This window comes from Streptomyces sp. NPDC018026 (genome assembly GCF_044327745.1).
GTDB lineage: Bacteria > Actinomycetota > Actinomycetes > Streptomycetales > Streptomycetaceae > Streptomyces > Streptomyces rubrogriseus.
Genome location: NZ_JBIRFY010000006.1, coordinates 284,859 through 338,973, shown reverse-complemented (window position 1 = coordinate 338,973; position 54,115 = coordinate 284,859). Strand labels below are relative to the sequence as shown.

The 54,115-nt window shown below is 70.9% G+C and carries 57 protein-coding genes and 1 riboswitch (2 of these 58 only partly in view); of the genes, 33 read left to right on the top strand and 24 right to left on the bottom strand.

Annotated features, from left to right (window positions below):
* From ACH4D3_RS21235 to ACH4D3_RS21190, 10 genes are all read left to right on the top strand, one after another.
* Positions 1-809, top strand: the 3' portion of a protein-coding gene (locus ACH4D3_RS21235) for an SOS response-associated peptidase (RefSeq protein WP_398324105.1). 7 nt of this gene lie to the left of the window's left edge; only the last 809 of its 816 coding nucleotides appear in the window; its start codon lies beyond the left edge, outside the window; it ends in the stop codon at positions 807-809.
* 34 nt (positions 810-843) lie between these two features.
* The gene (locus ACH4D3_RS21230; RefSeq protein ID WP_398324103.1) at positions 844-1,479 is read left to right on the top strand and encodes an alpha/beta family hydrolase; all 636 of its coding nucleotides are present in this window, start codon (positions 844-846) and stop codon (positions 1,477-1,479) included.
* Positions 1,480-1,736: 257 nt separating this feature from the next.
* Positions 1,737-2,420, top strand: coding sequence for an RNA polymerase sigma factor SigR (gene sigR / locus ACH4D3_RS21225; RefSeq protein ID WP_003973756.1), 684 nt, complete (start codon positions 1,737-1,739; stop codon positions 2,418-2,420).
* On the top strand, positions 2,417-2,731 hold the full coding sequence (gene rsrA, locus ACH4D3_RS21220; protein WP_398324101.1) for a mycothiol system anti-sigma-R factor: 315 nt from the start codon (positions 2,417-2,419) through the stop codon (positions 2,729-2,731). Before sigR ends, rsrA begins: the two co-directional genes overlap by 4 nt.
* Positions 2,732-2,873: 142 nt before the next feature.
* Positions 2,874-4,199, top strand: a complete 1,326-nt coding sequence (locus tag ACH4D3_RS21215) for an HD-GYP domain-containing protein (RefSeq protein ID WP_398324099.1) — start codon at positions 2,874-2,876, stop codon at positions 4,197-4,199.
* Positions 4,196-5,461, top strand: coding sequence for an HD-GYP domain-containing protein (locus ACH4D3_RS21210; RefSeq protein WP_398324097.1), 1,266 nt, complete (start codon positions 4,196-4,198; stop codon positions 5,459-5,461). Before ACH4D3_RS21215 ends, ACH4D3_RS21210 begins: the two co-directional genes overlap by 4 nt.
* 114 nt (positions 5,462-5,575) lie before the next feature.
* Complete coding sequence (locus tag ACH4D3_RS21205; protein WP_398324096.1) at positions 5,576-6,556, top strand: tetratricopeptide repeat protein; 981 nt, start codon at positions 5,576-5,578, stop codon at positions 6,554-6,556.
* 126 nt (positions 6,557-6,682) lie between these two features.
* Positions 6,683-7,333: a peptide deformylase gene (gene def / locus ACH4D3_RS21200; protein WP_398324094.1), complete on the top strand. Its 651-nt coding sequence runs from the start codon at positions 6,683-6,685 to the stop codon at positions 7,331-7,333.
* Positions 7,334-7,603: 270 nt separating this feature from the next.
* Positions 7,604-8,689, top strand: coding sequence for an epi-isozizaene synthase (gene cyc1, locus ACH4D3_RS21195; RefSeq protein WP_398324092.1), 1,086 nt, complete (start codon positions 7,604-7,606; stop codon positions 8,687-8,689).
* On the top strand, positions 8,686-10,080 hold the full coding sequence (locus tag ACH4D3_RS21190) for a cytochrome P450 (protein WP_398324090.1): 1,395 nt from the start codon (positions 8,686-8,688) through the stop codon (positions 10,078-10,080). The genes cyc1 and ACH4D3_RS21190 overlap by 4 nt, the downstream gene beginning before the upstream one ends.
* A gap of 13 nt (positions 10,081-10,093) precedes the next feature.
* Here ACH4D3_RS21190 and ACH4D3_RS21185 read toward each other — a convergent pair whose 3' ends face one another.
* Positions 10,094-11,062 (bottom strand): GlxA family transcriptional regulator, encoded by a 969-nt coding sequence (locus ACH4D3_RS21185; RefSeq protein ID WP_398324088.1) that lies wholly within the window; start codon positions 11,060-11,062, stop codon positions 10,094-10,096.
* Positions 11,063-11,154: 92 nt separating this feature from the next.
* On the opposite strand from ACH4D3_RS21185, the gene ACH4D3_RS21180 reads away from it, so the two are divergent.
* Positions 11,155-11,421 (top strand): hypothetical protein, encoded by a 267-nt coding sequence (locus ACH4D3_RS21180; RefSeq protein WP_398324086.1) that lies wholly within the window; start codon positions 11,155-11,157, stop codon positions 11,419-11,421.
* Here the strand turns inward: ACH4D3_RS21180 and ACH4D3_RS21175 are convergent.
* The 6 genes from ACH4D3_RS21175 to ACH4D3_RS21150 form a co-directional block, all read right to left on the bottom strand.
* Entirely contained in the window at positions 11,334-12,365 is a 1,032-nt protein-coding gene (locus ACH4D3_RS21175) for a ribonucleotide-diphosphate reductase subunit beta (RefSeq protein WP_398324085.1), read from the bottom strand. The two genes, ACH4D3_RS21180 and ACH4D3_RS21175, sit on opposite strands and share 88 nt — an antisense overlap.
* The gene (locus tag ACH4D3_RS21170; protein WP_398324083.1) at positions 12,365-14,740 is read right to left on the bottom strand and encodes a ribonucleoside-diphosphate reductase subunit alpha; all 2,376 of its coding nucleotides are present in this window, start codon (positions 14,738-14,740) and stop codon (positions 12,365-12,367) included. Before ACH4D3_RS21170 ends, ACH4D3_RS21175 begins: the two co-directional genes overlap by 1 nt.
* 127 nt (positions 14,741-14,867) lie before the next feature.
* A riboswitch (cobalamin riboswitch) is annotated at positions 14,868-15,029 on the bottom strand.
* 61 nt (positions 15,030-15,090) lie between these two features.
* Entirely contained in the window at positions 15,091-15,597 is a 507-nt protein-coding gene (locus ACH4D3_RS21165) for a GNAT family N-acetyltransferase (protein ID WP_398324081.1), read from the bottom strand.
* A 72-nt stretch (positions 15,598-15,669) separates the two neighbouring features.
* On the bottom strand, positions 15,670-17,280 hold the full coding sequence (gene mctP / locus ACH4D3_RS21160) for a monocarboxylate uptake permease MctP (protein WP_398324079.1): 1,611 nt from the start codon (positions 17,278-17,280) through the stop codon (positions 15,670-15,672).
* Positions 17,277-17,534, bottom strand: a complete 258-nt coding sequence (locus tag ACH4D3_RS21155) for a DUF3311 domain-containing protein (protein WP_007444567.1) — start codon at positions 17,532-17,534, stop codon at positions 17,277-17,279. Before ACH4D3_RS21155 ends, mctP begins: the two co-directional genes overlap by 4 nt.
* 135 nt (positions 17,535-17,669) lie before the next feature.
* Complete coding sequence (locus tag ACH4D3_RS21150) at positions 17,670-18,434, bottom strand: GntR family transcriptional regulator (RefSeq protein WP_003973740.1); 765 nt, start codon at positions 18,432-18,434, stop codon at positions 17,670-17,672.
* Between the two features lie 455 nt (positions 18,435-18,889).
* Between ACH4D3_RS21150 and dasA the strand changes: the two genes are divergently transcribed.
* The 4 genes from dasA (at position 18,890) to ACH4D3_RS21130 (ending at position 23,568) form a co-directional block, all read left to right on the top strand.
* Entirely contained in the window at positions 18,890-20,167 is a 1,278-nt protein-coding gene (gene dasA, locus ACH4D3_RS21145; protein WP_398324077.1) for a N,N'-diacetylchitobiose ABC transporter substrate-binding protein DasA, read from the top strand.
* Between the two features lie 88 nt (positions 20,168-20,255).
* Positions 20,256-21,242: a carbohydrate ABC transporter permease gene (locus ACH4D3_RS21140; protein ID WP_109033353.1), complete on the top strand. Its 987-nt coding sequence runs from the start codon at positions 20,256-20,258 to the stop codon at positions 21,240-21,242.
* A complete protein-coding gene (locus ACH4D3_RS21135) occupies positions 21,239-22,069 on the top strand; it encodes a carbohydrate ABC transporter permease (RefSeq protein ID WP_398324074.1) in 831 nt (276 codons plus the stop codon). The genes ACH4D3_RS21140 and ACH4D3_RS21135 overlap by 4 nt, the downstream gene beginning before the upstream one ends.
* An 8-nt stretch (positions 22,070-22,077) precedes the next feature.
* Positions 22,078-23,568 carry a glycoside hydrolase family 3 protein gene (locus ACH4D3_RS21130; protein WP_398324072.1) on the top strand — a complete coding sequence of 497 codons (1,491 nt, stop codon included), beginning with the start codon at positions 22,078-22,080 and terminating at the stop codon, positions 23,566-23,568.
* A gap of 332 nt (positions 23,569-23,900) precedes the next feature.
* Here the strand turns inward: ACH4D3_RS21130 and nagB are convergent, their stop codons facing one another.
* Positions 23,901-24,686 (bottom strand): glucosamine-6-phosphate deaminase, encoded by a 786-nt coding sequence (nagB, locus tag ACH4D3_RS21125; RefSeq protein WP_398324071.1) that lies wholly within the window; start codon positions 24,684-24,686, stop codon positions 23,901-23,903.
* A gap of 134 nt (positions 24,687-24,820) precedes the next feature.
* On the bottom strand, positions 24,821-25,573 hold the full coding sequence (locus tag ACH4D3_RS21120; RefSeq protein ID WP_398324070.1) for an SDR family oxidoreductase: 753 nt from the start codon (positions 25,571-25,573) through the stop codon (positions 24,821-24,823).
* 94 nt (positions 25,574-25,667) lie between these two features.
* Here ACH4D3_RS21120 and ACH4D3_RS21115 point away from each other — a divergent pair, with 94 nt between their 5' ends.
* Together ACH4D3_RS21115 and ACH4D3_RS21110 are read left to right on the top strand one after the other, a co-directional pair.
* Positions 25,668-26,324, top strand: coding sequence for a TetR/AcrR family transcriptional regulator (locus ACH4D3_RS21115; RefSeq protein ID WP_398324069.1), 657 nt, complete (start codon positions 25,668-25,670; stop codon positions 26,322-26,324).
* A gap of 426 nt (positions 26,325-26,750) precedes the next feature.
* Positions 26,751-28,226, top strand: a complete 1,476-nt coding sequence (locus tag ACH4D3_RS21110) for a PAS domain-containing sensor histidine kinase (protein ID WP_398324067.1) — start codon at positions 26,751-26,753, stop codon at positions 28,224-28,226.
* A gap of 201 nt (positions 28,227-28,427) precedes the next feature.
* On the opposite strand, the gene ACH4D3_RS21105 is transcribed toward ACH4D3_RS21110, so the two are convergent.
* Both ACH4D3_RS21105 and ACH4D3_RS21100 read right to left on the bottom strand, forming a co-directional pair.
* Positions 28,428-28,685, bottom strand: coding sequence for a WhiB family transcriptional regulator (locus ACH4D3_RS21105; RefSeq protein WP_003973730.1), 258 nt, complete (start codon positions 28,683-28,685; stop codon positions 28,428-28,430).
* A gap of 320 nt (positions 28,686-29,005) precedes the next feature.
* On the bottom strand, positions 29,006-29,974 hold the full coding sequence (locus ACH4D3_RS21100; RefSeq protein ID WP_398324065.1) for a diacylglycerol/lipid kinase family protein: 969 nt from the start codon (positions 29,972-29,974) through the stop codon (positions 29,006-29,008).
* 127 nt (positions 29,975-30,101) lie between these two features.
* Between ACH4D3_RS21100 and ACH4D3_RS21095 the strand changes: the two genes are divergently transcribed.
* On the top strand, positions 30,102-30,560 hold the full coding sequence (locus ACH4D3_RS21095; protein ID WP_398324063.1) for a hypothetical protein: 459 nt from the start codon (positions 30,102-30,104) through the stop codon (positions 30,558-30,560).
* A gap of 19 nt (positions 30,561-30,579) precedes the next feature.
* Here ACH4D3_RS21095 and ACH4D3_RS21090 read toward each other — a convergent pair whose 3' ends face one another.
* From ACH4D3_RS21090 to ACH4D3_RS21080, 3 genes are all read right to left on the bottom strand, one after another.
* Positions 30,580-31,644 (bottom strand): RNA polymerase sigma factor SigF, encoded by a 1,065-nt coding sequence (locus ACH4D3_RS21090; protein ID WP_398324061.1) that lies wholly within the window; start codon positions 31,642-31,644, stop codon positions 30,580-30,582.
* Positions 31,645-31,667: 23 nt separating this feature from the next.
* The gene (locus ACH4D3_RS21085) at positions 31,668-32,081 is read right to left on the bottom strand and encodes an anti-sigma regulatory factor (RefSeq protein WP_003973726.1); all 414 of its coding nucleotides are present in this window, start codon (positions 32,079-32,081) and stop codon (positions 31,668-31,670) included.
* A gap of 250 nt (positions 32,082-32,331) precedes the next feature.
* Positions 32,332-32,592, bottom strand: coding sequence for a UBP-type zinc finger domain-containing protein (locus ACH4D3_RS21080; RefSeq protein WP_398324059.1), 261 nt, complete (start codon positions 32,590-32,592; stop codon positions 32,332-32,334).
* 61 nt (positions 32,593-32,653) lie between these two features.
* Here ACH4D3_RS21080 and ACH4D3_RS21075 point away from each other — a divergent pair, with 61 nt between their 5' ends.
* The gene (locus ACH4D3_RS21075; protein ID WP_398324057.1) at positions 32,654-34,246 is read left to right on the top strand and encodes a Na+/H+ antiporter; all 1,593 of its coding nucleotides are present in this window, start codon (positions 32,654-32,656) and stop codon (positions 34,244-34,246) included.
* Positions 34,247-34,293: 47 nt separating this feature from the next.
* On the opposite strand, the gene ACH4D3_RS21070 is transcribed toward ACH4D3_RS21075, so the two are convergent.
* Both ACH4D3_RS21070 and ACH4D3_RS21065 read right to left on the bottom strand, forming a co-directional pair.
* The gene (locus tag ACH4D3_RS21070; RefSeq protein ID WP_398324055.1) at positions 34,294-35,202 is read right to left on the bottom strand and encodes a 1-aminocyclopropane-1-carboxylate deaminase/D-cysteine desulfhydrase; all 909 of its coding nucleotides are present in this window, start codon (positions 35,200-35,202) and stop codon (positions 34,294-34,296) included.
* A 50-nt stretch (positions 35,203-35,252) separates the two neighbouring features.
* On the bottom strand, positions 35,253-35,831 hold the full coding sequence (locus ACH4D3_RS21065) for an N-acetylmuramoyl-L-alanine amidase (protein WP_106517834.1): 579 nt from the start codon (positions 35,829-35,831) through the stop codon (positions 35,253-35,255).
* A gap of 307 nt (positions 35,832-36,138) precedes the next feature.
* Between ACH4D3_RS21065 and ACH4D3_RS21060 the strand changes: the two genes are divergently transcribed.
* The 5 genes from ACH4D3_RS21060 (at position 36,139) to ACH4D3_RS21040 (ending at position 40,589) form a co-directional block, all read left to right on the top strand.
* Positions 36,139-37,545, top strand: coding sequence for a family 2B encapsulin nanocompartment shell protein (locus tag ACH4D3_RS21060; RefSeq protein ID WP_398324053.1), 1,407 nt, complete (start codon positions 36,139-36,141; stop codon positions 37,543-37,545).
* Between the two features lie 85 nt (positions 37,546-37,630).
* Positions 37,631-38,791, top strand: a complete 1,161-nt coding sequence (locus tag ACH4D3_RS21055; RefSeq protein ID WP_398324051.1) for a family 2 encapsulin nanocompartment cargo protein polyprenyl transferase — start codon at positions 37,631-37,633, stop codon at positions 38,789-38,791.
* A 256-nt stretch (positions 38,792-39,047) separates the two neighbouring features.
* Positions 39,048-39,662, top strand: a complete 615-nt coding sequence (locus tag ACH4D3_RS21050; protein ID WP_398324049.1) for a GNAT family N-acetyltransferase — start codon at positions 39,048-39,050, stop codon at positions 39,660-39,662.
* 94 nt (positions 39,663-39,756) lie between these two features.
* Positions 39,757-40,341 carry a dihydrofolate reductase family protein gene (locus ACH4D3_RS21045; RefSeq protein WP_398324047.1) on the top strand — a complete coding sequence of 195 codons (585 nt, stop codon included), beginning with the start codon at positions 39,757-39,759 and terminating at the stop codon, positions 40,339-40,341.
* 26 nt (positions 40,342-40,367) lie between these two features.
* A complete protein-coding gene (locus ACH4D3_RS21040) occupies positions 40,368-40,589 on the top strand; it encodes a hypothetical protein (protein WP_398324045.1) in 222 nt (73 codons plus the stop codon).
* 107 nt (positions 40,590-40,696) lie between these two features.
* Here the strand turns inward: ACH4D3_RS21040 and sodN are convergent, their stop codons facing one another.
* Positions 40,697-41,092, bottom strand: a complete 396-nt coding sequence (gene sodN, locus ACH4D3_RS21035; RefSeq protein ID WP_003973716.1) for a superoxide dismutase, Ni — start codon at positions 41,090-41,092, stop codon at positions 40,697-40,699.
* Positions 41,093-41,237: 145 nt separating this feature from the next.
* Here sodN and sodX point away from each other — a divergent pair, with 145 nt between their 5' ends.
* Positions 41,238-41,675, top strand: a complete 438-nt coding sequence (gene sodX, locus ACH4D3_RS21030; RefSeq protein ID WP_164274157.1) for a nickel-type superoxide dismutase maturation protease — start codon at positions 41,238-41,240, stop codon at positions 41,673-41,675.
* Here sodX and ACH4D3_RS21025 read toward each other — a convergent pair.
* Positions 41,579-42,208: an ABATE domain-containing protein gene (locus tag ACH4D3_RS21025; RefSeq protein ID WP_052840746.1), complete on the bottom strand. Its 630-nt coding sequence runs from the start codon at positions 42,206-42,208 to the stop codon at positions 41,579-41,581. The genes sodX and ACH4D3_RS21025 overlap by 97 nt on opposite strands.
* Positions 42,209-42,306: 98 nt before the next feature.
* On the opposite strand from ACH4D3_RS21025, the gene ACH4D3_RS21020 reads away from it, so the two are divergent.
* Positions 42,307-43,110, top strand: a complete 804-nt coding sequence (locus tag ACH4D3_RS21020; RefSeq protein ID WP_398324043.1) for a class I SAM-dependent methyltransferase — start codon at positions 42,307-42,309, stop codon at positions 43,108-43,110.
* A gap of 134 nt (positions 43,111-43,244) precedes the next feature.
* Here ACH4D3_RS21020 and ACH4D3_RS21015 read toward each other — a convergent pair whose 3' ends face one another.
* From ACH4D3_RS21015 to ACH4D3_RS21005, 3 genes are read right to left on the bottom strand one after another with little or no spacing between them, the layout of a single operon-like run.
* Positions 43,245-44,006 carry an amino acid ABC transporter ATP-binding protein gene (locus tag ACH4D3_RS21015; RefSeq protein WP_398324041.1) on the bottom strand — a complete coding sequence of 254 codons (762 nt, stop codon included), beginning with the start codon at positions 44,004-44,006 and terminating at the stop codon, positions 43,245-43,247.
* The gene (locus ACH4D3_RS21010) at positions 44,003-44,953 is read right to left on the bottom strand and encodes an amino acid ABC transporter permease (RefSeq protein ID WP_398324039.1); all 951 of its coding nucleotides are present in this window, start codon (positions 44,951-44,953) and stop codon (positions 44,003-44,005) included. The genes ACH4D3_RS21015 and ACH4D3_RS21010 overlap by 4 nt, the downstream gene beginning before the upstream one ends.
* A 30-nt stretch (positions 44,954-44,983) precedes the next feature.
* Positions 44,984-45,946 (bottom strand): ABC transporter substrate-binding protein, encoded by a 963-nt coding sequence (locus ACH4D3_RS21005; RefSeq protein ID WP_398324037.1) that lies wholly within the window; start codon positions 45,944-45,946, stop codon positions 44,984-44,986.
* A 639-nt stretch (positions 45,947-46,585) separates the two neighbouring features.
* Between ACH4D3_RS21005 and ACH4D3_RS21000 the strand changes: the two genes are divergently transcribed.
* From ACH4D3_RS21000 to ACH4D3_RS20985, 4 genes are all read left to right on the top strand, one after another.
* Complete coding sequence (locus tag ACH4D3_RS21000; protein WP_398324035.1) at positions 46,586-47,815, top strand: NADP-dependent malic enzyme; 1,230 nt, start codon at positions 46,586-46,588, stop codon at positions 47,813-47,815.
* Between the two features lie 339 nt (positions 47,816-48,154).
* Entirely contained in the window at positions 48,155-49,120 is a 966-nt protein-coding gene (locus ACH4D3_RS20995) for a zinc-binding dehydrogenase (protein ID WP_398324033.1), read from the top strand.
* Between the two features lie 127 nt (positions 49,121-49,247).
* A complete protein-coding gene (locus tag ACH4D3_RS20990) occupies positions 49,248-49,457 on the top strand; it encodes a helix-turn-helix domain-containing protein (RefSeq protein ID WP_003973707.1) in 210 nt (69 codons plus the stop codon).
* A complete protein-coding gene (locus tag ACH4D3_RS20985) occupies positions 49,457-50,023 on the top strand; it encodes a Clp protease N-terminal domain-containing protein (protein ID WP_398324031.1) in 567 nt (188 codons plus the stop codon). Before ACH4D3_RS20990 ends, ACH4D3_RS20985 begins: the two co-directional genes overlap by 1 nt.
* 101 nt (positions 50,024-50,124) lie before the next feature.
* Here ACH4D3_RS20985 and ACH4D3_RS20980 read toward each other — a convergent pair whose 3' ends face one another.
* Positions 50,125-51,225, bottom strand: coding sequence for a helix-turn-helix transcriptional regulator (locus ACH4D3_RS20980; RefSeq protein WP_398324029.1), 1,101 nt, complete (start codon positions 51,223-51,225; stop codon positions 50,125-50,127).
* A gap of 1 nt (position 51,226) precedes the next feature.
* Positions 51,227-52,177: a DUF4097 family beta strand repeat-containing protein gene (locus ACH4D3_RS20975; RefSeq protein ID WP_398324362.1), complete on the bottom strand. Its 951-nt coding sequence runs from the start codon at positions 52,175-52,177 to the stop codon at positions 51,227-51,229.
* A 168-nt stretch (positions 52,178-52,345) separates the two neighbouring features.
* Between ACH4D3_RS20975 and ACH4D3_RS20970 the strand changes: the two genes are divergently transcribed.
* Entirely contained in the window at positions 52,346-53,179 is an 834-nt protein-coding gene (locus ACH4D3_RS20970; RefSeq protein ID WP_398324027.1) for a hypothetical protein, read from the top strand.
* 50 nt (positions 53,180-53,229) lie between these two features.
* Here the strand turns inward: ACH4D3_RS20970 and ACH4D3_RS20965 are convergent, their stop codons facing one another.
* A complete protein-coding gene (locus ACH4D3_RS20965; RefSeq protein WP_266487295.1) occupies positions 53,230-53,418 on the bottom strand; it encodes a DUF6104 family protein in 189 nt (62 codons plus the stop codon).
* A gap of 179 nt (positions 53,419-53,597) precedes the next feature.
* On the opposite strand from ACH4D3_RS20965, the gene ACH4D3_RS20960 reads away from it, so the two are divergent.
* Positions 53,598-54,068: a CU044_2847 family protein gene (locus tag ACH4D3_RS20960; protein ID WP_398324025.1), complete on the top strand. Its 471-nt coding sequence runs from the start codon at positions 53,598-53,600 to the stop codon at positions 54,066-54,068.
* Positions 54,065-54,115, top strand: partial view of a trypsin-like peptidase domain-containing protein gene (locus ACH4D3_RS20955; protein ID WP_398324023.1) — the beginning only. 2,205 nt of this gene lie beyond the right edge of the window; 51 of the gene's 2,256 nt are visible here — the first part of the coding sequence; its start codon is at positions 54,065-54,067; the stop codon falls past the right edge of the window. The genes ACH4D3_RS20960 and ACH4D3_RS20955 overlap by 4 nt, the downstream gene beginning before the upstream one ends.

The following is a 54,115-nucleotide window of genomic DNA, read 5'->3' as shown; positions in this document are numbered from 1 at the left end:
GACGGTATGCGGCGAGTCGTCGACCCGAGGATCTCGCGGGAATCTTCGAGATCGAGAAGTGGGAGCCCAAGGAGAGCTTGGAACCCGACTACAACGTGGCGCCCACCAAGGAGGTGTACGCCGTCCTGGACCGTCCCCTGAAAGACGTCGAGGACCCGAAGCCGGTTCGCCAGCTGCGGAAGCTGAAGTGGGGCCTCGTCCCCTCCTGGTCCAAGACGCCCGAGGGCGGCGCCCGGATGATCAACGCCCGCGCGGAGACCGTCCACGAGAAGCCCTCCTACCGCCGCGCCTTCAGCACCCGGCGCTGCATCCTGCCCGCCGACGGCTACTACGAGTGGGTCACCGGCACGCAGGAGCGGGACCTGGAGGTCGAGGGGCGCAAGAAGCGGCCCCGCAAGCAGCCGTACTTCGTGACCCCCGCCGACGGCTCCGTGTTCGCCATGGCGGGGCTGTACGAGTTCTGGCGGGACAGGACGCTCCCCGACGACCACCCGCAGGCCTGGTGGGTGACGTGCTCGGTGATCACCACCGAGGCCGAGACCACGCCGCTCGCGGTCGCCCCGGCCGACGGCCCGCACGCCCTGGCCGACATCCACCCCCGGATGCCCCTGATGCTGACGCCGGACCGCTGGGACGACTGGCTCGACCCGGCGCGCACCGACCCCGACGAGCTGACCTCCCTGCTGGCGCCGCCGCCCGCCGGGCTGATGCGGGCCTTCCCCGTCTCCACGGCCGTGAGCAACGTCCGCAACAACGGACCGGAGTTGCTCAAGGAGCTGGAGGCGCCGGAAGAGGGCACACTCTTCTGACGTGACGGATGCGACAGAGGTTGTGACAGAGGTTGTGACAGAGCCGGTCGAGACGGATGCGGGCCCCGCCCGCATCACCTGGCACCGGGCGAAGCGGCCCCGGCTGGTGCTCGCCCTGGGCCACGGCGCGGGCGGCGGCATCGAGGCGCGCGACCTGAAGGCGCTGGCGGCCGCACTGCCCGGCCACGGGGTGAGCGTCGCCCTCGTCGAGCAGCCCTGGCGGGTGGCGGGCCGGAAGCTGGCGCCCGCGCCGAAGACCCTCGACACCGGATGGCGGGGCGTCTGGCCCGCGCTCGCCGCCCCCGGCCTGCCGGTGGTCTCGGGCGGCCGCAGCGCCGGCGCCCGCGTCGCCTGCCGCACCGCCGGCGAACTGGGCGCCCGTGCCGTCCTCGCCCTCAGCTTCCCCCTGCACCCGCCGGGCAAGCCGGAGAAGTCGCGCGCCGACGAGCTGCTCGGGGCCGGCGTGCCCACCCTCGTGGTCCAGGGCGGCAACGACCCCTTCGGCAGGCCGCAGGAGTTCCCCGAGGCGCCCGGAGCGACCTACGACCTGATCGAGGTGCCGTACGGCGACCACGGCTTCGCCGTGCCCAAACGGGCGGAGATCAGCCAGGAGGAGGCGCTGGAGCTGATCACCGACGGCGTCCTGAGGTGGACCGGCTCACTCGGCTGAACGCCCGGGAATGACCGGCGCGCGGCCACTGTTGTGCGGTGCGTACGTTGCTGAGAATCAGCACCGACGCCGTAGGAGAGGAAGTCCGCCGCATGGGTTCAGCCTTCTGCCCGAGCCGCAGCAGCCGGTCCGACCTGGACTGGACGGTGCTGCACGCGGCGAAGACCGCCCCCATTCGGGCGGCGGGCGGACCGGATCGTCGTCTATCCTCCGATTCGAGTGAGACCGGTCTCGGTTTCACGACGACACTGGAGGAGGTGGGTCCGGTCACTGGGACCGACGCAGGGACCGAACACGGCCAGGCGGAGCAGCCCGAGGGCCGGGGTACGGGCGCGGAGTCGACCGCGGAGCGCAGCGCGCGCTTCGAGCGGGACGCGCTGGAGTTCCTCGACCAGATGTACTCGGCAGCGCTGCGCATGACGCGTAATCCGGCCGACGCCGAGGACCTGGTGCAGGAGACCTACGCCAAGGCGTACGCGTCCTTCCACCAGTTCCGCGAGGGCACCAACCTCAAGGCATGGCTGTACCGCATCCTCACCAACACCTTCATCAACTCGTACCGCAAGAAGCAGCGCGAACCCCAGCGCAGCGCGGCCGAGGAGATCGAGGACTGGCAGCTCGCGCGTGCCGAGTCGCACATGTCGACGGGTCTGCGCTCCGCGGAGTCGCAGGCGCTGGACCACCTGCCCGACTCGGACGTGAAGCAGGCGCTGCAGGCGATCCCCGAGGAATTCCGTATCGCCGTGTATCTGGCGGACGTCGAGGGCTTTGCCTACAAGGAGATCGCGGACATCATGGGAACACCCATCGGTACGGTGATGTCCCGGCTGCACCGTGGACGCCGTCAGCTGCGCGGCATGCTGGAGGACTACGCCCGCGACCGCGGTCTGGTCCCGGCCGGCGCCGGAGAGTCGAACGAAGCGAAAGGCTCGGGGTCATGAGCTGCGGAGAGCCGCACGAGACGGATTGCAGCGAAATCCTCGATCATCTCTACGAGTTTCTCGACAAGGAGATGCCGGACTCGGACTGCGTGAAGTTCGAGCACCACTTCGAGGAGTGCTCGCCCTGCCTGGAGAAGTACGGGCTGGAGCAGGCCGTGAAGAAGCTGGTCAAGCGGTGCTGCGGGCAGGACGACGTGCCCGGTGACCTGCGTTCCAAGGTCATGGGACGGCTGGACCTGATCCGGTCCGGGCAGTCCGTGCCGGAACACGACGTCACCGCCGCACCGTCGTCGGCTCCGCAGGAGCCCTGAGCCGGCCTGCCTGAGTCAGTCTGAGCGTCCCGACTCGGTCAGAAGTCACTCGTACGTGCTAATCCGCGGGTTATCTGCCCGCGGCCTCCCCGCCGCCGTCCTAGGCTCCTGAGCCTGACAGGCGTGGCCAGGGGAGGGGCTGATGGACGCGGTACCGGCGCGGGCACGGGTGTACGTGGCCGTCGTCGCCCTCGCCACCCTGCTCTGCCTGCGACCGCTGCCCGCGGTGCACGCGCCCTGGTGGGCGGTGCTGCTGCTGGCGGGGCTGTACGCGGGGTCCGAACTGGTCGCGCGGTCCCGCTTCGTCGGGACCTGCTACCCCGTGCTGCTCGCCGGCGCCTTCCTGCTGCCGCCACCCGCCGCCGCGCTCGTGGCACTGCCGGGAGCCCTGCTGGCCCCGGTGCCGCGCCGCCCCTTCGGGCTGCGGCGCGTGTGGCGGGCCGCGCAGCTGACCCTCGCCGTGTGGGCCGCGGCCTGTGTCCACTGGCGGCTCGGGGGCCGGGACGCGGTCGTCGAGCCCGCCTTCCCGTACGCCCTGTTGCCGGCCGGGGCCGCCGTACTCGCCTTCTGCCTGGTCCGCACCGTGCTGGACGGCGGGATCCTCACCCTCGCCGACCACGTGCCGCCGGGCCGGGCGTGGCGGGGTCTGCTCTCCCGGTCGCTCGCGCCGATCGCCGTGCACGGGCTCGCCGGGCTGATGATGGCCGTCCTGTGGCGCAGCCCGTACGGTCCGGTGGCCGCGCTGCTCGTGCTGCTGCCGATGTGCGTGGCCTGGTGGGCCTTCGCCCAGTACCACCGCGAGCGGGCCGCGCACCAGGCGACCATCCGTGCCCTGGTGCAGGCCGTCGACATCAAGGACGGCTACACGCGCGGCCACAGCGAACGCGTCGGCCAGGCCTCCATGATGATCGCCCGCGAGCTGGGCATGGACGACGAGCGCGTCGAGACCCTCCGCTTCGCCGGGATCCTGCACGACGTGGGCAAGCTGGGCGTGCCCACCCGGCTGCTACGCAAGGACGGTCCGCTGACGCCGGAGGAGCGGCGGGTGATCGAACTGCACCCCGAGTACGGGCACGAGATGGTGCGCGGCATCCGCTTCCTTGGGGAGGCCCGCGCCGCGGTCCTCCACCACCACGAACGGCTGGACGGCAGCGGCTATCCCTATGGGCTGGCCGGCGACCGGATCCCCGAGTCGGCCCGGGTGGTGGCCGTCGCCGACGCCTTCGACGCGATGACGTCCACGCGCTCCTACAGCAGGGCCCGGCCCGTCGCGACGGCGCTGGCGGAGCTCCAGCGGTGTGCCGGTGGACAGTTCGACCCGCGGATGGTGCGGGCACTCGTCCTGGCCCTCGGCCGCCACGGCTGGCGCCCGTCCGTGACGGCGGACGGCCCGCTCGCCGCCCCCGCCGGACCGGCACCGGGCCGGGGCGAGGGCGTGCGGGACAGCGTCGGCAGGGGAGCGCCATGACACCCTCGCAGCCGTCGGCCCAGTCCCCGCCGCCGGCGGCCGTTCTCCTCGTACCCGGCTGCGCCGGGCTCCTCGCGCTCGGATGTCTGGCCTCCGTGCTGGGCTCGGGGCCCGCCCAGCGGCCCGTCGCGCTGGCCTTCGGGGGGCTGGTCGTCCTCGGTGAGCTGACCCGGCGGACCGGTGCCGAGGCCCGGGAGGCCGCTCCGCTCGGCGCCGCGGGCGCGCTGGCGTACGCGCTGCTCGGAGACGTCGCCGGGCAGCCCGCGCGGCACGGTGTGGCCCAGACCGTCACCGTCGTGCTCGCCGCCTCGCTGCTCGGCAGCGTGCCCTACGTCGCGCGCGGCAGCGGGCCCGTCCTCGACCACCTGGCGCGGCGCGTGCTCACTGTCGGTTTCGCCGCCGTGTGCTTCCGCCCGCTGTCCAACCAGGGTGTCTTCGACGACTGGAGCGGCCCCGCCTACGCGCTGCTGCTGCTCGGGCTGCTCGCCCTGACCACGCTGTGCGACGCGGTGCTCGCCGCGGCGCCCGCGCACGCGCGTACCGGCTGGCCCTTCGGGCCGCTGCTGCGCGAAGAGCTGCGCGGCATGGTCGGGATCACCTCCGCGGTGTGCGCGACCGGGGCGGTGATGGCGCTCGCGGTCGGCGTCGCCGGACTGTGGGCGCTGCCCGTCTTCTCCGTCCCGCTGCTGCTCGCCCAGCTGTCCTACCGTCGGTACGCGGCCGTCCGGGCCACCTACCGGCAGACCATCGCCTCCCTGGCCCGCGCCACCGAGATCGCCGGATACACCCCGGCCGGGCACGCGCGCCGGGTCGCCGGGCTCGGGGTGGCCGTCGGCCGGGACCTGGGGCTGTCGGGGACCGAGCTGACCGTGCTGGAGTACGCGGCCCTCATGCACGACATCGGCCAGCTGAGCCTGGTCGACCCCATCCCCTCGGGTGCCACCGCCGGCCTGCCCGTCACCGAGCAGCGGCGGATCGCGCTGCTCGGCGGGGCCGTCGTCCGCCAGACCGGCGTCGACGCGGCGGTCGCGGTGGTGGTGGAGCGGCAGGCCGACCCCTGCCGGGAGCAGCCGGTCGCCGCGCGGATCGTACGCGTCGTGAACGCCTACGAGGAGAAGGCGCGGGACGCGGGTCCCGGAGGCGTCCTGACGGCGCTGGAGGAGCTGCGTCTGGCCACCGCGGGCGACTACGCTCCCGAGGTGGTGGAAGCGCTGGCCCGGGTCCTTTCCCGAGGCAGCCTTACCGAGCCCGCGGCTGGGTAACCCATGGGTAATGAGCGCCTCTACAGCCGTACGTGGTTTGATGCCCGGGAGAGGGTGTCCGGGGGCGCGAAAAGGCACAGCCAGCCCACAGAACGGAACTGGCAGGCGGGAATCGTGAGGATCTTCGGCAAGGCACGGCACCGGCCCTCCGCCTCTTGGCGGCAGGCCACCGACCGCGCGTTCACGCTGATCGGCGACGGTCGCTACGAGGACGCGGGCGCGCTGCTGACGCGGGCGGCCGACCTGGAGCCCTGGCTGTCGGAGTCCTGGTTCAACCTGGCGCTGCTGCACAAGTTCCGGCACGACTGGGAGCAGGCGAGGGCGGCCGGTCTGCGGGCCGTCGCGCTGCTCGACCGGGACATCGGCGCCCCCGACTGGTGGAACGTCGGCATCGCCGCGACCGCCCTGCAGGACTGGCCGCTGGCCCGTCGCGCCTGGCAGGCCTACGGGCTGCGCACCCCGGGGGCCGCCACGGACGCGGGTGAGCCGCTCGGCATGGACCTCGGCAGCGCGGCCGTACGGCTGTCCCCGGAGGGCGAGGCCGAGGTGGTGTGGGGGCGGCGGCTCGACCCCGCCCGCGTCGAGGTGCTGTCCATCCCGCTGCCGTCCTCCGGGCGGCGCTGGGGCGAGGTCGTCCTGCACGACGGCGTACCGCACGGGGAGCGCACGACCTCGGCCGGGCACTCCTACCCCGTCTTCGACGAGATCGAGCTGTGGGCGCCCTCGCCGGTGCCCACCTGGGTGGTCCTCCTGGAGGCCGCCACCGAGTCGGACCGCGACGCCCTGGAGCAGCTGGCCGCCGACGCCGGGTTCGCCGCCGAGGACTGGTCGTCCTCCGTCCGGCTGCTGTGCCGGATGTGCTCGGAGTCCCGGATGCCGTCCGACGAGGGCGAGGGCGAGCACCTCGATCCGCACGACCACAGCGAACCCGGACACCCCGGGCCCCTGGGGCACCGCACCGACGGGCAGCTGTGGGTGCCGGAGCGGGAGTGCGGGGTGGCTGCGCCGGCCGGGCTGGTGAAGGGGTTGCTGGACGGGTGGGTGGCGGACAGCCCGGACTCGCGTGACTGGCGGGACCTGGAAGAGGTCTGCTGAGGACTCTCTTTCGAGTGCGGCTACGTCGTGGCTGGTCGCGCAGTTCCCCGCGCCCCTGAAGGGGCGCGTCACCGTACCCTGTACCAAGCATCACGCAGGTTTCATCCAGGAAGGCATACGTCGGTCATGGCCCAGCAGGACACCGATCAGCAGCACCCGGGCGTGCTCCCCGTGGACGACGACGGGTTCGTCGTCGACAGCCAGGACTGCGAGGAGCGTGAGGCCGACTGGCGAGGGCGCGGCACCTCGCGTCCGATCACGGTGGTCGGCAACCCGGTGCTGCACAAGGAGTGCGAGGACGTCACCGACTTCGGCGAGGAGTTCCAGCAGCTGGTGGCCGACATGTTCGCCAGCCAGCGCACCGCCGAGGGCGTGGGCCTGGCCGCCAACCAGATCGGCGTCTCCAAGAAGGTCTTCGTCTACGACTGCCCCGACGACGAGGGCGTCCGCCACGTCGGCGTGGTCTGCAACCCGAAGCTCGTCGAGCTGCCGGCCGACCGCCGCCGCCTGGACGACAGCAACGAGGGCTGCCTGTCCGTCCCCACCGCCTACGCGCCGCTCGCCCGCCCCGACTACGCCGAGGTGACCGGGCAGGACGAGAAGGGCAACCCGGTCAAGGTGCGCGGCACCGGGTACTTCGCTCGGTGTTTGCAGCACGAGACGGACCACCTGTACGGGTACCTGTACATCGACCGGCTCTCCAAGCGTGAACGCAAGGACGCGCTGCGGCAGATGGCCGAGAACGAGCCGCGCTACCCCGTGGTCGCGAACGACTGACAGGGCCTCACCCGCCCCACATCTCCCTTGCGCACGGCGCCTGTTCGGGTCTTCCCCCGAGCAGGCGCCGTTCGTCTGTGCCGGCCCGCGGAAAGCCGCCACACAACAGGAGAATTCCGGCATCGAGGGGTATCGAGGGGTAGTGAATGAAGCAAATCCGTTCCCAGAACGGTCAGTTGTGGTGCTGAATGGGAAGTGCGGGGATACGCAACGGCGCACGCCCCGCTCAGCGAGAGGGGTGCGCCACCGGCGGCTGAGAGGGGTTTGTTCGTGCATGCTTTCCCACACGGCACCACAGCGACACCGACCGCGATCGCAGTACCGCCATCGCTCCGCCTCCCGGTGATCGAGGCGGCATTTCCCCGGCAACTGCACCCGTATTGGCCGAAGCTCCAGGAGACAACCCGGACCTGGCTGCTCGAAAAGCGGCTCATGCCGGCCGACAAGGTCGCGGAATATGCCGACGGCCTGTGCTACACGGACCTCATGGCGGGCTACTACCTGGGCGCCCCCGACGAGGTCATGCAGGCGATAGCGGACTACAGCGCGTGGTTCTTCGTCTGGGACGACCGCCACGACCGTGACATCGTCCACGGCCGGGCCGGCGCCTGGCGGCGACTGCGCGGCCGGCTGCACACGGCACTCGACTCACCCGGGGACCACCTGCACCACGAGGACACCCTGGTGGCCGGGTTCGCCGACAGTGTGCGACGGCTCTACGCCTTCCTGCCGGCCACCTGGAACGCCCGGTTCGCCCGGCACTTCCACACGGTGATCGACGCGTACGACCGTGAATTCCACAACCGCACGCGCGGAATCGTGCCCGGCGTGGAGGAGTACCTCGAACTGCGCCGGCTCACCTTCGCGCACTGGATCTGGACCGACCTGCTGGAGCCGAGCTCGGGCTGCGAACTCCCCGACGCCGTACGGAAACACCCGGCATATCGGCGGGCGGCGCTGCTGAGTCAGGAATTCGCCGCCTGGTACAACGACCTCTGCTCGCTGCCCAAGGAAATAGCGGGAGACGAGGTCCACAATCTTGGCATCAGTCTCATCACCCACCATTCACTCACCCTGGAAGAAGCAATCGGAGAAGTCCGGCACCGTGTCGAGGAATGCATCACGGAATTCCTCGCCGCCGAGCGGGACGCCTTACGGTTCGCCGACGAACTCGCCGACGGAACCGTACGCGGAAAGGAACTGAGCGGCGCCGTGCGGGCCAACGTCGGCAATATGCGGAACTGGTTCAGTTCCGTCTACTGGTTCCACCACGAGTCCGGCCGGTACATGGTCGACAGCTGGGACGACCGGTCCACGCCCCCGTACGTCAACAACGAAGCGGCAGGTGAGAAATGACCGTCGAGTCCGTCAACCCCGAAACCCGCGCACCCGCGGCACCGGGAGCACCGGAAGCACCGGAGCTGCGCGAGCCGCCCGTCGCGGGCGGCGGCGTGCCGCTGCTCGGCCACGGCTGGCGGCTGGCCCGCGACCCGCTGGCCTTCATGTCCCAGCTGCGCGACCACGGCGACATCGTGCGCATCAAGCTCGGCCCGAAGACCGTCTACGCCGTGACGAACCCCGAGCTCACCGGCGCCCTCGCCCTGAACCCCGACTACCACATAGCCGGTCCGCTGTGGGAGTCGCTGGAGGGCCTGCTCGGCAAGGAGGGCGTGGCGACCGCCAATGGCCCGCTCCACCGCCGCCAGCGGCGCACCATCCAGCCGGCGTTCCGGCTCGACGCCATCCCCGCCTACGGACCGATCATGGAGGAGGAGGCGCACGCGCTCAGCGAGCGCTGGGAGCCGGGGAAGACCGTCGACGCCACCTCGGAGTCCTTCCGGGTCGCCGTGCGTGTCGCGGCCCGCTGCCTGCTGCGCGGGCAGTACATGGACGAGCGGGCCGAGCGGCTGTGCGTCGCGCTCGCCACCGTCTTCAGGGGCATGTACCGGCGCATGGTGGTCCCGCTCGGACCGCTGTACCGGCTGCCGCTTCCGGCCAACCGCCGGTTCAACGACGCGTTGGCCGATCTGCACCTGCTGGTTGACGAGATCATCGCCGAACGCCGCGCATCCGGTCAAAAGCCGGACGATTTGCTCACGGCATTGCTGGAGGCGAAGGACGACAATGGCGACCCGATCGGGGAACAGGAGATCCACGACCAGGTGGTCGCGATACTCACCCCGGGCAGTGAAACCATCGCGTCCACGATCATGTGGTTGCTCCAGGCACTTGCCGAGCATCCGGAACATGCCGACCGCATACGCGACGAAGTCGAAGCGGTCACCGGCGGACGTCCCGTGGCATTCGAGGACGTCCGGAAGCTCACGCACACCGGCAATGTCATCGTGGAGGCCATGCGTTTGCGTCCCGCCGTATGGGTATTGACGCGGCGCGCGGTGGCCGAGAGCGAACTCGGTGGGTATCGCATTCCGGCCGGTGCGGACATCATCTACAGTCCGTACGCAATCCAACGCGATCCGAAGTCGTACGACGACAACCTGGAGTTCGACCCCGACCGGTGGCTCCCACAACGCGCGGCGAATGTGCCGAAATACGCCATGAAGCCGTTCAGTGCGGGCAAGCGGAAGTGCCCCAGTGACCACTTCTCGATGGCCCAGCTCACGCTGATCACGGCCGCGCTCGCCACGAAGTACCGCTTCGAACAGGTGGCGGGCTCGAACGACGCGGTCCGGGTCGGCATCACGCTGCGCCCGCACGACCTGCTGGTCAGGCCCGTGGCGCGGTGACGACCCGGACGGGTCAGGCGGCGGCCTCCGGGCCCCGGAAGGTGCGCCGGTAGGCGTGCGGGGTGGTGCCCAGGGCCCTGGTGAACTGGTGCCTCAGGGCCGCCGCCGTGCCGAAACCGGCGCGCCAGGCGATCGTGTCCATCGTCTCGTCCGTCGCTTCCAGCAGCCGCTGGGCCAGCAGTACGCGCTGGCGCAGGATCCAGCGGTAGGGGGTCGTCCCGGTCTCCTGCTGGAAGCGGCGGGCGAAAGTGCGCGGGGACATGTGGGCACGGACCGCCAGCTGCTCGACCGTGACCTCCTCGTCGAGGTGCTGCTCCATCCAGGCCAGCACCTCGCCGACGGTGTCGCAGGAGGAGCGCGGCAGCGGCCGTTCGATGTACTGCGCCTGCCCGCCGTCCCGGTGCGGCGGCACCACCATGCGCCGGGCGATCCGGTTGGCGACCTCCGGGCCCTGCTCCTTGCGCACGATGTGCAGGCAGGCGTCGATGCCGGCGGCGGTCCCGGCCGAGGTGATCACCGGGTCCTCGTCGACGTAGAGCACGTCCGGCTCGACCCGGGCCCCCGGGTGCTGACGGGCCAGCTCGGCCGCGTGGTGCCAGTGCACCGCGCACCGCCGCCCCTCCAGCAGGCCGGCGGCGCCCAGCACGAAGACGCCGGAGCACACGCTCAGGACGCGGGTGCCCCGGTCCGTCGCCCTGCGCAGGGCGTCCAGCAGGTCGGGCGGGTACTCCCGGCGGACGAAGTCGCTGCCCGCCGGCACCGCGATCAGGTCGGCCTCCTCCAGCCGCTCCAGACCGTACGGCGTGGAGACGGTCAGCCCGCCGACGTGGGTGCCCAGCGTGGGGCCCTCCGCGGAGACCACCGCGAAGTCGTACCCCGGCAGGCCCTCGTCGCTCCGGTCGATGCCGAAGACCTCGCAGATCACGCCTAGTTCGAAGGGATGCGCACCGTCCAGCAGGACGGCGGCCACGTTCTGCAGCATGCCGCCAGTGTGCCTCCCCGGTGGCAGGAAATCGAGGCCTTACGGCAGTCCTGCCACTCCCGGTAAGGAGTATCCGGCGCGACAGTGGTGTCATGACCGGAAACCAGATCGAAGCCCTTGTCGGAATGCTCGCGACCTTCGGACTCCTCGTCCTCATGATCCTCCCCTCGGTGATCGGGATCGTGCGCGACAGGCGCATCGACCGCCAGATCAGGGAGGCCCAGGAGGACGGGGAGACCCGCACCCGCCACGGGAAGGAGACCCGGAGGACTCAGAAGTCCTCGTCCAGGTCGACGGTGCCCTCCACCGCCACCTGGTACGCCGAGGGGCGCCGCTCGAAGAAGTTGGTCAACTCCTGAACGCCCTGCAGCTCCATGAAGGAGAAGGGGTTCTCGGAGCCGTACACCGGGGCGAAGCCGAGCCGCGTCAGACGCTGGTCGGCCACGCACTCCAGGTACTGCCGCATCGAGTCGGTGTTCATGCCCGGGAGGCCGTCACCGCACAGGTCGCGCGCGAACTGCAGCTCGGCCTCGACGGCCTCCCTCAGCATGTCGGTGACCTGCTCCCGGAGCTGGTCGTCGAACAGCTCCGGCTCCTCCTTGCGCACGGTGTCGACGACGTCGAACGCGAAGGACATGTGCATCGTCTCGTCCCGGAACACCCAGTTGGTGCCGGTGGCCAGACCGTGCAGCAGCCCCCGGCTGCGGAACCAGTAGACGTAGGCGAAGGCGCCGTAGAAGAACAGGCCCTCGATGCACGCCGCGAAGCAGATCAGGTTGAGCAGGAAGCGGCGCCGGTCGGCCTTGGTCTCCAGGCGGTCGATCGACTCGACCGAGTCCATCCACCGGAAGCAGAACTCGGCCTTCTCCCGGATGGACGGGATGTTCTCCACGGCCGCGAAGGCGGCGGCGCGGTCCTCCGGGTCGGGCAGGTAGGTGTCCAGCAGCGTCAGATAGAACTGGACGTGGACGGCCTCCTCGAAGAGCTGGCGGGACAGGTACAGCCGCGCCTCGGGGGAGTTGATGTGCTTGTAGAGGGTCAGCACCAGGTTGTTCGCGACGATCGAGTCGCCGGTGGCGAAGAAGGCCACGAGCCGGCCGATCAGGTGCTGCTCCATCGGGCTGAGCTTCGCCAGGTCGGCGACGTCCGAGTGGAGGTCGACCTCCTCGACGTGCCAGGTGTTCTTGATGGCGTCCCGGTAGCGCTCGTAGAAGTCCGGGTAGCGCATGGGGCGCAGGGTCAGTTCGAAGCCCGGGTCGAGCAGGTTCTTCGTGGTGGGGTTCGCGGGGGTCTCGGTGGTCATTACTGGCAGGCCTCGCAGGACTCGGGGTTTTCCAGGGAGCAGGCGACCGCTTCGGGGTCCGGGGCGGCCTGCACGGGCACGGTGGTGGCGCGGGCCGCGGCGCGGGCGATCCGGGTCGCCGGTCGCGAGCGCAGGTAGTACGTGGTCTTCAGGCCCTGCTTCCAGGCGTACGCGTACATCGAGGAGAGCTTCCCGATGGTCGGCGTCTCCAGGAACAGGTTCAGCGACTGGGCCTGGTCGAGGTACGGGGTGCGGGCGGCGGCCATGTCGATCAGGCCGCGCTGCGGGATCTCCCAGGCGGTGCGGTACAGCGCCCGCACGTCCTCGGGAATCCAGCTGAAGCCCTGCACCGAGCCGTTGGCCTCGCGCAGCGCCTCACGGGTGCGGGCGTCCCACACGCCGAGCCGCTTGAGGTCGTCCACCAGGTAGGAGTTGACCTGGAGGAACTCGCCCGACAGCGTCTCGCGCTTGAACAGGTTGGACACCTGCGGCTCGATGCACTCGTAGACACCGGCGATGGAGGCGATGGTCGCGGTCGGCGCGATGGCCAGCAGCAGGGAGTTGCGCAGCCCGGTCGTCGCCATGCGCTCGCGCAGCGCGGCCCAGCGCTCCGGCCAGGCGGGCTCGACGCCGTAGTGGTCCGGGTGCAGCACCCCCCGGGCCGTGCGGGTCTTCTCCCAGGCCGGCAGCGGGCCGCCCCGCTCGGCGAGGTCGGCGGAGGTCTCGTACGCGGCGAGCATGATCCGCTCGGCGATGCGGGTGGACAGGGCCTTCGCCCCGGGGGAGTCGAAGGGCAGCCGGAGCTGGAAGAAGACGTCCTGGAGGCCCATCGCGCCGAGGCCGACCGGGCGCCAGCGGGCGTTGGAGCGGCCCGCCTGCTCGGTCGGGTAGAAGTTGATGTCGACGACCCGGTCCAGGAAGGTGACCGCGGTGCGGACGGTGGTGTCCAGGCGCTCCCAGTCCATGTCGCCCTTCGCGGGGTCGACGAAGGCGCCCAGGTTGACCGAGCCCAGGTTGCAGACCGCCGTCTCCCCGTCGTCGGTGACCTCCAGGATCTCCGTGCAGAGGTTGGAGGAGTGGACGACGTGGCCGGGGACCGCGGTCTGGTTGGCCGTGCGGTTGGCGGTGTCCTTGAAGGTCATCCAGCCGTTGCCGGTCTGCGCGAGGGTGCGCATCATGCGGCCGTACAGCTCCCGGGCGGGCAGCGTCCGGCGGGCGAGCCCCGCCTCCTCCGCCCTGCGGTAGGCCGCGTCGAACTCCTCGCCCCACAGGTCCGTCAGCTCCGGCACGTCGGCGGGGGAGAACAGCGACCAGGTCCCGTCGGCGTCCACCCGGCGCATGAACTCGTCCGGGATCCAGTGCGCGAGGTTCAGGTTGTGCGTACGGCGGGCGTCCTCGCCGGTGTTGTCCCGCAGCTCCAGGAACTCCTCGACGTCCGCGTGCCAGGTCTCCAGGTAGACCGCCGCCGCGCCCTTGCGCCGGCCGCCCTGGTTCACGGCCGCCACCGAGGCGTCCAGCGTCTTCAGGAACGGGACGATGCCGTTGGAGTGCCCGTTGGTGCCGCGGATCAGCGAACCCCGGGCGCGGACGCGGGAGTAGGCGATGCCGATGCCGCCGGCGTGCTTGGACAGGCGGGCGACCTGGTGCAGGCGGTCGTAGAGGGAGTCCAGCTCGTCCTTGGGGGAGTCCAGGAGGTAGCAGGACGACATCTGGGCGTGCCGGGTGCCGGAGTTGAAGAGGGTGGGGGAGGAGGGCAGGTAGTCCAGGCGGCTCATCAGGCCGTACAGGGCCGCGACCTCGTCCACGGCGCGGACCGTGTCGTCCTCGGCGAGTCCGGCGGCGACCCGCAGCAGGAAGTGCTGGGGAGTCTCGACGGCCTTGCGGGTGATCGGATGCCGGAGCAGGTAGCGGCTGTAGAGCGTACGCAGGCCGAAGTAGCCGAAGCGGTCGTCGGCGTCCTGGTCGACCAGCGCGTCCAGGCGGCCCGCGTGCAGCCGTACGAAGGCGGCGGTGCGGTCGGCGATCAGGCCCTCGCGGTGGCCGGTGGCGACGGAGTCGGTGAAGGTGACGACGCCCTGGGAGGCGGCCTCGGCGCGGATGCCGATGGTCAGCAGGCGGGCGGCCAGCCGGGAGTAGACCGGGTCCTCGGAGATCAGACCGGCGGCGGCCTCGGTGGCCAGCTCGCGCAGCTCGGCCTCGTCGGCGCGGGCGGACCGGCCGCGCAGTGCGGCGGCGGCCACCCGGCCGGGGTCGGCGCCGGGGAGGTCGGCGGTCAGCCCGGTCAGGGTCCGCAGCAGGGCGGCACCGGGTCCGTCGGGTTCCCCGGTCGCCGTCACCGGGGTCGCTGAAGCCGGATCGGCTGGCGCGATGGTCACGTGGAGCACTCCCTCGCTCGGCACGAGGCCCGGCGGAGGGAGGGCAGGAGGCAGCTCACGAGCGCACGCGGCGTCGCGTCCACCGGCCCACTCCACGAGGCCCGGACGTCATGGCACCCGGGCCAGGGCGGCCGGGCGCACCGTCGGCAGGTCCTCGGACTGGACAGGCGTGCGCGCACGTGTGAAGACGTACGGATGCACGCAAGTACACCGTTGCGGGACAGTTCCGGATTCGCACCGGATTCCCCTGCGGCGACAGCGAGCACGAGCATACATCTTGTGCCCGGTGACGCGAGCACCCCCAGATGTTGTGTCCCGACGGGGTGTTGTGGCGGGGTGCCGCAGCTGGGTCAGAGCGTCAGTGCGTAGGCGAGCAGCATGATGTCGTCCAGCTCCGGCAGGGGGTTCCAGTCGCGGTCGGGCGTGCGGACGAAGCCCAGGCGCTCGTAGAGGCGGTGGGCGGTGCGCATGCTGGCCTGGGTCGACAGCACGACGCTCCGGCAGCCCTCGACGGCCCGGGCCCGGTCGGCGCAGGCCCGCACCAGGGCCTCGCCCGCCCCGCGGCCGCGTGCCTCGCGGGCGACGGCGAGCATGCGTATCTCGGCCTCGCCGGGGCGTGCGATGTCCGCCATGGGACCGCCGGACGGCACGAAGGTCACGCCGCCGAGCACCCGGCCGTCCGCCGCGGCGACCAGCACCTCCGCGGCGGCGGCGCGCTTGGCCACGTTCCGCAGCTCGACCAGGTAGGAGTCGCTCTCCCCGAAGTCGAGGAGGCCGTCGCGCAGGTAGGCCTGCGCGGTGATCTCGCCGAGGGTGTCGTACTCCTCGGCCGTCGCCCGCCGGATCACGAAGTCCATGACGCCGAGTGTGCCCCACGGGTACGACAACGGGCCGCCGGATTTCTCCGGCGGCCCGCCTCGAACTGGGGATCAGTGCGAGCTGCCCGCCGTGGCCGGCGGCAGTTCCACCTGGACGCCCGGGTCGCCGGCGTCCGCCGTGTAGTCGCTCGGCTTGGTCTCGTCGACGCCGTCGGGCGCCTTGACCGCCCTCAGGACGAAGGTGAGGACCACGGTGACCAGCACGTTCAGCACGAAGGCGGTGAGGCCGATGTAGCCGATCTCGCCGATGCCGGGGATCTCGTCGGAGGAGCCGCCGAAGTGCTTCTGCGTCGGCGAGGCGACACCGTAGGCGGCGACCGTGCCGTAGACCATGCCGACCGCCCAGCCGCCGAGCAGCGCCCAGCGGTGGAACCAGCGGGTGAACAGGCCGCCGACCAGGGCCGGGAAGGTCTGCAGGATCCAGATGCCGCCCAGCAGCTGGAAGTTGATCGCGACGGTCTTGTCCATGCCCAGGACGAAGATCAGCGCGCCCACCTTCACCAGGAGCGACACCAGCTTGGAGACCTTGGTCTCCTGCTGCGGCGTGGCGTCCGGCTTGATGAAGTCCTTGTAGATGTTGCGGGTGAAGAGGTTCGCGGCCGCGATCGACATGATCGCCGCCGGGACCAGGGCGCCGATGCCGATCGCCGCGAACGCCACGCCCGCGAACCAGTCCGGGAACATGTTCTCGAACAGCTGCGGGATCGCCAGCTGGCCGTTGTCCACCTTGACCCCGGCCGCGATCGCCATGAAGCCGAGCAGCGCGAGCAGACCCAGCATCAGCGAGTACAGCGGCAGGATCGTGGTGTTGCGGCGGATCACGTTACGGCTGCGCGAGGACAGCGTCGCGGTGATCGAGTGCGGGTACATGAACAGCGCCAGGGCCGAGCCGAGCGCCAGCGTCGCGTACGTCCACTGGCCCCCCGAGTCGGGCACCACTCCACCCTTGCCCGACGCGGTGAACTTGTCGCTCGCCGAGGCGAAGATGTCGTCGAAGCCGCCCAGCTTGATCGGGATGTAGATGATCGCCACCGCGATGACGATGTAGATCAGCGTGTCCTTCACGAACGCGATCAGCGCGGGCGCGCGCAGTCCCGACGAGTAGGTGTACGCCGCCAGCACACCGAAGGCGATCAGCAGCGGCAGGTCCTTGACGAACCAGTTGGTGTCCTCGCCGCCGCCGACGCCCATCACGTCCAGGACGGCCTGGATACCGACCAGCTGGAGCGCGATGTACGGCATGGTCGCCAGGATGCCGGTGACGGCGACCGCCAGCGACAGACCCTTGGAGCCGAACCGGCCGCGTACGAAGTCCGAGGTCGTCACGTACCCGTGCTTGTGCGAGACCGACCACAGGCGGGGCAGGAAGGTGAAGATCAGCGGGTAGACCAGGATCGTGTACGGCACCGCGAAGAAGCCGGCCGCGCCCGCCGCGTAGATCGCCGCCGGGACGGCCACGAAGGTGTACGCGGTGTACAGGTCGCCGCCCAGCAGGAACCAGGTGACCCAGGTGCCGAACGAGCGGCCGCCGAGGCCCCACTCGTCGAGGCTGTGCTCGTTCTCGGCCTTGCGCCAGCGGGCGGCCAGGAAGCCCATGGCGGTGACGAGGACGAAGAAGAAGATGAAGACGGCGAGTGCGACGCCGTTCACGCCGTCGTTCACTTGGTCCCGCCTTCCCGGCGCCCGCGCTGGTCGCGCTGCCACAGCTTGTACGCGGTCACCGTGAGCAGGGTGGAGATCAGCACCCAGGCCATCTGGTACCAGTAGAAGAACGGGATGCCGATGAAGTCCGGGTCCGTCTTGGTGTACGAACCGACCCACAGCATGGCCACGAACGGTGCGACGAGACAGAGCCCGATGACGACGCGCACCGGCGTCACCACCGGCTCTCTGCTCACTTCTGTGTCTTCTGACATGCGCGGCTCCGTCCCCTCGCTGATCACCTCGTGCAGTGCGCACGAAATGTAGGTGACGGTGTCAAGACAGCGGAAGACCTCGTCCGTATATCGGTCCTCAACCGCAATCTGGGGCCCGGGCGAGCGGGCTTTGGTCTAGTCCTGGGGCCGCTTGAGGCGGGCCACGAACTTGTAGCGGTCGCCCCGGTAGACCGACCGCACCCACTCCACCGGCTGACCGGTGCGGTCCTGCGAGTGCCGGGAGAGCATCAGCATGGGCAGGCCCACGTCGGTGCCGAGCAGGCCGGCCTCGCGCGGGGTGGCCAGCGAGGTCTCGATGGTCTCCTCGGCCTCGGCCAGGTGGACGTCGTACACCTCGGCGAGCGCGGTGTAGAGGGACGTGTACTTCACCAGGGAGCGGCGCAGGGCGGGGAAGCGCTTGGCGCTGAGGTGGGTGGTCTCGATCGCCATCGGCTCGCCGTTGGCCATGCGCAGCCGCTCGATGCGCAGCACCCGGCCGCCGGCCGTGATGTCCAGCAGTCCGGCGAGCCGATCGTCGGCGGTGATGTAGCCGATGTCCAGCAGCTGAGAGGTCGGTTCGAGGCCCTGGGCCCGCATGTCCTCGGTGTACGAGGTGAGTTGCAGCGCCTGCGACACCTTGGGCTTGGCGACGAAGGTGCCCTTGCCCTGGATGCGCTCCAGGCGGCCCTCGACGACCAGCTCCTGCAGGGCCTGGCGCACCGTCGTGCGCGAGGTGTCGAACTCGGCGGCCAGGGTGCGTTCCGGCGGGACCGGTGTGCCCGGCGTCTGGGTCCGGGTCATGTCGAGCAGATGCTTCTTCAGACGGTAGTACTTGGGCACGCGCGCGGTACGGACGGTCGCCCCACCCTCGTTCTCCGCACTGCTGACGTCGGTGCTCATGCTCTGCCTTCCCGGCTCCGGGTGCCGAAGCGACCGCTATCCCTGTCGGCCACGGCTCACATCGTGGCACGGCTTCGTGCCGGGATGGCCCCCGCACGCTCCGTGATCCCTTCTGTATACCCGCGGGAACACCCTTGGTCTAGTCCATAGGGCGGTCAGGCGTCGCTGGTACGCGCCTTCGCGGCGGTCGCGGCACGTCATTCGGTGGGGGGTGGTACAGCCGGTCCCGGTCCGCCCGATCTGTCGCTTGCGCAATGAAAGGTCCCTGCATATCTCGGTCCCATCACGGAGGCGACGACTGGGTTTGAACACCCTTGACAGTCCTATTGGTCTGGGCCAAGCTCCCCGTACTGGTCTACACCATTGGTCCAGGTCCCGGCCCCATGGGCGGTCCGCGTCGACGAGCAACCGCGGGGAGGCAGGGGGGTTGTGTGGCATCCCTGAGGAGGGTTGGCGTGAAGCGCAAGCTTATAGCCGCGATCGGTATCGCGGGCATGATGGTCTCGATCGCCGCGTGCGGGGGCGACAGCGGTGACGACGACAAGAAGGCCGGCGCCGACGGCTACGCCGGTGAGACGCTCACCGTGTGGGTGATGGACGGATCCTCGCCCGACGACTGGCAGGCGGACCTCGCCAAGGAGTTCGAGGCGAAGACCAAGGCCAAGGTCAAGTTCGAGATCCAGAAGTGGAACGGCATTCAGCAGAAGCTGACCACCGCTCTCTCCGAGGAGAACCCGCCCGACGTCTTCGAGATCGGCAACACCCAGACCCCGGCCTACGCCAAGACCGGCGGCCTCGCGGACCTGAGCGACCTCAAGAGCGAGATCGGCACCGACTGGTCCGAGTCGCTCAACAAGTCCGCGGTGTTCGACGGCAAGCAGTACGCGGCCCCGTGGTTCGTGGTCAACCGCGTCGTCGTCTACAACAAGAAGATCTGGGCGGACGCGGGCATCAAGGAGCTGCCCAAGACCCGCGACGAGTTCTACAACGACCTCAAGACGATCGGTGAGAAGACCGACGCCGAGCCGATCTACCTGCCCGGCCAGAACTGGTACCACTTCGTGGGCCTGGTCATCGGCGAGGGCGGCGAACTGGTCAAGAAGGACGGCGACAAGTACGTCTCCAACCTGGCCGACCCGAAGGTCGCCGCCGCCACCGAGACCTACAAGAAGTTCCAGGCCCTGTCCAAGGCCCCCAAGGACAAGGACGAGGCCACCCCGCAGCAGGGTGAGATCTTCGCCAAGGGCAAGACCGGCTCCTTCATCGGCATGGGCTGGGAGGGCGCCACCGCGATCGCCACCAACCCGGCGATCGAGAAGGACCTCGGCTACTTCACCATCCCCGGCCCCACGGCGGACAAGCCCGAGGGCGTCTTCCTCGGCGGCTCCAACCTGGCCGTCGCCGCGGGCAGCAAGAAGCAGGACCTCGCCAAGGAGTTCCTGAAGCTCGCGCTCTCCGACAAGTACGAGGGTGCGCTGGCCAAGGCCAACGGCGTCATCCCGAACAAGGAGGCGCTGCAGAGCAACCTGAAGGGCAACGCCGCCGCCGAGGCCGCCGCGCCGGCCGCCGGTACCGGTGACACCACGCCGCTGATCCCGGAGTGGGCCGCCGTCGAGAACGACCCGAACCCGATCAAGACGTACCTGACGGCCGTCATGAAGGGGAAGTCCCCGGCCGACGCCGCCAAGCAGGTCGAGGGCGAGTTCAACAAGCGCCTGGCGCAGCAGCAGTAGCACCGGGTGAGCCGGGGCGGGGGCTGACACACGACGGCCCCCGCCCCGGCGTCGAGGTGAACAGGTCGAGAAGAGAGAGACCGCGAGCATGACCGTGCAGACCGAACGGCCGCCCTCAGGCCCGTCGGACGTCCGCAAGGCGGACGGTGGGGGAACCGGCGGGCCCAGAGCGAGAGCCGCGTCGCGCGCCGGCGCGCTGGCCCCGTATCTGCTGCTGCTGCCCGCCGCCGCGGCCACCGTGCTGCTGCTCGGCTGGCCGCTGGTGAAGGACGGCCTGCTGTCCTTCCAGAACCTCAACATGGCGCAGCTGATCCAGCACGTCACCGAGTGGACCGGCTTCGACAACTACAAGGAGGTCCTCACCGGCGAGGACTTCTGGCGCGTCACCCTCCGTTCCATCATCTTCACCGCGGTCAACGTCGTCCTCACCATGGTGGTGGGCGGTCTGATCGGACTGCTGCTCGCCCGCCTCGGCAGGGTGATGCGGTTCGTGCTGATGATCGGCCTGGTACTGGCGTGGGCCATGCCCGTGGTCGCCGCGACCACCGTCTACCAGTGGCTCTTCGCCCAGCGCTTCGGTGTCGTCAACTGGGTGCTCGACAAGCTCGGCTGGCACTCCATGGCCGACTTCAGCTGGACCGGCAGCCAGTTCTCGACCTTCTTCGTCGTCACCGTGCTGATCGTCTGGATGTCCGTCCCGTTCGTCGCGATCAACCTGTACGCGGCGACCACCACCATCCCCGACGAGCTGTACGAGGCCGCCGCCCTCGACGGGGCCGGCATGTGGCGCAGCTTCACCTCGGTCACCCTGCCGTTCCTGCGCCCGTTCCTCTACGCGACGACGTTCCTCGAAGTCATCTGGATCTTCAAGGCCTTCGTCCAGGTCTACACGTTCAACGGCGGCGGACCGGACCGTCTCACCGAGATCCTGCCCGTCTACGCCTACATCGAGGGCGTCGGCAACCAGCACTACGGCATGGGTGCGGCGATCGCGGTCCTGACCATCCTGATCCTGCTCGGCCTGACCGCGTACTACCTCAGGATCGTGCTCAAGCAAGAGGAGGACGAGCTGTGAAGCGCTCGCTCTTCGGCCGCGTGTGGCCCAACGTCACGGCCGTCGTCCTGTTCATCGGCCTCGTCTTCCCCGTCTACTGGATGTTCGCCACGGCCTTCAAGCCGACCGGGGACATCATCTCGGAGGACCCGGTCTGGTTCCCGACCGACGTCACCTTCGAGCACTTCAAGACCGCGACCGAGGCCGACCACTTCTGGACGTACGTGAGCAACTCGCTCATCGTCACCGTCTGTGCGGTCGTCTTCTCGCTGGTCATCGCGCTGGCCGGATCCTTCGCCCTGGCGCGGATGCGGTTCAAGGGCCGGCGTGGCTTCATCGTCGGCTTCATGCTCGCCCAGATGGCACCCTGGGAAGTCATGGTCATCGCGATCTACATGATCGTGCGCGACGCGTCGATGCTGAACAGCCTGGTGCCGCTCACGCTCTTCTACATGATGATGATCCTGCCCTTCACCATCCTGACGCTGCGCGGCTTCGTCGCCGCGGTGCCGAAGGAGCTGGAGGAGTCGGCGATGGTCGACGGCTGCACCCGGGTCCAGGCCTTCCGCCGCGTCATCCTGCCGCTGCTCGCCCCGGGCCTGATGTCCACCTCGATGTTCGGCTTCATCACCGCCTGGAACGAGCTGCCGCTCGTCCTGGTCGTCAACAAGGAGGCGGAGTCCCAGACCCTGCCGCTGTGGCTGACCAGCTTCCAGACCGTCTTCGGCGACAACTGGGGCGCGACCATGGCCGCCTCCTCCCTGTTCGCCATCCCGATCCTGATCCTCTTCGTCTACCTCCAGCGCAAGGCCGTCAGTGGCCTGACCGCCGGCGCCGTGAAGGGATAGCACCACCGATGACGACCCTCGCCAGGGCCACCGACACCCTCACGCGCGACGCGCTCGCCGTCCTCCAGCCCGGCTTCGCCGGCACCACCGCCCCCGACTGGCTGCTGCGCCGCATCGGCGAAGGGCTGGCGTCCGTTGCCCTGTTCGGGCGCAACGTCACCTCGCCCGAGCAGGTGGCCGCCCTGACCGCACAGCTGCGCGCCGAGCGCGAGGACCTGCTGGTCGCGATCGACGAGGAGGGCGGCGACGTCACCCGTCTCGAGGTGCGCACCGGCTCCTCCTTCCCCGGCAACCACGCCCTCGGCGCGGTGGACGACGTCGGGCTCACCCGGGCGGTGGCCGCGGAACTGGGCCGCCGGCTCGCCGCCGCGGGCGTCAACTTCAACTGGGCGCCGTCCGCCGACGTGAACTCCAACCCGGACAACCCGGTGATCGGGGTGCGCGCCTTCGGCTCCGACACCGACCTGGTCGCCCGGCACACCGCCGCCTACATCACCGGGATGCAGTCCGCGGGCGTGGCCACCTCCGCCAAGCACTTCCCGGGGCACGGCGACACGGGCATCGACTCCCACCACTCCATGCCGCGCATCGACGTGGGCGCCGACGTGCTGGCCGAGCGCGACCTGGTGCCCTTCCGCGCGGCCATCGCCGCCGGCAGCCGCGCGGTGATGAGCGCCCACATCCTGGTCCCGGCCCTGGACCCGGAGCTCCCGGCAACGTTGTCCCGGCGCATCCTGACCGACCTGCTCCGCGGCGAACTGGGCTACGACGGGCTCATCGTCACCGACGGCATCGAGATGAAGGCCATCGCCGGCACCTACGGCATCGAACGCGGCACCGTCATGGCCATCGCCGCCGGTGCCGACGCGATCTGCGTGGGCGGCGGCCTGCACGACGAGGGCACCGTACGGCGGCTGAGCGACGCGCTGGTCGAGGCCGTGCGCGCGGGCGAACTGCCCGAGGAGCGCCTGGCCGACGCGGCCGAACGCGTCCGGTCGCTGTCCCGGTGGGCCGCGGAGAACCGTCCTGCCGACGGCGCTTCGGACACGGCCGACGGCGACGTCGGCCTGCGTGCGGCCCGCCGCGCACTGCGCGTCACCGTCGCGGGGGAGCCCGCGCCGCTCACCGAGCCGCCGTACGTCGCCGCGCTCACGCCGGTGGCGAACATCGCGGTCGGCGACGAGACCCCGTGGGGCGTGGCGGCCGAGCTGGGCCGGCTGCTCCCGGGCACGGAGACCGGCAGCTTCAACGGGGCCGACGCGGGCTCCGAGGCGCTGGCCGCGGCGGGCTCGCGGCGCATCGTCGCCGTCGTCCGCGACGAGCACCGCCACCCCTGGATGGCGGCGGCCCTCGACGTCCTGCTGGCGGCCCGGCCCGACACGGTCGTCGTCGAGATGGGCGTCCCGCGTGCGGAACCCCGCGGCGCGCTCCACCTGGCCACCCACGGCGCGGCCCGGGTCTGCGGCCGAGCGGCGGCGGAGGCCATCGCGGGCGTCTGACGACCACTCGTCGCCCACCGAAGGCGCCGGTCCCTCGACGGGGCCGGCGCCTTCAGCGTGGGTGGCCGCGCGGGGCTCCGCCGAGGGCCGGGCCCTGGCGACGGCCCGCCCCCCCCCGCCCCTCCCTCCGTCCGGTCCCGCGTCGCCCCCGGCGCCGACGGGAGAACGGACGCGGCGGCCGGTGCCGTGCCCCGGGACGGTGCGGCTGGGACGTGGTCGCGGTGCCGGTGGCTGTGCGGGTACGACGAAGGCGCCGGGGCCCGGTGACGGGATCCGGCGCCTTCCGCGCGCGTAGGTGTCCGTCCCGCGGGCCCGGGACGGGACGGGACGCGTCAGATGCCCTGCCAGTCCGGCTTGTGGGCGTAGGTGTGCCGGAAGTAGTCGGCGAGCTTGAGCTTGGACGCGGCGGCCTCGTCGACGACGACCGTGGCATGCGGGTGCAGCTGCAGGGCGGAGGCCGGGCACACGGCCGCGACCGGACCCTCGACGCTCGCGGCGACCGCGTCGGCCTTGCCCTCGCCGGTGGCGAGCAGCACCACGTGCCGCGCCTCCAGGATGGTGCCGATGCCCTGGGTGATCACGTGGTGCGGCACCTGCTCGATGTCACCGTCGAAGAAGCGTGCGTTGTCGACCCGGGTCTGCTCGGTCAGGGTCTTGATCCGCGTCCGCGAGGCGAGCGAGGAGCACGGCTCGTTGAAGCCGATGTGCCCGTCCGTGCCGATGCCCAGCAGCTGGAGGTCGACCCCGCCGGTCGCGCCCAGCGCCGCGTCGTAGGCCTCGCACGCCGCCTGCACGTCCGCGGCCGTCCCGTCGGGACCCATGAACGCGTCCATGTCGATGCCCAGCGGTTCGAGCACCTCGCGCCGCAGCACCGAGCGGTAGGACTCCGGGTGCTCCGCGGGGAGCCCCACGTACTCGTCGAGCTGGGCGATCCGCGCCCGTGCGGTGTCCACGGCACCCGAGCGCACCTTGGCCGCCAGCGCCTCGTACACGGGCAGCGGCGTCGAGCCGGTGGCCACCCCGAGCAGGGCGTCGGGCTTGCGCCGGAGCAACTGCGCCATGGCTTCGGCTATGAGTTCGCCGCCCGCCTTGGCATCGGGAACGATGACAACTTCCACGCTGGCCTGCCGTTTCGAAGAGAGGACTCACCCGGGGCCCGGGACTGGCTATGTGGTTTAGACCAATCTAACAGAGCGGGACCTCGCGGTCGCGCTGAAACGGTCAGGCGGGTGGCGGTGTTCCGGCCGTGGTGTCAGGTCAGCGAACCTCCCGTGGCGTCCACCCAGCTGCCCGTGACCCACCGGCCCCCGTGCGAGGCGAGGAACGCGACCACGTCGGCCACCTCGGCCGGCGCCCCCACCCCGCCCAGCGCGGAGAACGCCGCCGCCCGCTCCCAGCCGCCCTCGCTCCCGTGCAGCATCCCGGCCGTGTTGTCCGTCTCGATGATGCCGGGCGCCACCGAGTTCACCGTGATGCCCCGGGTGCCCAGCACCTTGGAGAGGTCGCGGGAGAACACGTCCAGCGCGCCCTTCGTCATCGCGTACGCCATGTTGTCCGGCATCACCGCCGTGCGGGCCAGGCCCGACGAGATGTTGATGACCCGGCCGCCGTCGCGCAGCCGCCCCATGCCGTGCTTGAGGATGAAGAACGGTGCCTTCACGTTGACCGTGAAGACCGCGTCGTACTCCGCCTCCCCTATCTCCCCGATGGGGCGGGTGTTGCCGATCCCCGCGTTGTTCACCAGCACGTCCAGTCCGTCGGCGTGTCTGTCGAACTGCTCCCACAGGGTCTCGGCGGCACCCGGAGCGCCCAGGTCGGCCCTGATCGTGAACGCCGAGCCGCCCCCGGCCTCGATCGCGGCGACCGTCTCCTTCGCCGCCGCCTCGTTCCTCCCGTAGTGCACCGCGACCCGGGCGCCGTCGCGGCCGAGCCGCTCCGCGATGCCCCGCCCGATGCCCCTGCTCGCCCCCGTGACGAGTGCCGTCCTGCCCGCAAGCACGCCCATTCCGGCGTCCCCCTCATTTCGCTAGTGGTCGCTACAGAAATGACGCTACAACGGGATGGCGACTTTTTCTAGGGGTCGCTATAAAATGCACTCCATGGTGAGCGGTGAGAAGAGTGAACGGTCCGGGGCGCCCGCGCCGTCGCCCGGTTCAAGGGGCGCGGCCAGGACCCGCGGCCGTCCGCGCTCCTTCGACCGGGCGACGGCGCTGGAGGCGGCGCTGCTGGCGTTCTGGGAGCACGGGTACGAGGCCACGTCCGTCTCCGACCTGACGCGGGCCATGGACATCGGGACCCCGAGCCTCTACGCCGCCTTCGGTGACAAGCGCTCGCTCTTCGAGGAGGTCGTCCAGGAGTACGGGGTGCGGTACGGCTCGTTCGGCGAGCGCGCCCTCGCCGAGGAGCCGACCGCGCGTGCGGGCATAGCGAGGATGCTGCGCGAGGCCGCCGCCGAGTACACGGCCCCCGGCCGGCCGCACGGCTGCCTCGTCATCCACGCGGCCGCCAACTGTTCGACCGCCGAGGTGGAGGAGTCCCTGCGGCAGCGGCGCAACGCGAACATCGCCGCCATCGAGACCCGGATCGGCGCCGACGTGGACGAGGGCGTGCTGCCGCCGGACACCGATGCCGCCGCGCTCGCCCGGTACACCGGTGCGATGATCCAGGGCATGTCCCAGCAGGCGCGCGACGGCGCGAGCCGGGCGGACCTGGAGGCGCTCGCGGAAATTGCCCTGGCGGTCTGGCCCCGAGGTTGAGCCAACGGGGTTAGGCTTCTGGCGGCTGTCCGGGCGGTGGCGCGGTCGGCACAAGTCACCAACAACAAACAACGTCCACCGCATGGACACGGTTAGTGGTCTAGTCCACAATGGTTGCTGAGGAACTGACCGTGTCGCTCACGCAAGCTGATCGTCAGGCTTCCGCCCTCCCCGCACAGGAGGACGGACCGAGGAACCGGCGCTCTCTGCCCTGACTGCTCCGGCTCCTCATCCTTCGGCCGACCGGGACCGCACACCCCACGGCCGATGTTGCTCCGGGCTGCGGTGCCGAGAGGGCTGAGGGTCCCTCTCAGGCGCCGCGGCCCGCGGGTGTTTCCGGGGTCTCGCCGACCGCGTCGGGGGCGGGGCGCAGTGGAGAGTGGCTGGTTTCGAGCGCTGTCCGTACCGCCAGGTACGCTCGGCCCCGTGCCCTCCATGAACGAACTCGTACGCCAGCACACCGCGCTCGACGACTCCGACCTCGAGTGGCTCCATCTGCTGGTCTCGGAGTGGCAGCTCCTCTCCGACCTCTCCTTCGCCGACCTGGTCCTGTGGGTCCCCACCCGCGACGGCACGCGCTACGTCTCGGTCGCCCAGATGCGGCCCAACACCGGCCCCACCTCGTACCAGGACGACATGGTCGGCCACCTCGTCCCGCGCGGCCGGCGCCCCATGCTGGACGCCGCCCTGGACGAGGGCCGCATCGTGCGCGAGGGCGACCCCGAGTGGCGCGAGGAGGTCCCGGTCCGCGTCGAGTCCATCCCCGTGCGCCGCCAGGGACGCGTCCTCGGGGTCATCGCCCGCAACACCAACCTGCTCACGGTGCGTACGCCGAGCCGGCTGGAGCTCACCTACCTGCAGAGCGCCTCCGACCTGGCCCAGATGATCGCGGCCGGCGCCTTCCCGTTCGAGAACCAGCAGGTCGACATGGACGCCTCGCCCCGCGTCGGCGACGGCCTGATCCGGGTGGACGGCGACGGCATCGTCCAGTACGCCTCCCCGAACGCGCTGTCGGCCTACCACCGCATGGGCCTGGCCGCCGACCTGGTGGGGCATCACCTCGGCCGTACCACCGCCGAACTCGCCCCCTCCCGCGGACCGGTGGACGAGGCGCTCGCCAAGGTGGCCAGCGGCTGGGCGCCGCGGGAGTTCGAGATCGAGGCGCACGACGGGGTGATCCAGTTCCGCGCCATCCCGCTCAAACCCAAGGGCACCCGCATCGGTTCGCTGGTCCTCCTGCGCGACGTGACGGAACTGCGCCGCCGCGAACGCGAACTGATCACCAAGGACGCCACGATCCGGGAGATCCACCACCGGGTGAAGAACAACCTCCAGACGGTGGCGGCCCTGCTGCGCCTGCAGGCCCGGCGCATCGAGTCCGACCGGGGCCGCGAGGCGCTGGAGGAGGCCGTGCGCCGGGTCGGCTCGATCGCGATCGTGCACGAGACGCTCTCCCAGAACCTGGACGAGCGCGTGGAGTTCGACGAGATCGCCGACCGCGTGCTGGCGATGGTGGCGGAGATCTCGCCGGGCAAGGTCACCGGCCGGCGCACCGGACGCTTCGGCATCCTCGACGCCGAGGTCGCCACCCCGCTGTCCATGGTGCTGACCGAGGTGCTGCAGAACGCCCTCGAGCACGGCTTCCGGGACGGCGACACCGGCACGGTCGAGGTCTCGGCGGTCCGCGGCGGCACGACCAAGGAGGCCCGGCTGCTGGTCACCGTCCAGGACGACGGGGTCGGACTGCCCGAGGACTTCGACCCGCACCGCTCCGGCAACCTCGGCCTGCAGATCGTCCGCACCCTGGTCGAGGGCGAGCTGGGCGGCGCCTTCGACATGGTCCAGGCCGGGGAACGCGGGTGCCGGGTGATCCTCGACATCCCGGTGCCCGCCGAGAAGTAGCGGCCGTTGGGCGGTGGGCACAGCAAAAAGCCCCGGACCGGTGAAGGTCCGAGGCCAGTGCTCGTGCGATACATCGTCCGATGCGCATCGGGGGTACTGCGCGCTGCGGCTCGGGAGCGGGGGATGCGTACTCGCTGTCTACGGAGTAATGCCGTCAGGCACACGCGCCGCCAAGCTGAGGCTGTCAGTAGGGGTGGGTTGTCAGGCGGAGGCCTGACGAGCCCGGTTGCGGGCGGCACGGCGCTTCATTGCGCGGCGCTCGTCCTCGCTGAGACCACCCCAGACGCCGGAGTCCTGACCGGACTCGAGCGCCCACTGCAGGCACTGCTCCATGACGGGGCAGCGACGGCAGACGGCCTTGGCTTCCTCGATCTGCAGCAGCGCGGGACCGGTGTTGCCGATGGGGAAGAAGAGCTCGGGGTCTTCCTCGCGGCAAACGGCGCGGTGACGCCAGTCCATGGCTGCTACCTCTCCTTGGTATTACATGCTGGGATGCTTGTGAATGTGAACGCTTTCACGAATCCCTCAACAAGGGAAGGGCCTACCGCCAGGTTCCCTGGCGTGGTCCTGTGGTTTGAAGAGGGGTTCCGGTGATCTGTGGATGCCGGTCCTGCGGGCTGTCCCGATCGCCAAGAAGAGACTCGCAAACCTCGGCGGCGGATACAACCCCTTCCGGAAAGTTTTTTTTGATTCTTCGGTGTCGACTAGGTCACAGCCGTACTTCCATGGGGTGGATCCTGGTCTAAACGTTCGAGTGAAAGGACTTTCGCCCCTTCTGCTCACACAATCACACGCAGTGCACGGCGTACGCCTGTGAACGTCACGCTAGTCCGCAACCCCAGGTGGTCACCGTCCATCTGAAGGGGCAGGGGCACCTTCGAATGCAAGGTGAACTCGGTCAGATCGTGCAGGGAGACCGCATGGCGGCCCCGCGGCCCGCGCTCGGGGGACGAAGTGAGCAACTGGGTGCCATACCGGGCAACCGCGGCCGTCGACAGCCGGCTGAGGCCGAACACGTCGAGGGCGGTGTCGAACGACGCCTCGGGGGAGGCGTAGATCGGGCGATTCCCGAGGAACGTCCAGGGGCAGGTGTTCGAAACTATGGACAGGACCAGATCGGTGACCGGGTCCTCGCCCGCCCGCTCCAGAGTGATCGTCCCGCTGCGGCGGTGCGGTTCGCCGATGAGCTGGCGCACCACCTGGCGGACGTAGAGGGCGTGCGTCGACTTCTTGCCGCGCTCGCGGTGCTGCTCGACACGGCCGACCACCCCGGCGTCGAACCCCAGACCGGCGTTGAAGGTGAACCAGCGGGCCGGAACCCCCTCGTCCTCCGAGCCGGGCGTACCCGACGCCAGCCCCAGGCCGACGGTCCGCTCGCTGCCCTCGCGCAGGGCGTCCAGCAGGGCTCCGGTGGCCTCCACCGCGTGGTTGGGCAGGCCGAGGGCGCGGGCGAAGACGTTGGTGGAACCGCCGGGGACCACCGCGAGACCGGGCAGGTGCTCCGGGTCGGGGCCCGCGTGCAGCAGGCCGTTGACGACCTCGTTCACCGTGCCGTCGCCGCCGAGGGCCACCACCAGGTCGATGTCGTCGCTCTGCGCCGCCTGGCGGCCGAGGTCGCGCGCGTGGCCGCGGTACTCGGTGGTGACCGCCTCCAGCTTCATCTCGCTCGCGAGCGCGTGGATCAGCACGTCGCGCGTGCGCGCACTCGTGGTGGTTGCCGCCGGATTGACCACGAGAAGTGCACGCATGGTGTGCAGGGTACCTACTGGGTGGTACTCGGCCCAGACCGAGGTGAAGATGGTCACCGGCGGACGGCACGCGTGATACGCGGGACACCGCGGCGGACGCGGGCGCGCGGAGGGCTACCCTTTCGGGGTGAGCAGTGAGCAGACCCCCACCCCCGCCTCCGCAACCGCCGAAGAGGCGGGCCCGCGCCCCGGCCGGCTGACGGCCGCGGCCGCGATCGCCGCGCTGGAGGGGCTGGCGCTCGTCGTCGGCGGCGTCTGGATGCTGGTGGAGGGCCTCACCGGACACCCCGACGACCGGACCTCGGCCGTCACCGGCGGAGTCACCCTGATCGTCCTCGCCCTGCTGCCGCTGCTCGCCGCCCGCGGACTGGTCGCCCGACGCGGCTGGAGCCGGGGGCCCGCCGTGATCACGCAGATCATGGCGCTGCCGGTCGCCTACAACATGGTGCGGGCCGACAGCCTGGCCGTCCCGGCGGGCATCGTGCTCGGTGTGGTGGCCGTCACCGCGCTGGTGCTGCTCGTCAATCCGACGACCACCCAGGCCCTCGGCATCCGGGGGCCCGGCAACGCCGGGAAGCAGCCGTAAGGCACCCGCCGGCCGGCGGTCACTCCTCGACGAGCAGCTTCTCCCGCAGCTGTGCCAGCGTGCGGGCCAGCAGCCGGGACACGTGCATCTGGGAGATGCCGACCTCCTGCGCGATCTGGGACTGGGTCATGTTGCCGAAGAAGCGCAGCAGCAGGATGCGCTTCTCCCGCGGTGGCAGGTCCTCCAGGAGCGGCTTGAGCGACTCCCGGTACTCGACGCCCTCCAGGGCCTCGTCCTCGGCGCCGAGGGTGTCGGCGACCGCCGGGGACTCGTCGTCGGTGTCGGGGACGTCCAGGGACAGCGTGGAGTACGCGTTGGCCGACTCCAGGCCCTCCAGGACCTCCTCCTCCGAGATCGACAGCTTCTCGGCCAGCTCGTGGACCGTGGGGGAGCGGCCGTGCAGCTGGGACAGCTCCGCCGTGGCCGTGGTCAGGGCCAGCCTCAGCTCCTGGAGCCGGCGCGGGACGCGCACCGCCCAGCCCTTGTCCCGGAAGTGCCGCTTGATCTCGCCGACGACCGTGGGCGTCGCGTACGTGGAGAACTCCACGCCGCGGTCCGGGTCGAAGCGGTCCACCGACTTGATCAGGCCGATGGTGGCGACCTGGGTCAGGTCGTCCAGGGGCTCGCCGCGGTTGCGGAAGCGGCGCGCGAGGTGCTCGACCAGCGGCAGGTGCATGCGGACCAGCCGATTGCGCAGCTCCGCGTACTCCGGACTCTCCTTCTCCAGCGTGCGCAGCTCGGCGAACAGGAGGCGCGCACCGCTGCGGTCCTGCGGGTCGTGCCGTGTGCCCTGCGTGCCCCGTGCACCCGGCGCGTGGCCCTCGGAGTGTCGCTCGTGCTCGCTCATCGTCCCGCCCGTTGCCCTTTCCCGAGCCCTCGCCTCCGCTCGGACGGGCCGGACGGGGCTCTCCCCGGTCCGCTGCCCGTCGCCCGGAACGACGGCCCCGGGCGAGGTCTCGTCCTCCGGATGCGGCCGGGCCTGCTCGGGGATGCCGTCGATGCCGTCCGCCGTGCGTCGCGCCTCGTTCGGAGAACGTGTGCCCTCGGCCGGCAGCTCCCGTGTACCGCGCTCTTCGTCCCGCACCGGCCCGTCCCCGTCCCCGTTCCTCACGTCGGCCCGGGTCCCGCGCCGCGCTGTTTGTAGAGGCTGATCGAAACGGTTTTGTCCTCGTCCACGGCGGAGGAGACCTTGCCCGCGAGGGCGGAGAGCACCGTCCAGGCGAAGGTGTCCCGGGACGGCGCGTGGCCGTCCGTGGTCGGGGCCGAGACGGTGACCTCGAGCGAGTCGTCGACGAGGCGGAAGACGCAACTGAGCACCGAGCCGGGCACGGCCTGCTGCAGCAGGATCGCGCAGGCCTCGTCGACTGCGATGCGCAGGTCCTCGATCTCGTCGAGGGTGAAGTCCAAACGAGCTGCGAGGCCGGCCGTCGCCGTACGCAGCACCGACAGGTAGGCACCCGCGGCCGGCAGCCGGACTTCGACGAAGTCCTGGGTCGCGGGCTCGCCTGCGATCTGGGACACCCTCACCTCCAAGGTGGTACAAGCGTTACAGGGCCGAGGGACACCCCTCGGGACAACGCGATACGTGGTTCAGCGGTGACGTTATCGCGCTCCGAAGTTTCCTGTCCCCGAGACCCCAACCCCGTGCTGTCACTCATAGTAAACACGCGAACACGCACAGTGGCTAGGGGGTCGGCGGGCTCAAATCGGAAGAGCGCGCGCCGGGTTGACGTACCCAGACGTCAGACGGTCGAACCGTCCCCGGCAGAGGTCACACCAGGACGTGATCGACGAAGCACCAGCGCCAGCTCTCCCCGGGTTCGAAGGTCCTCATCACCGGGTGGCCGCTCTCCTTGTGATGCGCCGTCGCGTGCCGGTTCGGCGAGGAGTCGCAGCAGCCGACATGACCGCAGCTGAGGCACAGCCTCAACTGCACCGGGTCCGTGCCCTCGGCCAGACACTCGGGACAGGTCTCGCCGCACGGCTCGGGTTCCGGGTGAGGCAGCGCGTCGGCGTGCGTGCACTGTTTCATGATTGCCAGGTTACGACGGGTGTGCGGATGACCGCGCGGAAAACGAGGGCGGGCGAGGACGATGGACGTGATGCCGCTGCTGTTGCTGGTGGCGGGCAGCGCCGCGGTCGCCGCGGCGGGACGACGCGTACCGGTGCCGGTACCGCTGCTCCTGGTCGCGGTGGGCCTGGTGGTGAGCTACGTGCCCGGTGTGCCCGACTACACCCTCGACCCGCACATCGTCCTGCCCCTGCTGCTGCCCCCGCTGCTCTACACGGCGGCCACCGACAGCTCCTACCTGGACCTGCGGGCGCAGGCCCGGCCCGTGGCGCTGCTGTCCGTGGGCTACGTCCTGTTCGCCACCTTCGTCGTCGGCTGCGCGGCGTACCTCATCGTGCCCGGCCTGCCGCTGACCGCGGCCCTGGTGCTCGGCGCGGTCGTGGCGCCCCCGGACGCCGTCGCGGCCACGGCGGTCGCCCGCCGCGTGGGGCTGCCCTCCCGGATCACCACGATCCTCCAGGGCGAGTCCCTGGTGAACGACGCCACCGCGATCACCGCCTTCAAGGTGGCGCTCGCCGCGGCCGTCGGCGAGGGGGCGACCTGGGCCGGCGGGATCGGCGAGTTCCTCATCGCGGCGGTGGGCGGCGTCGGAGTCGGGCTGGTCCTGATGGTGCCGCTGCACTGGCTGCGCACCCACCTGACCGAGGCGCTGCTGCAGAACACGCTCTCCCTGCTGATCCCGTTCGTCGCCTACGCGGTCGCCGAGCAGGTGCACGCCTCCGGGGTGCTCGCGGTGGTCGTCGTCGCGCTCTACCTCGGCCACCGCGCGTGGGAGGTCGACTTCGCCACCCGTCTCCAGGAGGAGGCGGTGTGGAAGATGGTCGCGTTCGTCCTGGAGTCGGCCGTGTTCGCCCTCATCGGACTCCAGCTGCCCGTCGTCCTCAAGGGCCTGGGGGAGTACGAGGGTGCCGACGCCGCCTGGTACGCCCTCGCCGTCTTCCTGGTGGTCGCCGTGGCGAGGTTCGTGTGGGTGTACCCGGCGACGTTCCTGCCCCGGCTGTCGGCACGGGTACGCGCGCGCGAGGGCGAGCTCTCCTGGAAGGGGCCGTTCGTGATCGGCTGGGCCGGGATGCGGGGCGTGGTCTCCCTGGCCATCGCGTTCTCCATCCCGCTCACCGTGCACGGGGGCGAGCCCTTTCCCGAACGCAACCTCATCCTGTTCCTGACCTTCACCACGGTCATCGGCACGCTGGTCGTCCAGGGCGTCAGCCTGCCGCCGCTGATCCGCCTGCTGAAGTTCCCGGCGCACGACGTGCAGGCGGAGACGCTGGCGGAGGCCAACGCCCAGGCGCAGGCTTCGCGGGTCGCGGAGCTGCGCCTGGACGAGCTGCTCGCCGACGAGCGCAACGCCCTGCCGGCGCCGCTCGCCGACCGCCTCCGTATGGTCCTGGAGCGCCGCCGCAACGCCGTCTGGGAACGGCTCGGCCAGGTCAATCCCGTCACCGGCGAGACCGTCGACGACACCTACCGGCGACTCTCCCGGGAGATGATCAGCGCCGAGCGCGAGGTCTTCGTCCGGCTGCGGGACGGGCGCTACATCGACGACGAGATGCTCCGGACCCTGCTGCGCCGGCTGGACCTGGAGGAGGCCGCCGCGTACCGGGAGACGACGTGAGCGGGTGCGGGGGCGCGCGGGCGGGTCGGGGCGGCGGTCCGGCACGTTCAGGGGAAGGGCCGTCCGGTGACGACCGCCGCCAGGGTCGTCCCGCGTGGGAAGGCGCCCTCCTCGGTGAGGGCGAGCAGGGCGTACAGCATCTTGGCGACGTACACGCGCTCCACGGGGAGGCCGTGGCGGTGTTCGAAGTCCTCGGCGAAGGCGTCCAGACCGGGCGTCGTGCGGGCGTAGCCGCCGTGGTGGAAGCGGTCCGCCAGGCTCCAGTCGCCGCGCGGCCCGCCGAACGCGCGCTCCTGGAGCCGCCGTATGTCACCCTCCAGGAAACCGCCCTTGAGCACGGGTATGCCGAGGGCCCGCCGCCCCCGGGGGAGCCCGGCGGCGAGCCCGGCGAGCGTGCCACCGGTGCCGCAGGCGACAGCGGCCACGTCGGCGTGCGTGCCCAGCTCCTCGCCCAGGGCACGGCAGCCGCGGACGGCATCCGCGTTGCTTCCGCCCTCGGGGACGACGACGGCGCCCTCGGCGCCCGCCGCGCGCAGCAGGGCCGCCAGGGCCTCGGGTTCGGACTTGCGCCGGTACGTCGAGCGGTCGACGAAGTGCAGCCGCATGCCGTCGGCGGCGCACCGGGCCAGTGAGGGGTTGAGCGGCCGGCCGGCCAGCTCCTGACCGCGGACCACACCCACCGTCGGCAGCCCGAGCAGCCGGCCGGCCGCGGCCGCGGCCCGCAGGTGATTGGAGTAGGCGCCGCCGAACGTGACGACGGTGCGCCCGCCGGCCGTGGCGAGATTCGGCGCCAGCTTGCGCCACTTGTTGCCGACCAGCTCGGGGTGGATCAGATCGTCCCGCTTGAGCAGCAGCCGGACACCGTGGCGCTCGAACCGTCCGTCGGCCACCTCGTGCAGCGGAGAGGGCAGACGGGGACGCAGTGCGGCGAGCTCACGGGTGTCGGTGCCGGTCACCCCGCCATTGTCCCGCCACCGAGCGCCCCGGTCACCCCACCCCGGCCGGGTCACTTCAGGCGGTCGCGGATTCGGTTTCGCATGGACGCCATCGTGAACCCGCGCGGGTCCACCTTGCCCGGCTGCCACTCCAGGTGGCCGATGACGGACCGCTCGTTCCAGCCGTGGTGGCGGCACACGGCCGCGGCGGCCCGCTCGATCGCCTCGAGCTGTGCCGCCGGCCAGGGGTCGTCGCCGTCGCCCAGGTTCTCGCACTCGAAGCCGTAGAAGTGCCGGTTGCCGTCGGTGTTCGCCTCGTTGTCCCGGGGCAGCGCCTTCTCCGCGATCACCGCGCGCAGGACGTCGTCGTCGCCGAGACCGGCGTGGTTGGCCCTGCCGTACCCGACCAGGTGGACCCTGCCGTCCTTGGTGACGACCCCGTGGCACAGCGGCCCCGGCAGACCCTCGTAGCCCTTGCGGCAGATGTCCACCGTCCGCGCGCTGCCCTTGGTGACCGTGTGGTGGATCATCACACCGTGCACGGGACCCCACGGGCCCTTGTGGTTGCGGTTGTGGTCCCGCCAGTCGCCGACCTGGACGACGGTGAGGCCCTCCGCCTTCAGTGCCTTGAGGAAACTGCTCGCGGACATGGGTGAGGCCACCGCCGACTCCTTCACGCTGCGCGACGACCGCCCGACGCGACCGCCTCGTACGGAGCTTGTACCGAAACGGAGCAACTCCTATTGCTTGTTCGGTCCGTGTGCGAGTCGTTTCGGACATTCTCATCCCGGCCAGAGGGGTGTCGAAGTCGAAACAAGCCCCCATATCTGCCCCGGCCGTGAGTGATCCATTCCCGCTCGTTCGTGTAATAGCACCGGCACGCTCCGTGAGGAAGGCTGGTCCACGCACATCGATGCCGGGCGCAGTCGTCCGGCATGACCGGGAGGGCAATTCCTTATGTCGGTAGGCGAAGAGGTCCGCACCGAGCAGACCAGGCCGCAGCAGAGCCTCGGCACGGCGGCCGCGCGGAACCTGGCCACCACCACCAAGTCCGTTCCTCAGATGCAGGAGATCAGCTCGCGCTGGCTGCTGCGCTCGCTCCCCTGGGTGGACATCCAGGGCGGCACGTACCGGGTCAACCGGCGTCTGACCTTCGCCGTCGGCGACGGCCGCGTGACGTTCGTGAAGACCGGCGACCGCGTCGAGGTCATCCCCGCCGAGCTGGGCGAGCTGCCGGCCCTGCGGTCGTACGAGGACGACGAGGTCCTGTCGGAACTCGCACAGCGCTGCGAGCAGCGGGAGTTCGGCCCCGGCGAGGTGATCGCCTCGTTCGGCGCGCGGGCCGACGAGGTCTACCTGCTGGCGCACGGCAAGGTCGAGAAGATCGGCACCGGCCCCTACGGCGACGACGCGGTGCTCGGCGTCCTCGCCGACGGCGCCTACTTCGGCGACCAGGCGCTCCTCGACGGGGACGCCATCTGGGAGTACACCGCCCGCACGGTCACCGCCTGCACGGTGCTGGTGCTGCCCCGTCAGGAGGTGGACCAGGTCGCGGAGCGGGCCGACTCCCTGCGCGAGCACCTGGAGCTGCTGCGCTCGATCCCGGAGCAGCGCACCAACCGGCACGGTGAGAAGGAGATCGACCTCGCGGCGGGCCACAGCGGCGAGCCGGACATCCCGCACACCTTCGTCGACTACGAGGGCCGGCCGCGCGAGTACGAACTGAGCGTCGCCCAGACCGTGCTGCGCATCCACTCGCGCGTGGCCGACCTGTACAACCAGCCGATGAACCAGACCGAGCAGCAGATCCGGCTGACCGTCGAGGCGCTGAAGGAGCGCCAGGAGCACGAACTCATCAACAACCGCGAGTTCGGCCTGCTGCACAACTGCGAGTACGACCAGCGCATCCAGCCGCACGACGGCGTGCCCGGACCCGACGACCTCGACGAACTGCTGAGCCGCCGGCGCGGCACCAAGCTGCTCCTCGCCCACCCGCGCGCCATCGCCGCCATCGGCCGCGAGCTCAACAAGCGCGGCCTCGTCCCCGAGACCATCGACGTCGCCGGGAACCGCATCCCGACCTGGCGCGGTGTGCCCATCTACCCGTGCAACAAGATCCCGGTCACCGAGGCCCGTACGTCCTCGATCATCGCGATGCGTACCGGCGAGCAGGACCAGGGTGTCATCGGCCTGCGGGCCACCGGCATCCCGGACGAGATCGAGCCGAGTCTGTCGGTGCGCTTCATGGGGATCAACGAGCAGGCGGTCATCAAGTACCTGGTCACGGCCTACTACTCGGCCGCGGTCCTCGTCCCGGACGCGCTCGGCGTGCTGGAGAACGTCGAGATCGGCCGCTGGCGGTGACGTCACTGTCCCGAACGCCGTGTTCCCGCCCTCCTGGGCGGGTACACCCCCGGGGTACGGACGGGCCCAGGGGGAAGGTGAGTCCATGACGGAGACCCGGCGCGGCGCCACCGCGACGTGCCGTCCCACCGGAATGCCGGAAAGGCACGGGCCCATCGGCACACAGCGCGAGAAGGAGCCGGGGGAGTCGTCCGACGGGCAGGGGCAGGCGGTGGCCGAAGGGCAGGAGGCGGCGGTGCTCCTGAGCGAGTCACGAGCGGCGGTCGATCCCGAACTGCGGTCCGCCATCGCGACGCTGCCCGAGTCGATGCGCCGCGTCGCGCTCTACCACTTCGGCTGGCAGCACGCGGACGGCTCGCCCGCGTCGGGCAACGCGGGCAAGGCGATCCGTCCCGCGCTCGTCCTCACCGCGGCGGCCGCGCTCGGCGGTCCGGCGGCCCGCGCGGCGGCCGTCCGGGCCGCGGCGGCGGTGGAACTGGTCCACAACTTCACCCTGCTGCATGACGACGTGATGGACCGCGACGCCACCCGGCGGCACCGGCCGACCGCGTGGACCGTGTTCGGCGACGCCGACGCGATCCTCGCCGGGGACGCACTGCAGGCGCTCGCCCTGCGGCTGTTCGCCGCCGACCCGCATCCGGCGTCCGCGGCGGCGGCCACCCGGCTCGCCGACTGCGTCATGGAGCTGTGCGAGGGCCAGCACGCGGACACGGCGATGGAGCGGCGCCCGCCGGACGAGGTGACCCTCGACGAGACACTCGTCATGGCCGAGGCCAAGACGGGCGCCCTGCTGGGCTGCGCCTGTGCCGTCGGCGCGCTGTACGCGGGCGCCGCCACGGAGGACGTCGAGGCCCTGGACGCCTTCGGCCGTGAGGCCGGGATGGCCTTCCAGCTCATCGACGACGTCATCGGCATATGGGGCGACCCGCGCCACACCGGCAAGCCGGCCGGTGCGGACCTGGCCGCCCGCAAGAAGTCACTGCCGGTGGTCGCCGCCCTCACCTCCGGCACCCCGTACGCCGCGGAACTGGCCGGGCTGTACACCGGCCCCTACGACGAGAACAAGGAGGACCTGGAGCGCACCGCCCTGGCCGTGGAGCGGGCCGGCGGCCGGGACTGGGCACAGGCCCAGGCGGCCGACCGGATGGCGAGGGCCATGCAGGAGCTGGCGCGTGCCGTGCCCGAGCCGGAGGCGGCGGGTGGCCTGCTCGCGCTGGCCGAGTTCGTGACCCGGCGCAGCGCCTGAGCGCCGCCCCGGCCCCCTCGCCCGACCCGGCGTCGTGGAGCGCCGGGCCGGCCACGCAAGACCCCGGAGCCCGTGCAGGGCCGTACGGCACCTGACCGACGTACGGCCGCACCGCCGACGGCTCCGGTCCGGCGGGTCCCGCACTTCCCCACGGTGTGCGGGGCCCGCCTCCTTCTCTCCTCCGTGGGGTGTGCGTGCCCACCGGATAGGCTCAACCGCCGTATGTGCCGGTGATGTTGGGTCGAAGGAGCGAGGCATGGGTGTGGTGATCCGCACGGCGGGGGAGGGCGACCGGGATCTGGTCGTCCGGCTGCTGGACGAGGCCTTCCAGGACGATCCGGTGAGCAGTTGGGTCTTCCCCGGCGCGGAGTACCGTCGCCGGACACACCACCGGCTCATGGCCGCGTTCGCCGACGCCGTCTTCGCGGACGGCCGTGTCGACCTCACCGAGGACGGCGCCGCCTGCGCGCTGTGGCTGCCCGTCCCGGCGGACGAGCCCGCGGGCGACGGGCCGGGGGAGGGCGCCGAGGACGTCCCCGCCCTGATTCGCGCGGCCGTCGACCCGGAGAACGAGCGCGTGGAGCTGATAGCCCGGCTCACGGACGGGATCCACCCCTCCGGCCGGGCGCACGAGTACCTGTGGATGATCGGTGTGGTCCCGGAGCGGCAGGGCGAGGGACTGGGCACCGCGCTGATCGAGGCCGTCCTCGACCGCTGCGACCGCGAGGGCCTGCCCGCCTATCTGGAGGCGAGCAGCGCCCGCGGGAAGGTGCTCTACGAACGACTCGGCTTCGAGTTCACCGGCCGGGCCCTGGATCTGCCGGACGGCCCCCGCATGTGGCCGATGTGGCGCGAGCCGCGGACTCCGTGATCTCGTACTCCGTTCCCCAAACATAAATCCGTTCCCCAAACAACTACGCACGGAGTACTGTGTCCGTAGTGGTCAACACCAAGGGGAGACCGGTTTGCGCAAACTCACGTATTTCATCGCCTGCTCGATCGACGGCTTCATCGGCGGCCCGGACGGCGACGCGTCGTTCATGGTCCCGTTCGTCGACGAGGAGTTCTTCGAGTTCCTGAAGTCGGAGTATCCGGAGACACTGCCGACCCACGGCCGTCGTCCGCTGGGCATCGACGACCTGCCGAACAAGCGGTTCGACACGATCGTGCAGGGACGCGCCAGTTACGACCTGGCCCTCAAGGAGGGCGTCACCAGCCCCTATGCCCACCTGCGTGAATACGTCGCCTCGCGCACGCTCACGGAGTCGCCCGACCCGAACGTCGAGATCATCTCGGCGGATCTGGTCGGCAGGGTCCGGGAGCTGAAGGCCGAGGACAGTGCCTTGGGCATCTATCTGTGCGGCGGATCGGCCGTGGCCGGCGAACTGGCCGACGAGGTCGACGAACTGGTCATCAAGACCTACCCCGTGGTGCTCGGCACCGGCATGCCGATGTTCGGCTCCGGCTTCGAGGTCGCCGAATTCGTGCCGGACTCGGTGCGGACCTTCGGCAACGGCGTCGTGGTGCGTACGTACCACCGCAAGCGCTGAGCCGCCGCTCGTTCTAACCTGGGGGTATGGACAGCGACACGTACGCCTGTCCCGTGTGCGGACAGCCAGTCGAAGCGGTCGTCCGGCGCCACAAGACGCTGGGCATATGGGTGCCGGAATGGGCCCCGGGCCCGTGCGGCAACCCGGAGTGCGAGGCGGGCCCCGAGAAGAACACCGGGGCCCCCGAAGCCCAGACACGGCCCGGGAGGCCGGAGCACTCCCGGGAATCGGTCACCGAGAACCCCTGACCACGACAACGCCGAAGGGGCCCGGCCAGTAGCGCGCCGGGCCCCTTCGGGCTGCCCTGCGGCCTGCGATGGTGCACCGATCGCGGGCCCCGGGATACTGACGTCCGTCAGGCCTTCTTGGTCTCCCAGAAGATCTTGTCGATCTGGGCGATGTAGTCCAGGGCCTTCTGGCCGGTCGCCGGGTCCTTCGAGCCCTTGGCGGCCGACAGGGCCTTCAGGGTGTCGTTGACCAGCTGGTGCAGCTCCGGGTACTTCTCGAAGTGCGGGGGCTTGAAGTAGTCGCTCCACAGCACGGATACGTGGTGCTTCGCGAGCTCGGCGCGCTGCTCCTTGATGACCGTGGCGCGCGTCTGGAAGTGCGGGTCGTCGTTGCCGGCCATCTTCTCCTGGACGGCCTTCACCGACTCCGCCTCGATGCGGGCCTGGGCAGGGTCGTACACGCCGCAGGGCAGGTCGCAGTGGGCGCTGACCGTGACCTTGGGGGCAAACAGGCGGGAAAGCATGAAGCGTTCCTTCCTCGTGATCGTCTTCTCAGGGGGGACATTACTCCCTGGGAGACCTGATTTCGCGGGTGCCCCCGTGGGCTTAGGACAAAAGTCCGGGGTGAGACTGAGACTGGTGGAGGAAAGACCGGGGAGGAGCCGGGTGATGCCGGAGCAACTGTCGCAGGAGACCGAGCGTGCCAGAGGGGCGTTGCCCTTCGGGCCGGCCGAGGTGACCGGGCCGTCGATGGTGCCCACGCTGCACCACGGTGACGTACTGCTCGTGCACTGGGGGGCCCGGGTCCGGCCGGGTGACGTGGTCGTGCTGCGGCACCCCTTCCAGCAGGACCTGCTCGTGGTCAAGCGGGCGGCCGAACGGCGTGGGGCCGGCTGGTGGGTGCTGGGGGACAACGCGTTCGCGGGCGGGGACAGCACCGACTACGGGGTGGTCCCGCAGGACCTCGTCCTCGGCCGGGTCCGGTTCCGGTACCGGCCGCCGCGGGCGGGTCAGCGTTCGCCGCTCGCCGTGGTCCGCTGGGCGCTGTCGGCGGTCAGGCCGGTGCTGGCCGACCGGTCCGCCTCCAGGCGCTTGCGGGCGCGGTAGGCCGCCACGTTGGCGCGGGTGGCGCAGCGGTCGGAGCAGTAGCGCCGGGAGCGGTTGGTGGAGGTGTCCAGATAGGCGTTGCGGCAGGGGGCCGCCTCGCACAGGCCCAGCCGGTCCACCCCGTACTCGGTGAGGTGGAAGGCCAGGCCCATCGCCGCGATGGCCGCGAAACCGGCCGTCGCGTTCGAGGGGTGGTCCGCCAGGTGCATGTGCCACAGCGGGCTGCCGTCCTCCGCGCGGTGGTCGTGGCCGGAGATCTGCGGGCTCACCGGGAACTCCAGGAGCAGTGAGTTCAGCAGGTCGACGGCGAGGGTCTCGTCGCCGCCGTCGGCCGCCTCGAAGACCGCGCGCAGCCGCCCCCGGACCGAGCGGAACCGCGTCACGTCGGCGTCGGACGCGCGCCGGGCCGCCGACTGGTTGGCGCCGAAGAGCTCGCGGACGGCCTCCACCGAGGTCAGGGAGTCCTGTCCCCGCGACGGTTCCTCGGTGTTGACGAGACGTACGGCGTAATCCGAGTAATAGGCCAGTTCCACTTGTAGTCCTTACGACGGGGCTCTAGGGTCGTGCCTGCGGTCAGGTAACAGCTGATCGTGCTTCCAGGGTATTACGCGATGCGATGCGGAGGGGCTCGATGACGAACGCGGACACGACCACGACGGCCACCACGACGGCCACCACGACCACTGCGGTGGGTGCCGACTGGCAGGCCTGGCAGCAGAGCTGGGACCGGCAGCAGGAGTGGTACATGCCGGACCGCGAGGAACGGTTCCGGATCATGCTCGACATGGTCGAGGCGCTCGTCGGTCCCGCGCCGCGCGTGCTGGACCTGGCCTGCGGCACCGGCACCATCACGGCCCGGCTGCTCGACCGGTTCCCGGACGCCACGAGCACCGGCGTGGACCTCGACCCCGCCCTCCTCGCCATCGCCGAGGGCACCTTCGCGGGCGACGAGCGGGTCTCCTTCGTCGCCGCCGACCTCAAGGACCCCGACTGGCCGGCGAAGCTGCCGTACGACGCGTACGACGCCGTGCTGACCGCCACGGCCCTGCACTGGTTCCACGCCGAACCCCTCGCGGATCTCTACGGCCGGGTCGCGGAGCTGGTCCGCGACGGCGGTGTCTTCATGAACGCGGACCACATGATCGACGAAGCGACGCCCCGGATCAACGCGGCCGAGCGCGCCCAGCGGCGCGCGCGGATGGACGCCGCCAAGGGGCAGGGCGCGCTGGACTGGTCCGAGTGGTGGCAGCTCGCCGCCAAGGACCCGGCGCTCGCCGGGCCCACCGCCCGCCGCTTCGAGATCTACGGCGAGCACGCCGACGGCGAGATGCCCTCGGCGGCGTGGCACGCGCGCGTGCTGCGCGAGAAGGGCTTTGGCGAGGCGCGGCCGGTGTGGTGCTCGCCGTCGGACACCCTGCTCCTGGCGGTCAAGTAGGACCACGCGCCGAGGGCCACGAGCCGAGGGCCACGAGCCGAGGACCACACGCCGAGGGCCACGCGCCGAGGGCCACGCGCCGAGGGGCGGTACGGAGATCCGTACCGCCCCTCGGCGCGCAATCGTGCGGTCGATCAGAGGACCTTGGACAGGAACGCCTTCGTCCGGTCGTGCTGCGGGTCGGTCAGCACGTCGCGCGGGTTGCCCGACTCGACCACCACGCCGTTGTCCATGAAGACCAGGCTGTCGCCGACCTCGCGGGCGAAGCCCATCTCGTGGGTGACGACGACCATCGTCATGCCGGACTCCGCGAGGTCGCGCATGACGTCGAGGACGTCGCCCACCAGCTCGGGGTCGAGCGCCGAGGTCGGCTCGTCGAACAGCATCAGCTTCGGGTCCATCGCCAGGGCCCGCGCGATGGCGACCCGCTGCTGCTGGCCGCCGGAGAGCTGCGAGGGGTAGTTGCCGGCCTTGTCGGCCAGGCCCACGCGCTCCAGGAGGCTCCGCGCACGGTCCCTGGCCTGGGCCCTGCTCATGCCCTTGACCTGGACCGGCGCCTCCATGACGTTCTCCACGGCCGTCATGTGCGGGAACAGGTTGAAGCGCTGGAAGACCATGCCGATGTCCCGGCGCTTGAGGGCGACCTCGCTGTCCTTCAGCTCGTAGAGCTTGTCACCCTTCTGGCGGTAGCCGACCAGCTCGCCGTCGACGTACAGACGCCCGGCGTTGATCTTCTCGAGGTGGTTGATACACCTGAGGAAGGTGGACTTGCCGGAGCCGGAGGGGCCGATGAGGCAGAACACCTCGCCCTGCTTCACCTCCAGGTCGATGCCCTTGAGGACCTCGACGGCACCGAAGGACTTGTGGACGCCCTCGGCTTTGACCATGGCTGTCATGCCGCACCTCCCGTCGTGCTGGAGCGGTTCGACAGGGAGAACAGGTTCGCCCTGATCTTCTGCATCGGGGTGGGCGGCAGACTGCGGCTGGAGCCGCGGGCGTAGTAGCGCTCCAGGTAGTACTGGCCGACGCTGAAGATCGAGGTCAGCAGCAGGTACCAGGCCGCCGCGAGGAACAGCATCTCGGCCGGGGCGCCGGAGGTCTGGCCGATGTCCTGGGCGACTCTGAACAACTCGGCGTACTGGACGACCGACACCAGTGAGGTCGTCTTCAGCATGTTGATGACCTCGTTGCCCGTCGGCGGCACGATCACGCGCATCGCCTGCGGGACCACGATCCGGCGCAGCGTCTTGGTGTGGCTCATGCCGAGCGCGTGCGCCGCCTCGGTCTGGCCCTCGTCGACCGCGAGCAGGCCGGCGCGGCAGATCTCCGCCATGTACGCCGCCTCGTTGAGGCCGAGGCCGAGCAGCGCCGTCAGGAACGGCGTCATGAAGTCCGACCACTCGTCGCGGTAGAACGGGCCGAGGTTGATGTACTCGAAGACCAGGCCCAGGTTGAACCAGACGACCAGCTGCACCAGGACCGGCGTGCCGCGGAAGAACCAGATGTAGAACCACGCGATGGACGAGGTCACCGGGTTCTTCGACAGCCGCATCACGGCGAGCAGGATGCCGCCGACGACGCCGATCAGCATCGCGAGGACGGTGATCAGGAGCGTCTTGCCCATGCCGGTCAGGACACGGTCGTCGAAGAAGTAGTCGGGGATCGCGCCCCAGTTGATCTTGCCCTGGGAGAAGGCGTAGACGACCGCGGCCAGCAGCGCGATCGCCACGACCGCGGAGACGTACCGCCCGTAGTGCCTCACCGGGATGGCCTTGATGGCCTCGGGCGGGGTCGGCGGGGTGCCGGCCGGGCCGCCCGCCGTCTTGTCGATGTCAACAGTCACGGATGTTGCCTTTCAGCGCCCGCCGCGCGGTCACTTGCCGCCGTTGACGGCGGCCTCGGTGACGGCGCCTTCCGACACGCCCCACTTGTCCATGATCTTCTTGTACTCGCCGTTCGCGATCACCGCGTCCAGCGCCGCCTTCAGGGCGTCGCGCAGCTGCGTGTTGTCCTTGGCGACCGCGATGCCGTACGGAGCGGCCTCGACCTGCTCGCCGACGATCTCGAAGTCCTTGCCGCCGCCGGAGGTCTTCACCGCGTACGCCGCGACCGGGAAGTCGGAGGAACCGGCGTCCGCGCCGCCCGCCCGCAGCCGGGTCTGGGCCTGCTGGTCGTTGTCGAAGGCCTCCATGGAGATCTTCTTGCCGGCCGGGCACTTCTCGTTCTCGGCCTTGGCCAGGTCCTCGGAGACCGTGCCGCGCTGGAGCACGAGCTTCTTGCCGCACAGGTCGGACCAGGTCTTGATGCCCTGGTCGTCGCCCTTCTTGGTGTAGATCGAGACACCGGCGGTGAAGTAGTCGACGAAGTCGACGCCCTGGCCGACCTTCTTGCCGGTGTCGGCGTCGATGCCCTCCTGGCGGTCCTTGGTGTCGGTCATCGCGGACATGGCGATGTCGTACCGCTTGGAGCGCAGGCCGGTGATCAGGGTGTCGAAGGTGCCGTTCTCGAACTCGAACTTCACGCCGAGCTGCTTGCCCAGGGCGTCCGCGAGGTCGGGGTCGATACCGACCGTCTTGCCGGAGTCGTCCTTGAACTCGACGGGTGCGTACGCGATGTCCGAGCCGACCTTGATGGTGCCCTTGTCGCGGATCGACTGCGGCAGCTTGTCGGCCAGCGGGGCACCGCCGGCCGACTGGTTGTCGCTGCCGCCGGAGTCGCCGTTCTCGGTCTGGTCGCCGCATCCGGTGAGCAGCAGGGCGCCGGCGACCGCGATCGCACCGACCGCTGCTAGCCGGGAGTGCGCGGCGGTCGTACGACGGGTGAAGCGTGCGGTCATGGTGGTTCCTCCGGCGGATGAGGGAGTTGCCGATGGGGACGGTGGAGTTCCGGTGGGACGGGACGCCGGCCGGGGACCGGCCGGTGCCGTGGGTCGACGAGAGCACACACCTTCGAGTGCCGCGACCTCGTGTGATTACGGCATCTTGCCATTCGGACTCGGCCATTCAGGGGGGCCGTCATGTCAAAATCGGATAACGGGTCACCCCCCGAACCGCACCAGGTCGGTACATCACGACCGAACCTTTGCGGGAATCTGCCCTTCCGGCCGGAAGATCTGCGGAATTTCTCGTTATCCGACCATGGATCGCGAGTGAGCAGGGCTGTTGAAGGTGCCGTGCGCGGGTCTGTCAAGGGGTCCGGAGAGGTTGTCCGGAACCCTGGCTATGAGCCATGTCACCGACATGCGGCGTTCGGGGTCCGGCATGTGAGCTTGCGCTTATCGGACTCGTCGCAGGGGGCGTCCGTCGGGTAAGAAGGTTCTTTACACCCCTCATCAGGGGCTCAGGGCGCGTGTGCGGCGCGCCCGTCGCGCGGGGTTCTCGTGGCCCGGACAGCCATCTCCCTGCGCGGTGCCCGCCCATTCCTCACCAGGAGTGGACAAACCCTCAAACCATGAACTCTTAAGGGGTAAGACAAAGTGGCAGCGGAGATCGTCAATCCTCGCAGCGACAGCGAAGCCGGTGCGGAGCAGGAGGCGGGCGCCGAGCCGCTCGACTCCTTCGACCCCGCGTTCGCGCTGCACCGCGGCGGCAAGATGGCCGTGCAGGCCACCGTGCCGGTCCGCGACAAGGAAGACCTGTCCCTGGCGTACACGCCCGGCGTCGCGAAAGTGTGCAGCGCGATCGCCGAGCAGCCCGACCTCGTCCACGACTACACCTGGAAGTCGTCGGTCGTCGCGGTCGTGACGGACGGCACGGCGGTGCTGGGGCTCGGTGACATCGGGCCCGAGGCGTCCCTCCCGGTGATGGAGGGCAAGGCCATCCTCTTCAAGCAGTTCGGCGGCGTGGACGCGGTCCCGATCGCCCTGAACTGCACGGACGCCGACGAGATCGTCGAGACCGTGGTCCGGCTCGCGCCCTCCTTCGGCGGCGTCAACCTGGAGGACATCTCGGCGCCGCGGTGCTTCGAGATCGAGCGCAAGCTCCAGGAGCGCCTGGACATCCCGGTCTTCCACGACGACCAGCACGGCACGGCCGTCGTGACGCTGGCCGCCCTGCGCAACGCGGCGCGGCTGAGCGGGCGGACGCTGGGTGAGCTGCGGGCGGTGATCTCGGGTGCGGGTGCGGCCGGGATCGCCATCGCCAAGATGCTGGTGGAGGCCGGCATCGGGGACGTCGCGGTCGCCGACCGCAAGGGTGTCGTTTCGGCCGACCGGGAGGATCTGACCCCGGTCAAGCAGGAGGTGGCCTCCTTCACCAACAAGGCCGGGCTCTCCGGCCCGCTGGAGGCGGCGCTCGCCGGTGCCGACGTCTTCATCGGCGTCTCCGGCGGTACGGTGCCCGAGCCGGCGGTGGCCTCGATGGCGGAGGGTGCCTTCGTCTTCGCGATGGCCAACCCGAACCCGGAGGTGCATCCGGAGGTCGCCCACAAGTACGCGGCGGTCGTCGCGACGGGGCGCTCGGACTTCCCGAACCAGATCAACAACGTGCTGGCGTTCCCGGGCATCTTCGCGGGCGCTCTCCAGGTGCGGGCGTCGCGGATCACCGAGGGCATGAAGCTCGCGGCCGCCGAGGCGCTGGCCTCCGTGGTGGGGGACGACCTCGCCGCGGACTATGTCATTCCGTCCCCGTTCGACGAGCGGGTCGCGCCGGCCGTGACGGCGGCGGTGGCCGCGGCGGCCCGGGCGGAGGGGGTTGCGCGCCGGTGACGGTGTGATGCCTGCGGTGTGGTGAGCGGCCTCGTCCTTGGTGGGCGGGGCCGCTTGTCTTTGGGGGCGGGTGCGGGTGCGAGTGCCGGTGCGAGTGCGGGTGTGCTGGTGCTGGGCGCGGGGTGGGGCGCTGACCGGCGCTGGGCGGGTGCCGCTGCGCCCACCCGTGCCGCCTGGGGGTACCTCCCAGGCCGTTCAGGCACTGGGGGAGGCACGACTGCCCGCAGCTGGGGGGGGAGGGGGCAAGCACGACTGACCGCGGCTGGGGGCTGGCAAGAGGGGGTGTGTCACACGGGGCTGTGGTTCCGGTTGGGCGGTGGGGAACCTATCGTCAAGGTCATGTTCGCTGTCTACGCCGCCCGAATCGACCGCGACCAGCCCTTGGCCGGCCTGGAGTTGGGAGAGCTTCCGGCTCCCGAGGCCCGCCCCGGCTGGAGTGCCGTCGATGTCAGGGCCGCCTCCCTCAACCACCACGACCTGTGGTCCCTGCGCGGCGTCGGCCTCCCCGAGGACCGGCTGCCGATGATCCTCGGCTGCGACGCCGCCGGGATCGACGAGGACGGCAACGAGGTCGTCCTGCACTCCGTGATCGGCCAGACCGGCCACGGGGTCGGCCCCAGGGAGCCCCGCTCCATCCTCACCGAGCGCTACCCGGGGACGTTCGCCGAGCAGGTCGCCGTGCCGACCTGGAACATCCTGCCCAAGCCCAAGGAGCTTTCGTTCGAGGAGGCCGCCTGCCTGCCGACCGCCTGGCTGACGGCGTACCGGATGCTGTTCACCAACGCCGGGGTGCGTCCCGGTGACTCGGTGCTGGTGCAGGGCGCCGGCGGCGGGGTCGCCACGGCCGCGATCGTGCTCGGCAAGGCGGCGGGGCTGCGGGTCTTCGCCACCAGCCGGGACGAGGCCAAGCGCAAGCGGGCGCTGGAGCTGGGTGCGGTGGAAGCCGTCGAGACGGGCGCGCGGCTGCCGCAGCGGGTCGACGCCGTGATCGAGACCGTGGGCGCCGCCACCTGGTCGCACTCCATCAAGTCGCTGCGGCCCGGCGGCACGTTGGTCATCTCCGGTGCCACCAGCGGCGACCGGCCCTCCCACGCCGAACTCACCCGGATCTTCTTCCTGGAGCTCAAGGTCGTCGGCTCCACGATGGGTTCCAAGGACGAGCTGGAGGACCTGCTGTCCTTCTGCGCCGCCACCGGTGTGCGTCCCGTCATCGACGAGGTGCTTCCGATGGACCGGGCCCGTGAGGGGTTCGAGCGGATGGCCTCCGGGGGGCAGTTCGGCAAGATCGTGCTCAGCAACTCCTGACGCGTCCCCCCAGGCAGGGCGGGTCCGGTTCACCGGGCCCGCCTTTCGCGTGTCCCGGCCGCTCGGTAACGCCACCCTCATGTCAACCAGGGTTGACATGAGGGTCATGTCAACCTAGGTTGACTGTATGAGTGAAGCAACGGATCTCGCCACGCGTGCGGGTGACCGCGATCCCCGGATCGGGCTGCGGGCCGTCACCGCCCTGCGGAAGCTGGTGGAGCAGCTGGAGGCCGTACAGGTGCGCAGCGCCCGCCGGCAGGGATGGTCGTGGCAGGAGATCGCCACGGAACTCGGAGTCAGCAGGCAGGCCGTGCACAAGAAGTACGGGAGGCATTGATGTTCGAGCGATTCACCAAGGACGCCCGCGCGGTCGTGCAGGGGGCGGTCGGACACGCCGAGCAGGCGCGGGCGGAGACCGTCGAGCCCGAGCACCTGCTGCTCGCCCTGCTCGACCGGGAGGGCAGTCGCGCCTCCTTCGCGCTGGCGGCACTCGGCGTAGCCGAGAACCGGGACGCGGTACGCCGGGAGCTGGGGGACGCACGGCGCCGTGCGGGTCTGTCGCAGTCCGAGACGGAGGCCCTCGCCGGACTCGGCATCGACGTCACGGAGATCGTCGCCAGGGTGGAGGAGGCGCACGGTGTGGGGGCGATGTCCGCCGACGACCGCAAGCGCGGGCGCCGCTGGTCGGGACACCGGAGCTTCAGCCGGGGCGCCAAGGAGGTCCTGGAGAAGGCGCTCCGGGTCGCCGTCGCCCGCCGTGACCGGCACATCGGGGACGAGCATCTCCTCCTCGCCCTGGCCCTGCGTCCCGGAGTGCCCGCCGAGGTGCTCGCCGACCACGGGGTGACCCACGCGTCGCTGTCCAGGGTGCTGGGCGAGGGCACCGGGGAGGCCTGCGCCTGACCGCCTGACCGCCTGACCGCCTGACCGGCGGCCCGGTGGCCCGGCGGCTCACCGGCGCGCGCGGCGCCCCTGCGGGCCGGGGGCGCCGCGCCGTGCCGCGCTCAGGCCTTCGGCGTACGCAGGATCGCCCCGATGTGCGCCGCCGCCTCCGACAGCCGGCGGCGGCTGTCGCGCAACTGGTCGGACGTCACTCCATGGTCCCGGGCGGCGTCGCGGATGTCGTCCCGGAAGCGGTCGAGCAGCCGGTCGAGGTCGCGCGCCGGGTCACCGGTGGATTCCGCGGCGTCCTCGTGGGCCCAGCTCGGCGTGTATCCGGCGGGGAAGTCCTCCGGCGTGGCTGAGTACTCGGGCGTGGCGGAGTACCCGGGGCCCGGGGAACGCTCCGCGCGCGAGGCGGGGCTCCCGGTGTCGGTGCGTCCGAAGCCCCAGTCCCTGCCGAACTCCTTCCCGAAGTCCTTTCCGAAGTCGCCGACCTCCTTGGCCAGTTCGCTCAGGCCCTCACGCAGTCCCGTCGGCCAGTCGCCCCGCGAGAAGTGGTCCTGCACCTGTTCCTGCACGCGCTGGGCGATGCGTTGGACCTCCTCCTGTGCCTGGGCCCTGGCCCGCTCCTGGGCCTCCTTGGCCTGGCGCCGGGCCCGCTGGGCCTCGTCGCGGGCGCGGCGGCTCTCGTCCTTGGCTCGGCGGGCCTGCTCCTTCCACTCCTGCTTCACCCGCCGCATCTCCTCCTTGGCGGCCCGCCAGGCCTCCTTCTCGTCGCCCTCCCCGGCACCGGCGGCGGAGCCGCCCCCCTCGTCGTGCGCCCCTGGGGTGCCCCGGCGGGCCGCCGTGGCCGCGGCCCGCATTTCCCGCCGCAGATCACCGGCCGCTCCCCGCACGTCGGCCCGGATCTCGGCGGCCAGCTCGGCGACCGACTCGCGGATCTCCAGCTCCAGATCGGCCAGCTCGCCGCTGCGGTCGGCCAGCTCGGCGCGACCGGCGTCCGTGATGGCGTACACCTTGCGGCCGCCCTCGGTGGTGTGGGTGACCAGGCCCTCCGCCTCCAGCTTGGCCAGGCGGGGGTACACCGTGCCCGCGGACGGGGCGTACAGGCCCTGGAAGCGTTCCTCCAGGAGTCGGATCACCTCGTAACCGTGGCGCGGGGCCTCGTCCAGGAGCTTGAGGAGGTAGAGGCGGAGGCGGCCGTGGGCGAAGACGGGGGGCATGTCAGAGCACCTTCTTGTCGGTCGTGCCGTCGGAAGGGGCGTCGGTGGCGCCCTGGTCCCGGACGGAAGCGGAATTGTCCCCTGAGTCGCCCCGTGCGGTGCCCGCCGGGCCGGATTCCTCCGGCTTCCGCTCCCACGGGGTGTCCTCCGTCGCCGGGCGGCGGAGCAGGGCGATCGAGCCGGAGACGGTGGTGGCCTTCAGCCGGCCGTTGCCCGCGCCGAGCCGTCCGGTGATGCGCTTGGCCCCCCACTGGCCGCCCACCCGGAGGTCCTCGAAGGCGCTGCTGACCATGCCGCTGGCGGTGTTCGCCTCGACTTGGGCGTCGGCCGGCTGGGGCAGTCGGATGGCGATCTCGCCCGAGACGCTGTTCAGGCTGATGTCGGTGGGGCCTCCGGTCGGGTCCAGGTCGACGATCATCGAACCGCTGACCGAGTCGGCCCGCACGGAGGAGCCCGCCTCCACCACCGTCAGGTCGCCGGAGACGGAGTTGAAGCGGAGGTCGCCGGTGAGGGCCTGCGCCTCCACGTTCCCCGAGACGGTGTCGGCGCGGACGGGGCCCGCGAGGCTCACCAGAGTGGTGTCCCCGGACACGCCCTTGACCTCGGCGGGTCCGTCGAGACCCGAGACCACGGCCGCGGCGCTGACCGCCCCCACCTCTACCCGGGTGCCGGTAGGCACCGCCAGGGACACCACCGCACTGCGTCGCCAGCCCTTGCGGTCCAGCCACTTCAGGAAGCCCTTCCAGGGCATGTCCTCGTAGGCCACCGTGAGCACGCCGTCCCGGTGGGTCACGATCAGAGGGGGTCCCTCGATCTCGGAGACCTCCAGGCGGGCGGAACCTTCGTCCGTGCCCACCACGTTCACTGTTCCACTGGCGATGCGTACGTGGAGCCGGCTCACCGGCTCGTCGAAGGTGAGCTTCCTGGCCTCCGCGACGGACCACTCGGACATGGTGCAGACCTCCTCGACCGAACGCGCCATATCGCGTCCTCCGAAATTCACGATATATCGCGGACACGGAAAGTCAAGACACCCGTTCCGGTGATCAGTGATCGGCCAGTGGGCGGCCGGTGATCGGCTGAGTGGGTGGGTATGTCCTACTTGTCCTACCTTGTCAATATGACGACGGAAGGGTCGGTCTTCGCTCTCACTCCCGGCGCCCTGCTGCTCTGCCGCGCCGAGCCGGATTCCGTCGCCGTGGTCGCCCCCCTGCTGGGCGAACCGATGCCGCTGGTCCGGGCCGGTGCGCAGTGGAGCGCGCTGGTGCCGGAGGGCGGGCCCTGGCGGGACGGGGGCGAACCGGTCGACCGGGTCGTCGCCGGCTGGGCCGCGGCGCTCGCCGTCGGCGCCCCCTGGCCCGTACTCGCCCTGTGGTGGGACGCCGACCGGGCCGGATACGTCCTCGCGTCCGGATTCCGCCGCCCGGTGGGCTACGTGTGGCTCGCGAACGGCACACCGGCCGGCGAGGACGAGGCGATGCGCACCTTCGCCGCCCGGCTGGGCCTCGACCCGGTCCTGGACGTGCAGTCGCTGGACCGGCTGACGCGGCCCGACCCGGACGCCGATGGCGCGTTCGGGGCCGGAGCCGGTGCCCGGGCCAGGCTGCGGGGGCTGCTGGCGGTGCTCGCACGCGCGGGAATCACCCTCCCCGCGGGGCTCGACCCCGGTGAAGGCGCCGACCGCCTCGGCGCGGCTGCCCGCGCCCTGCCCGGTGTCCGCCGGACCGAGCCCGCCGGACGCCGCCCGACCGCCGACGACAGCCCGCTGGCCGCCTGGATGCCCTGGACGGGCGGTCCGGGGGCCCGCGTCCTGGCCCTGGCCCAGGTGGCGACGGGACTGCCGCTCACCGTCTGGGGTCTGCGGCGCCGCAGCGGAGGCTGGACCGCGGCGGGGGCGCTGCTCGTCGGGCACGGCGCGCTCGGCGCGGCCTACGGGCTCTCCAGACACACCTGACGGTCCGCCGCGGCGGACCGGTCCGACGGTCCGCCCCGGCCCTTCCGTTCCTACTCGTCCTCGTCCTCGTCCTCGTCGTCCAGCCGTGCCAGCCACGTGGCCAGGCGCTCCACCGGTACTTCGAAGTCCGGGTTCAGGTCGACGAACGTGCGCAGCTGCTCGGCGAGCCACTCGAAGGTGATCTCCTCCTCGCCGCGCCGCTTCTCCAGCTCCTCGATGCCGCGGTCGGTGAAGTACATGGATCGTGCTCCGTCGGGTCTTTGCAGGGTTGAGAGCCTCCCGGGCGGGAAGAAACCTGTGCCTGCAGGGTGGAGAGATGGGGTCTTTCCGTCAGTTGTGAAGAAGACAGCACAAGGATAGGCGCCCACGGGGCCGTGCCTTCCGGGGCCGTCGAGGGGCGCGGGGACGGGGGAATCGCATGGGACAGGAAGCGACGCGCGTCACGCGCATCGTGCTGCCGGACGGGACACCGGTCTGGGCCCGGATCTCGGGCGCGGCCGAGCTGCCGGCACCGCCCGGGCAGCTGTCGTACAGCGACACCGGCTTCGCCGAGCGGATCGAGGCGAGCGTGGAGAGCCTGAACGCGCTCGTGACCGGTGTCGCGCGCTCGCTGGCGGAACCGCTGCGCGCGGTGCGGCCGGACGAGGTGAGCGTCCAGTTCGGCATCGAGTTGACGGCCAAGGCCGGCAAGGTCGTGGGCCTTCTCGCCGACGGCGAGGCCAAGGCGGGCATCTCGGTCACCCTCACCTGGAACGGCGGCCCGCCGGATCCGTCCGCGCCCGACGCGCGCGCCCCGGGCGGTGAGCCCCCCGACGCCACCGCGGACGCGTCCGCCCGCGCCCCGGAGCACGGCGGGAGCGGTGCCGCCGCTTCCGGGAGCGGGGCATGACGCACGGACGCGCCCCCGGCGCACCGGGGGCCGGGGACGCGGCCCGC

Bases quoted from the DNA above. Each gene is read 5' to 3' on its own strand.
- rsrA (WP_398324101.1), top strand. From the start codon at position 2,417: ATGAGCTGCGGAGAGCCGCACGAGACGGATTGCAGCGAAATCCTCGAT.
- ACH4D3_RS21215 (WP_398324099.1), top strand. From the start codon at position 2,874: ATGGACGCGGTACCGGCGCGGGCACGGGTGTACGTGGCCGTCGTCGCC.
- ACH4D3_RS21210 (WP_398324097.1), top strand. From the start codon at position 4,196: ATGACACCCTCGCAGCCGTCGGCCCAGTCCCCGCCGCCGGCGGCCGTT.
- def (WP_398324094.1), top strand. From the start codon at position 6,683: ATGGCCCAGCAGGACACCGATCAGCAGCACCCGGGCGTGCTCCCCGTG.
- ACH4D3_RS21190 (WP_398324090.1), top strand. From the start codon at position 8,686: ATGACCGTCGAGTCCGTCAACCCCGAAACCCGCGCACCCGCGGCACCG.
- ACH4D3_RS21185 (WP_398324088.1), bottom strand. From the start codon at position 11,062: ATGCTGCAGAACGTGGCCGCCGTCCTGCTGGACGGTGCGCATCCCTTC.
- ACH4D3_RS21180 (WP_398324086.1), top strand. From the start codon at position 11,155: ATGACCGGAAACCAGATCGAAGCCCTTGTCGGAATGCTCGCGACCTTC.
- ACH4D3_RS21175 (WP_398324085.1), bottom strand. From the start codon at position 12,365: ATGACCACCGAGACCCCCGCGAACCCCACCACGAAGAACCTGCTCGAC.
- ACH4D3_RS21165 (WP_398324081.1), bottom strand. From the start codon at position 15,597: ATGGACTTCGTGATCCGGCGGGCGACGGCCGAGGAGTACGACACCCTC.
- ACH4D3_RS21155 (WP_007444567.1), bottom strand. From the start codon at position 17,534: ATGTCAGAAGACACAGAAGTGAGCAGAGAGCCGGTGGTGACGCCGGTG.
- ACH4D3_RS21150 (WP_003973740.1), bottom strand. From the start codon at position 18,434: ATGAGCACCGACGTCAGCAGTGCGGAGAACGAGGGTGGGGCGACCGTC.
- ACH4D3_RS21140 (WP_109033353.1), top strand. From the start codon at position 20,256: ATGACCGTGCAGACCGAACGGCCGCCCTCAGGCCCGTCGGACGTCCGC.
- ACH4D3_RS21130 (WP_398324072.1), top strand. From the start codon at position 22,078: ATGACGACCCTCGCCAGGGCCACCGACACCCTCACGCGCGACGCGCTC.
- ACH4D3_RS21120 (WP_398324070.1), bottom strand. From the start codon at position 25,573: ATGGGCGTGCTTGCGGGCAGGACGGCACTCGTCACGGGGGCGAGCAGG.
- ACH4D3_RS21115 (WP_398324069.1), top strand. From the start codon at position 25,668: ATGGTGAGCGGTGAGAAGAGTGAACGGTCCGGGGCGCCCGCGCCGTCG.
- ACH4D3_RS21105 (WP_003973730.1), bottom strand. From the start codon at position 28,685: ATGGACTGGCGTCACCGCGCCGTTTGCCGCGAGGAAGACCCCGAGCTC.
- ACH4D3_RS21100 (WP_398324065.1), bottom strand. From the start codon at position 29,974: ATGCGTGCACTTCTCGTGGTCAATCCGGCGGCAACCACCACGAGTGCG.
- ACH4D3_RS21080 (WP_398324059.1), bottom strand. From the start codon at position 32,592: ATGAAACAGTGCACGCACGCCGACGCGCTGCCTCACCCGGAACCCGAG.
- ACH4D3_RS21075 (WP_398324057.1), top strand. From the start codon at position 32,654: ATGGACGTGATGCCGCTGCTGTTGCTGGTGGCGGGCAGCGCCGCGGTC.
- ACH4D3_RS21065 (WP_106517834.1), bottom strand. From the start codon at position 35,831: ATGTCCGCGAGCAGTTTCCTCAAGGCACTGAAGGCGGAGGGCCTCACC.
- ACH4D3_RS21060 (WP_398324053.1), top strand. From the start codon at position 36,139: ATGTCGGTAGGCGAAGAGGTCCGCACCGAGCAGACCAGGCCGCAGCAG.
- ACH4D3_RS21055 (WP_398324051.1), top strand. From the start codon at position 37,631: ATGACGGAGACCCGGCGCGGCGCCACCGCGACGTGCCGTCCCACCGGA.
- ACH4D3_RS21050 (WP_398324049.1), top strand. From the start codon at position 39,048: ATGGGTGTGGTGATCCGCACGGCGGGGGAGGGCGACCGGGATCTGGTC.
- ACH4D3_RS21040 (WP_398324045.1), top strand. From the start codon at position 40,368: ATGGACAGCGACACGTACGCCTGTCCCGTGTGCGGACAGCCAGTCGAA.
- sodN (WP_003973716.1), bottom strand. From the start codon at position 41,092: ATGCTTTCCCGCCTGTTTGCCCCCAAGGTCACGGTCAGCGCCCACTGC.
- sodX (WP_164274157.1), top strand. From the start codon at position 41,238: ATGCCGGAGCAACTGTCGCAGGAGACCGAGCGTGCCAGAGGGGCGTTG.
- ACH4D3_RS21020 (WP_398324043.1), top strand. From the start codon at position 42,307: ATGACGAACGCGGACACGACCACGACGGCCACCACGACGGCCACCACG.
- ACH4D3_RS21015 (WP_398324041.1), bottom strand. From the start codon at position 44,006: ATGACAGCCATGGTCAAAGCCGAGGGCGTCCACAAGTCCTTCGGTGCC.
- ACH4D3_RS21005 (WP_398324037.1), bottom strand. From the start codon at position 45,946: ATGACCGCACGCTTCACCCGTCGTACGACCGCCGCGCACTCCCGGCTA.
- ACH4D3_RS20995 (WP_398324033.1), top strand. From the start codon at position 48,155: ATGTTCGCTGTCTACGCCGCCCGAATCGACCGCGACCAGCCCTTGGCC.
- ACH4D3_RS20990 (WP_003973707.1), top strand. From the start codon at position 49,248: ATGAGTGAAGCAACGGATCTCGCCACGCGTGCGGGTGACCGCGATCCC.
- ACH4D3_RS20985 (WP_398324031.1), top strand. From the start codon at position 49,457: ATGTTCGAGCGATTCACCAAGGACGCCCGCGCGGTCGTGCAGGGGGCG.
- ACH4D3_RS20980 (WP_398324029.1), bottom strand. From the start codon at position 51,225: ATGCCCCCCGTCTTCGCCCACGGCCGCCTCCGCCTCTACCTCCTCAAG.
- ACH4D3_RS20975 (WP_398324362.1), bottom strand. From the start codon at position 52,177: ATGTCCGAGTGGTCCGTCGCGGAGGCCAGGAAGCTCACCTTCGACGAG.
- ACH4D3_RS20970 (WP_398324027.1), top strand. From the start codon at position 52,346: ATGACGACGGAAGGGTCGGTCTTCGCTCTCACTCCCGGCGCCCTGCTG.
- ACH4D3_RS20965 (WP_266487295.1), bottom strand. From the start codon at position 53,418: ATGTACTTCACCGACCGCGGCATCGAGGAGCTGGAGAAGCGGCGCGGC.
- ACH4D3_RS20960 (WP_398324025.1), top strand. From the start codon at position 53,598: ATGGGACAGGAAGCGACGCGCGTCACGCGCATCGTGCTGCCGGACGGG.